Below are 57,671 nucleotides of genomic sequence, written 5' to 3'. Positions count from 1 at the left end.
TGGGCATTGATGCATCGCGACCGGCCGATCGAGCACGGGCGGCCCTAGCGGCGCCGGGCGGCATCGCCAAATCTCCCTTCTGAAACGGAGCTTGTGGGAGCGGCTTCAGCCGCGAGCTTTTGCACTCGACACCAGGAGCTCGCGGCTGAAGCCGCTCCCACAACAAGTCGAGCTGGGGGCGCAGGGCTTGCGGCTCAGTCGCGCGGGATCACGTTGATCGCCTGGATCCTCCGCGCGTGGCGGGCGAGCAGGTAGTCGATGTAATCGCCGACGATCAGGTTGGGCCGGCCCTTGCCGCGCGTCACCACGCGGCTGATCAGCACGCTGGTGTTGGCGTCCCACTCCAGGTTGATCGCGCCGTGGCGGTCCGGGAGGGTGCTCTTCAACTTGGCCCAGCCGCGTGGGCGGCCGGGGCGCTTCTGCTGTACCACCTCGAGGTCGTGGCGGCCGATGCGGGCGTCGCTGGCGATCGCCTCGCGCAGGCTGCGGCCCTTGGTGCAGATTGCCTGGATCAGGATTTGCATGGCGTGCTCCGTGGTGCGCGCTTACTCCGGATCGTAATCGAGGTTGGAGGCCAGCAGTCGTTCGGCCTGTTGCAGCGCGATCCCCTTGCGCCTGGCGTAGTCGGCGACTTGATCCCTGGATACCCGGCCGACGACGAAGTACTGGCTGCCCGGGTGGCTGAAGTAGTAGCCGGACACCGACGCCGCCGGGTACATCGCGAAATGGTCGGTCAGGGTGATGCCGGTGCTGGCGGTGGCGTCGAGCAGCCGGAACAGGGTCTGTTTTTCGCTGTGTTCGGGGCAGGCCGGATAGCCCGGGGCCGGGCGGATGCCACGGTATTGCTCGGCGATCAGCGCGTCGGTCCCCAACGCCTCGTCGGCGGCAAACCCCCACAGTTCCTTGCGCACGCGCTGGTGGATGCGTTCGGCCAGGGTTTCGGCGAGGCGGTCGGCGAGCGTCTTGAGCAGGATCGCGTTGTAGTCGTCGTGGTCGGCCTGGAAACGGGCGATGTGCGGCTCGATCCCCAGGCCCGCGGTGACCGCGAAGCCGCCGATCCAGTCCTGCCGCCCGCTGTCGCGCGGCGCGATGAAGTCGGCGAGGCAGAAGTCGGGGCGCTCCGCCGGCTTGTCCGCCTGCTGCCGCAGGAAGTGCAGGGCGGTGCCGTCTTCCAGCAGCACGTCGTCGCCGACGCTGTTTGCCGGCCACAGGCCGACCACCGCGCGCGCGCGCAGCCACTTCCCGTCGACGATCCGCTGCAGCATGGCCCTGGCGTCGGCGAACAGTTCCCGGGCCTGCGCGCCGACCACCGCATCGTCGAGGATCGCGGGGTACCTGCCGGCCAGTTCCCAGGCATTGAAGAACGGGCCCCAGTCGATCAGCTCGACCAGGTCGGCCAGCGGGTAGTCGTCGAACACGGTGAGACCTGGCTGGCGCGGCGCGGGCGGTGCGTAGTTCGCCCAGTCGCCGTCGAAACGCTGGCCGCGGGCATGTTCCAGCGAGACCAGCCGCTTGCCGCCATCGCGCTTGCGATGGCGCTCGCGGATCTCGGCATAGTCGGATTCGTTGGCGGCGACGAAGGCATCGCGTTGCTCCGCCGAGATCAGCGACTGCGCCACGTTGACCGCGCGCGACGCATCCTTCACCCAGACCGTCGCCGACTTGTAGTGCGGGTCGATCTTCAGCGCGGTGTGCGCGCGCGAGGTGGTGGCGCCGCCGATCAGCAGCGGGATGGTGAAGCCCTGGCGCTGCATCTCCTTCGCGACGTGGCCCATCTCCTCCAGCGAGGGCGTGATCAGCCCGGAGACCCCGATCATGTCGGCGTTCTCGGCACGCGCGGTGTCGAGGATCACCTGCGCCGGTACCATCACCCCGAGGTCGATGACCTCGAAGTTGTTGCAGGCCAGCACCACGCCGACGATGTTCTTGCCGATGTCGTGGACGTCCCCCTTGACCGTGGCCATCACGATCTTGCCGTTGGACTTGCCGGCATCGCCCGTGCGCAGCTTCTCGGCCTCGATGTACGGCAACAGGTGGGCCACCGCCTTCTTCATCACCCGCGCCGACTTCACCACCTGCGGCAGGAACATCTTGCCGGCGCCGAACAGGTCGCCGACCACGTTCATGCCGTCCATCAGCGGCCCCTCGATCACGTCGAGCGGACGCTTGGCCATGCTGCGCGCTTCCTCGGTGTCCTCGACCACGTACTGGTCGATGCCGTGCACCAGCGAGTGGCTCAGGCGCTGGGCGACCGGCGCATCGCGCCAGGCCAGGTCCTCGACCTTCTTCTCGCCCTTTTTCCCCTTGTAGCGGTCGGCGATCTCCAGCAGGCGCTCGGTGCCGTCGGCGCGACGGTTGAGGACCACGTCCTCGACCCGCTCGCGCAGTTCGGGGTCGAGGTCGTCGTACAGCGGCAGGGCGCCGGCGTTGACGATGCCCATGTCCATGCCCGCCATGATCGCGTGGTACAGGAACACGACGTGGATCGCCTGCCGCACCGGCTCGTTGCCGCGGAAGGAGAACGACACGTTCGAAACGCCGCCGGAGATGTGGCAGAAGGGAAAACGCTTCCTCAGCTCCGCCGCGGCCTGGATGAAGTCGACCGCGTAGTTGTCGTGCTCCTCGATGCCGGTTGCGATCGCGAACACGTTCGGGTCGAAGATGATGTCCTCGGGCGGGAACCCGACATCGGTCAGCAGCCCGTAGGCGCGGGCGCAGATCCCGACCTTTCTCTGCGCGGTGTCGGCCTGGCCCTGTTCGTCGAAGGCCATGACCACCACCGCGGCGCCGTAGCGGCGCACCAGCCGCGCCTGGCGCAGGAATTCCTCCTCGCCTTCCTTCATCGAAATCGAGTTGACGATGCCCTTGCCCTGCAGGCACTTGAGTCCCGCCTCGATCACGCTGAACCTGGAGGAATCGACCATCACCGGAACGCGGGCGATGTCCGGTTCGGCGGCGATCAGGTGCAGGAACTCCACCATCGCCTTTTCCGAATCGAGCATGCCCTCGTCCATGTTGACGTCGAGCACCTGGGCACCGCTTTCGACCTGCTGCCGGGCCACCGCCACCGCCTCGTCGTAGCGGTTCTCCAGGATCAGCTTCTTGAACTGCCTGGAGCCGGTGACGTTGGTGCGTTCGCCGACGTTGACGAAGTTGGATTCGCGGGTGATCTGGAGCGGCTCCAGGCCGCTGAGCCGGGTCTGGCGCGCGAGCACCGGCGCTGCGGCATCGTTCATGCCGCGGCCTCCAGCCGTGGCAGCACGCGCGGCGGCAGGCCGCGCACGGCTTCGGTGATCGCGGCGATGTGTTCCGGCGTGGTCCCGCAGCAACCGCCGACGAGGTTCAGCAGGCCGGCTTCGGCGAATTCCCGGAGGTCGCGCGCCATGTCTTCCGGCGTCTCGTCGTAGCCGCCGAAGGCGTTGGGCAAGCCGGCGTTGGGATGGGCACTGACGTGGACGTCGGCGACCTGGGCGAGGACGTCGATGTGCGCGCGCAGGTCCTTAGCGCCCAGCGCGCAGTTGAGGCCGATCGACAATGGCCGCGCGTGCCGCAACGAATACCAGAACGCTTCGGCGGTCTGTCCCGAGAGCGTGCGCCCGGACGCATCGGTGATGGTGCCGGAGATCAGCACCGGCAGGTGCCCGCCGGCGGCCGCGAAGGCATCGTCGATAGCGAACAGCGCCGCCTTGGCGTTGAGGGTGTCGAAGATGGTTTCGACCATGATCACGTCGGCGCCGCCCTCGATCAGGCCGGCGGTCGCTTCGCGATAGGCCGCCGCGAGTTCGTCGAACGAGGTCGCGCGGAAACCCGGGCGGTTGACGTCCGGGCTCAGCGAGGCGGTGCGGCTGGTGGGGCCAAGCACGCCGACCACGAAACGCGGCCGGTCGGGCGTCCCTGTTTCGGCGGCGTCGCAGGCGGCGCGGGCGATCCTCGCGCCCTCGCGGTTCAGTTCGCGCACCAGGTGCTGCAGGTGGTAGTCGGCCAGCGAGATGCTGGTGGAATTGAAGGTGTTGGTCTCGACCAGGTCGGCCCCGGCGGCCAGGTAGGCGTCGTGGATGCCGCGGATGATGTCGGGCCGGGTCAGCGTCAGCAAATCGTTGTTGCCGCGCTGGTCGTGCGCCTGGCAGCCGCAGCCGGCACCGTGGGCATGGCCGTCGGCGGCCTGCGATGCGTCCAGGAACAGCGCGTCGTAACCCCCGGCGAAGCGCTCGCCGCGGTAATCGGCTTCCTGCAGCGCGTGGCGCTGGATCATGGTGCCCATGGCGCCATCGATCACCAGGATGCGCCGCGCCAGCGCGGCTTCGAGCGCGGCGACGCGCGCGGGCTGCAGCCAGGGCAGGTTGCCGGGCGGATTCACGGTTTCACTCCAATCAGCGAGATGACTTCGAAATGCGGCGGGCGCTTTTCGCGGGTGACGGTTTCGCAGCTCGTCACCTGCAGCCCGGCCCGGGTAACGAACCGCCGCAGCTCCTTGGCGCTGAAGCCGAGGTTGCTGTGGCCATAGGCTTCCACCGCCGCGCGGTGCTGGTGGCTGGCCAGGCTCGACAGCAGCAGCCGCCCGCCGGGCCGCAGCGTGCGCGCGGCTTCGGCGACCGCCTGCGCGGGCCGGGCCGCATAGGTCAGCGCGTGCATCAGCACCACCAGGTCGAAGCTGCCTTCGGCGTAGGGCAGGGCGTGCATGTCGCCTTCGCGCACTTCCACGTTGGTGAACCGGCGCAGGCGTTCCGCCGCCGCGGCCACCACCCGCGGGCTGGTGTCGATGCAGACATAGCGCTGCGCGTGCGGCGCCAGAAGTTCCGCCAGCACGCCATCGCCCGAGGCGATGTCGAGCACGTCGCCGGTTTCCAGCAACGGCAAGGCCGAGCGCGCCAGCGCTTCCCAGGTCCGGCCCGGCGAGTAGTGGCGCTCCATGTCGCCGGCGACCGAATCGGCCCAGTTCTGGTCGGCGGCGCGGGTGGTGAGCACGGCGGGCACGCGCTCGGCGTCCTGGCGCAGCAGCGGATCGTCGCTGCCGGTGCTGATCGACTGCCACAGGGCGCGCTGCGCGGGATCCAGCGCGGCGTCGTCGAAACGATAGTAGGCCGACACGCCGGCACGGCGGTCGCGCACCAGCCCGGCTTCCTTGAGCCGGGCCAGGTGCGTGGAGACCCGCGGCTGCGCCAGCAGGGTGATCGCGGACAGCTCGGCGACGGTGAGCTCCTCGCCCTGCAGCAGCGCCAGCAGGCGCACGCGGGTGGCATCGGCGAAGACCTTGAGCCGGTTCGACCAGCCTTCCAGATCCATCAATATCTTTCCATCGCGATCCAAGGATATATAAGTCTCTGCCCGATGCGCCGCGGGGTCAAGCACGCGGCGCGCCGCCGCGCCGCGGAACCCGGTTGCCGCAGCCGTTCCCCGCCGCCGCAGCGCCACCTGCCGGGCGCGCGCGGCCAGCGCGCATGGGTTCGGTTATTGCGCGCGCGCCGGTACAATTGCCGTTCCTGTCTCGCCCGAGGTGCGCCGCGTGGATTTCCGTTTCACCGAAGAGCAGTTGATGATCCAGGACGTGGCGCGCCGCATCGCGCAGGAAAAGGTCGGGCCCAGCGCCGAGCATTTCGACAGGTCCGGCGAGTTCCCGCTCGACAACATCCGCCTGCTCGGCGAGAACGGGCTCATGGGGATCGAGGTGCCGGCCGAATACGGCGGCGCCGGCATGGACCCGGTGGCCTACGTGCTGGCGATGGTCGAGATCGCCGCGGCCGACGCCGCGCATTCCACCATCATGTCGGTCAACAATTCGCTGTTCTGCAACGGCATCCTGACCCACGGCACCGAGGCGCAGAAGCAGAAGTACGTGCGCGAGATTGCCGAAGGCAAGGAAATCGGCGCCTTCGCGCTGACCGAGCCGCAGTCGGGATCCGATGCAACCGCCATGCGCTGCCGCGCCGTCAGGCAGGCCGACGGCGGCTTCGTGGTCAACGGCAAGAAGAGCTGGATCACCTCCGGCCCGGTCGCGAAGTACATCGTGTTGTTCGCGATGACCGATCCGGAAAAGGCCGCCCGCGGCATCACCGCGTTCCTGATCGACACCACCCGCGAAGGCTTCCATCGCGGCAAGACCGAGCCCAAGCTCGGTATCCGCGCGTCGGCCACGTGCGAAATCGAATTCGCCGACTACGTGGTGCAGCCCGACGAGGTGCTCGGCGAGGAAGGCCAGGGCTTCAAGATCGCCATGGGCGTGCTCGACGCCGGCCGCATCGGCATCGCCAGCCAGGCCATCGGCATCGCCCGTGCTGCCTACGAGGCGAGCCTGGAATACGTGCGCGAGCGCAAGGCCTTCGGCCAGCCGATCGGCGCGTTCCAGATGATCCAGGCCAAGATCGCCGACATGAAGTGCAAGCTCGACGCGTCGCTGCTGCTGACGCTGCGGGCGGCATGGCTCAAGGGCCAGGGCGAGAAGTTCACCACCGAGGCCGCGGTCGCCAAGCTGACGGCCTCCGAAGCGGCGATGTGGATCGCGCACCAGGCGGTGCAGATCCACGCCGGCATGGGTTACTCCAAGGAAATGCCGATCGAGCGGTATTTCCGCGACGCCAAGATCACCGAGATCTACGAGGGCACCAGCGAGATCCAGCGCCTGGTCATCGCCCGCCACGAGACCGGGCTGCGCTGAACCATGCACGCCCGGCTGCGTTCCCCGTTCCTGCGGAGGGTCGTCGCCTGCCATGCGCAGGGCGGCCGCGATCGCCGCGACGACATTCCCATTGCAAGCAAGATCGCCGCCCGCGCCGGCCGCAGCAGCACTGCGGATACCGTGCACGCGCGTCCACAAGAACCGATGCGCTGACTCCTGTATGGCCCGTGCGCTAGCGCGGGCCTCTCTCTATCTGGACATCACGTTTCCATGAGCACCCCAGCCAAACCCTCCGGCAAGTCCCCCATCGCCAAGACCTCCCGCGCCGCAGCGCACGGCAGCGGCGACGCCGCCGTCTCCCTGGATCCGATCCTCGCCGCGCTGCGCAAGCGCGCGCCCAAGGCGCGGCAGGCGCAGGCCGAGGCGTTCGCCCGTGCCTTCTACCGGCGCATGTCGGCCGATGAAATGTCCCAGCATGGCGCCGAAGGCTGGGCCCAACTGGCCGACGATTTCCTGGAACTGGCGCGCAAGCGCAAGCCGGGCAGCGCCGAGGTGCGGGTGTTCAACGCGAGCCTGGAGCAGCACGGCTGGGAATCGCCGCACACGGTGGTGCAGGTGGCCAACGACGACATGCCGTTCCTGGTCGATTCGGTGACCATGGCGCTGGCCGACCGCGGCATCGGCGTGCACGTGCTGGGGCATCCGGTGGTCGCGATCCAGCGCGACAAGGCCGGCAAGCTGGTGGCCGTCGGCGATGACGCGCTCGACAAGGGGCAGGGCGAGTCGCTGATGCACCTCGAGATCGACCGCCAGACCGCCAGGGAAATGCCCGGCATCGAAGCCACGATCCACGCCGTGCTCGACGACGTGCGCGCGATCGTCGCCGACTGGCGTGCGATGCGCGACAAGATGCTGCAGGTCGCCGACGACCTGGCGACCCGCCGCATGCCGGTGTCCGACGCCGGCCGCACCGAGGCGCAGGAGTTCCTGCGCTGGGCCGCAAGCGACCATTTCACCTTCCTCGGCTATCGCGAATACGACGTGGTCAAGAAGGGCGGCAGCGAACTGCTGTGCCCGCTCGAAGCCTCGGGGCTGGGCCTGCTGCGCGGCAAGGAAAAGGGCAAGGCCCGCGACCTCAAGACGCTGGCCGCGCACTACATGCCGCAGTCCGGTTCGGTGGACGCGCTGATCCTGACCAAGACCAATGCCCGCGCGACCGTGCACCGCCCGGGCTACATGGACTACATCGGCGTGCTCAAGTTCGACGCCAAGGGCATGCCGGTCGCGGAACAGCGCTTCCTGGGCCTGTACACCTCGAGCGCCTACAACCGCCGCCCGTGGGAGATCCCGCTGGTGCGCGAGCGCCACGAATACGTGATGCGCAAGTCCGGCCTGGCGCCCAGCGGCCACAGCGGCAAGGCCCTGCGCCACATCCTCGAGACGCTGCCGCGCGACGAGCTGTTCCAGTCCAACGAGGAGGAACTGCTGCGCACGGCCACCGGCATCCTCGGCCTGCAGGAGCGCGTGCGCAGCAAGCTTTTCCTGCGCCGCGACCGCTACGGCCGCTTCTGGTCGGCGCTGGTGTACATCCCGCGAGACCGCTTCAACACCGAGGTCCGGCACCGCATCGAGCGGATGCTCAAGCGCGCGTTGCACGGCGAGAACGTCGACACCACGGTGCAGGTCGGCGAATCGCCGCTGGCGCAATTGCACCTCATCATCCGCCCCAGGGCGGGGGAAGCGCCGCAGGTCGACATTCCGGCGCTGGAGGCCAGGCTGGCCGAGATCGTGCGCAACTGGCAGGACGACCTTCGCGACCAGCTGGTCAAGGCGCACGGCGAGGAGCGCGGGCTCAAGCTCGCCAACCGCTACGGCCGGGCGCTGCCGGCCGGCTACATCGAACAGGTCACGCCGGCGATCGCCGCCGCGGACGTCGAATGCCTGGCTTCGCTGTCGGGCCCGGACGACCTGCGCATCAGCCTGTACCGCACCCGTCACGGAGACGGCGGCCTGCGATTGAAGTTCTACCGCCTCGGCGACGACATCCCGCTGTCGGACGCCTTGCCGATGATGGAGAACATGGGCCTGCGGGTGATCACCGAACACCCGTACCGGATCGAACTGCCGGGCACGGATGGCGACGGCACGGCCTGGATCCAGGACTTCGAGGTCGAGGCCACGCGCGCGGACCTGGACGTCGACAGCATCGACGAATCCTTCGAGGAAGCATTCGCGCAGCTGTGGCGCGGCCAGGCCGAGAACGACGGCTTCAACCGCCTGATCCTCGGCGCCGGCCTCACCTGGCGCCAGGTGGCCATGCTGCGCGCCTACGGCAAGTACCTGCAGCAGGTCGGGGTGCCGTTCTCGCAGGCCTATGTCGAGGAGACGTTCAGCCGCTATCCGTTGCTGGCGCGCTTGCTGGTGGAACTGTTCGAGGCGCGCTTCGACCCGGCCACCGGCAATGAGGCCAAGGCCGCGATCAAGCAGGGCAAGCAGGCGCTGGAGCGCCAGTTCCAGGCGCTGGTCGGCGACGAGCCGGCGACACTGGCGGCCTTGCAGGTGGTGCTCGATGCCCGCGAGGGCAGCCGCGAGCGCCAGGTCGAGGCCACCCGCGCGACCCTGCTCGGGCTGATGGACCGGGTGTCGAGCCTCGACCAGGACCGCATCCTGCGCGGCTTCATCGGCTGCATCGACGCGACCCTGCGCACCAGCTACTACATCGACTACAAGGACGGCCTGCGCGCCGATGGCGGCCCGGCCGACTACATCAGCTTCAAGCTCGATTCCGCGCACGTGCCGGACCTGCCCAAGCCGCGGCCGTACCGCGAGATCTGGGTCTGCGGCCCGCGCGTGGAAGGCGTGCACCTGCGCTTCGGCCCGGTCGCGCGCGGCGGCCTGCGCTGGTCGGACCGGCGCGAGGACTTCCGCACCGAGGTCCTGGGCCTGGTCAAGGCACAGATGGTGAAGAACACCGTGATCGTGCCGGTCGGTTCCAAGGGCGGGTTCTTCTGCAAGCAGCTGCCCGATCCGGCGCAGAACCGCGACGCGTGGTTCGCCGAAGGCGTCGCCTGCTATAAGCGCTTCATCAACGCATTGCTGGACATCACCGACAACCTCGCCGACGGCAAGGTCGTGCACCCGGAAAACGTGGTGCGCCACGACGGCGACGATCCCTACCTGGTGGTCGCGGCCGACAAGGGCACCGCGACCTTCTCCGACATCGCCAACGGCATCGCCCAGGCGCACGGCTACTGGCTCGACGACGCGTTCGCCTCCGGCGGCTCCGTGGGTTACGACCACAAGGGCATGGGCATCACCGCGCGCGGCGCGTGGGAGTCGGTCAAGCGCCACTTCCGCGCGCTCGGGCGCAATTCGCAGAAGGAAGACTTCACCGCGGTCGGCGTCGGCGACATGTCCGGCGACGTGTTCGGCAACGGCATGCTGCTGTCGAAGCACATCCGCCTGGTGGCCGCGTTCGACCACCGCCACATCTTCCTGGATCCCGAACCGGACGCGGCGGCGAGCTTCAAGGAACGCCAGCGCCTGTTCAAGCTGCCGCGCTCCTCGTGGGCGGACTACGACGCCAAGCTGCTCAGCAAGGGCGGAGGGATCCACCCGCGCAGCGCCAAGTCGATCGCGCTGACGGCGCAGGTGAAGGCCGCGCTGGGCATCGACCCCGAGGTCGCCTCGATGACCCCGGCCGAACTGATGGCCGCGATCCTGAAGTCGCCGGTCGACCTGCTCTGGAACGGCGGCATCGGCACCTACGTCAAGGCCGCCAGCGAAAGCAACGCCGACGTCGGCGACCGCGCCAACAACGCGCTGCGCGTGAATGGCGGCGACCTGCGCTGCAAGGTGGTGGGCGAGGGCGGCAACCTGGGCATGACCCAGCTCGGCCGGATCGAGGCCGCGCTCAACGGCGTCCTGCTGAACACGGATTTCATCGACAACTCCGCCGGCGTGGACACTTCCGACCACGAAGTCAACATCAAGATCCTGCTCAACGGCCAGGTGCAGGCGAAGAAGCTCAAGCTCGACGACCGCAACAAGCTGCTGGCGTCAATGACCGACGAGGTCGGCGAACTCGTGCTGACCGACAACTACCGCCAGAACCAGGCGATCAGCCTGATGGAACGGATGAGCCTGACCCGGCTGGGCTCCAAGCAGCATTTCATCCGCACGCTGGAGTCGCAGGGCCTGCTCGACCGGCAGATCGAATTCCTGCCGTCGGATGCCGAGATCGCCGAGCGCAAGGCGCGCGGCCTGGGCCTGACCCGGCCGGAACTGGCGGTGCTGCTGTCGTACTCCAAGCTGGTCGCGTTCCAGCAGATGCTCGATTCCGACGTGCCCGAAGATCCGTACCTGTCGAAGGAACTGGTGCGCTACTTCCCGGAGCCGCTGCAGAAGAAGTATGCCAAGGCGATGGAGCAGCACCGGCTGAAGCGCGAGATCATCGCCACGGCGGTCACCAACTCGACCATCAATCGCATGGGCGCGACCTTCCTGCTGCGGATGCAGGAAGACAGCGGCCGCAGTCCGGGCGAGGTCGCCAAGGCCTTCACCATCACCCGCGAGACGCTGGAAGCACGCACGCTGTGGGCGCAGATCGACGCGCTCGACGGCAAGGTGCATGAATCGGCGCAGGTCGATGCGTTGCAGGTGATCTGGACGCTGCAGCGTTCCTTCACCCGCTGGCTGCTGTCGCGCCCCGGCGCGATCCCGGACATCACCACGGCGGTCGAGCGCTACCACGACGGCTTCAAGGACATCCGCGCCGGCGAGCACATCCTGCCGGACTCGCAGCGCCCGGCGTACGAAGCCAGCATCCGCGACTGGAAGGCCAAGGGCATGCCGGCCGACCTCGGTGGCCAGCTGGCGGCGCTGCCTTACCTGGAGCCGTGCTGCGACATCATCGAGCTGGCGCGCGAGCGCAGGCTGCGCCCGATCGAGGTCGCCAAGGTGCATTTCCGCCTCGGCGACGCGCTCAACCTGCCGTGGCTGCAACAGCAGATCGACGCGCTGGTCGTCGACGGCCGCTGGCATGCGGTGGCGCGTGGCGTACTGCGCGACGAACTGGCGGCGCAGCAGCGGGCGCTGGTCGCGCAGGTGCTGGCGATGCCCGGCGCCACCGCCGACGCCAAGGTCGCGCAGTGGCTGCAGCGCGACGATGCCTCGCTGCGTTTCACGCTGGCGATGCTCAACGAACTGGCGGCGCAGAAGTCGATGGATTACCCGACCGCTTCGGTCGCGGTGCAGCGGCTGTCGCAGCTGGCCTCGCGCGGCTGACCCGGCGGCGCATCGGCCCCTCGTCCGCCCCGGCACCTTCTCCCCGCAAGCGGGGAGAAGGAACGGGCATGGCCGCGCTCGCGCCGACAAGGGAACGAAATGAAACCCTCGCCCCGCTTGCGGGGAGAGGGACCGGTTCGCGCAGCGAACCAGGGCGGGGATGCGCCCTCGCGAAAGCGCGTCGCGCGGGCAAAAGGGCGCGTGACCGGGTCGCGCGGAATCCCGGGTTATCCTCGGCGAACCCGTGCCACCGAGCGCCCGCCTCCATGAGCCAGCCAGCGCAGAGCCTTCCCGCCCAGCCACGCATCGCCTTCCTCGCCAGCAATGCCGAGGGTGCCAAAGCCGCGCTGGAATCGCTGGAACGCGCGCACGGCCAGGCCACGCCCGAGGACGCCGACGTGCTCGTCGCGCTCGGCGGCGACGGTTTCATGCTGCAGACCCTGCATCGCCATGGCGCGCTCGGCAAGCCGGTGTACGGGATGAAGCTCGGCGCGGTCGGCTTCCTGATGAACCACTACCGCGAGGATGCTCTGCTCGAGCGCCTGCATGCCGCCGAGCCGGCCGTGCTGCGGCCGCTGGAAATGCTGGCGTTGACCGAATCGGGCACCAGCACCGGCTCGCTTGCCTACAACGAGGTGTCCTTGCTCCGGCAGACGCGCCAGGCCGCGCACCTGGCCATCGACCTCAACGACAAGCCGCGGCTCGACGAACTGGTCTGCGACGGGGTCATGGTCGCCACCCCGGCCGGCAGCACCGCCTACAACTACTCCGCGCACGGGCCGATCCTGCCGCTGGGTTCCAGCGTGATCGCGTTGACGCCGATCGCGGCGTTCCGGCCGCGGCGTTGGCGCGGCGCGCTGCTGAAGTCCGGCACCGAGGTGCGCTTCCGCGTGCTGGATCCGTACAAGCGCCCGGTCAGCGCCACTGCCGATTCGCACGAGGTCCGCGACGTGGTCGAGGTCACCATCCGCGAATCCCGTGACCGGACCGTGACCCTGCTGTTCGATCCGGAGCACAACCTCGAGGAACGGATCCTCAGCGAACAGTTCGTGGCCTGATCGCGAGGCCGCGGTGGCCTGTCCCGGTGCGGCGCCGCTTTGCGTGTTAACGTCGGCAAGGCTGGAGCTCGGGGAGGGCTCTGTGGTTCGCATGGATACCAGTTCCCACGAGATGAGGATCAGCGTCCAGGGGCTTGCCCTGGGCATGTACGTCAGTCGCCTTGATCGGCCCTGGCTGGAAACGCCGTTCCCGTTGCACGGCGTTGCGATCGATTCCGATGATGCGATCGCCAGGCTGCGCCGCATCTGCAGCCACGTCTGGGTCGACACGCTTCGCGGCGTCGCCCCGGACCCGCGCTACCTCGTCTTCGAGGCCGACGGCCCGCGCGCGCCGGTCCAGGGCGAATTCGAGCAGTTGCGCAAGACCGACTGGACGATCCGCAGCGAGTTCAAGGCCGAACTGCAGGAAGCCGAGCACGTGCACGCGGTGCTTGAAGGCAGCATCTCCGAGGTCATGGAGGACATGCAGGCAGGCAGGCACCTGAACCTGGACAGGCTCAAGGACGGCGTCGATGCGATGATCGATTCGATCCTGCGCAATCCGACGGCCTTCGTCTGGCTCAAGGAGATGAAACGCCGCGACAACTACGCCTACCAGCACGCCCTGGGTTGCGCGATCTGGGCGGCCAGTTTCGGCCGCCACCTCGGGCTGGAGCGCGACGAACTGCAGGTTCTCAGCCTGGGTGGCCTGCTGTGCGACGTCGGCAGGGTACGGCTGGCCGGGGAACTGCTGTCCAGGCCGGGACCCCTGGCCGAAGGCGAAATGCAGCAGGTGCGCGCGCACGTCCGCCACGGCCTGGAGATCCTGGAAATGACCCCGGGGCTGCCGCCACGGATTGCCGAAATCGTCGCCACGCACCACGAGCGCCACGACGGCAGCGGCTACCCGGAGGGGTTGGTGGGCAACCAGATCCCGATCTTCGGCCGCATCGTCGGCGTGGTCGACAGCTACGACGCCATGACCAGCGTGCGCCCGTACGCGCAGAACCGCTCGCCGCACGAGGCCGTCAACGAGCTGTACCAGCAGCGCGGCAAGCTGTTCCAGGCGGAACTGGTGGAGCAGTTCATCCAGAACTGCGGGATCTATCCCACCGGCACCCTGGTGGAACTGTCCAATGGCCAGGTGGCGGTGATCACCGACGTCCACAGCCTCAAGCGCCTGCGGCCGCGGGTGATGATGTTGCTGGACGTGGACAAGTCACCGCTCAAGCAGTTCCACGAAGTGGACCTGGGCGAGGTAGAGTTCGACGAACACGGCTCGCCGCTGGTGGTGAAACGCGGGTTGCCGATCGGCGCGTACGGCCTGGACCCGGTCGAACTGTTCCTGGCCTAGGCGACGCCGCGTGCGCGCATGACGATCGAAGACGAACTGACCGGGCTGCATAATCGCCGCAGCTTCCTGTCGCTGCTGCGCCGGCACGTGGGATTCGCCAACGTCCGCCAGACGCAGGTCGCGCTGGTGGTGGTCGACATCGACGGTTTCGCCCGGCTCAATGGTGCCCACGGCTACGCCTTCGGCGACCAGGCGCTCAGGCACGTGGCCGCGCAGCTGCGTTTGGTGGCGCGGGAGCAGGACTACGTCGGCCGCATCGGCGACAACCGCTTCGCGCTGCTGCTCACCCGGATCATGAACCAGGGCCATGCCGAACTCGCGGTGCAGAAGCTGTTCCGGCAGCTGGAAGTGCCGTTCGAGGCCGGGCAGGGCAAGATGCGGCTGGCCTTGACCGCGGGCGCGGCGTTGAGCCCGCAGCACGCCAGCCAGGCCGAATTCCTGCTGCGCCAGGCCGAAAAGAGCCTGGAGCTGGCACGCGCGGCGGGGCTGCGCTGGCTGTTTCCGCCGGTGGTCGACGACAGCCAGCGTTTTTCGGAATTCTGGGACCTGGAGATCGAGCTCGATGGCGCCATCCAGCGCGGCGACCTGTTACTGGCCTACCAGCCCAAGCTGCGCATGGACGACCTGCGGCCGATCGGCGCGGAAGCGCTGATGCGCTGGCCGCACCCGGCTCGAGGCCTGGTGCCGACCGAGCAGTTCATCCGCATCGCCGAACAGACCGGGCAGATCCGCGCGATGACGATGTGGGCGCTGAACACCGCGATGCGCCATGCCAGCAACTGGAAGCACGGCGGTCCGCTGTCGGTGGCGGTCAACGTGCCGGCCGAGCTGGTCGCCCGCGACGACCTGCCCGACATGGTCGAGAACGCGCTGCAGTTGTGGGGCACGCCCGAAGTCGCGCTGGTGCTGGAGATCACCGAGCGCTCGCTGGTCACCGATCCCCGGCACAGCTTCGAGATCCTGTCGCGGATCCGCGACCTCGGGGTCAAGGTTTCGATCGACGACTTCGGCACCGGCTATTCCTGCCTGGCGTACTTCAAGGACATCCCGGCCGACGAGCTGAAGATCGACCAGTCCTTCGTCCGCGGCATGCTCACCGACACCGCCAGCGCCGACATCACCGCGTTGATCATCGACCTGGCGCACCGCTTCGGCCTGACCGTGGTGGCCGAAGGCGTGGAGGACGCGCAGACCTTCGCCCTGCTGCGCGCGCGCAACTGCGACGTGGTGCAGGGCCACCTGTTCGCGAAGGCCATGCCCCTGGATGCCTTCGTGCAGTGGCTGCGCCAGCCGGTGGCCGACCCGACGGGGGCGGCCGCCGCGAGCGTCGGCTAGCCGCGCCGGCGGGGGCGGTCTCATCCCCGGAGATGCCGATGGCCGATACTGCGCGCATGGAAGCCGTGCCCGAAGCGCCGCCCGCGCCCCTGATCGTCGCCATCTCCTCGCGGGCGCTGTTCGACCTGGAGGACAGCCACGGGCTGTTCGAGCGCGAGGGCATCGCCGCGTACAGCGCCTTCCAGCGTGCGCACGAGGACGACCTGCTGGCGCCCGGGATTGCCTTTCCGCTGGTGCGCAAGCTGCTGGCGCTCAACGAAGGCGCGCCCACGGGAGCGGACGGCCAGCTGGCGCCACGGGTCGAGGTGATCCTGCTGTCGCGCAACTCGTCGGACACCGGGCTGCGCATCTTCAATTCGATCCAGCACCACGGCCTGGACATCCGCCGCGCGACCTTCACCTCCGGCGCGCCGACCTGGCCCTACATCCGCCCGTTCGGGGCCGACCTGTTCCTGTCGGCCAACCCGGATTCGGTGCGGCGCGCACTGGAGAACGGCGTCGCCGCGGCGACCATCCTGCCGGCCAAGGCGCCCCGGCAGCGCAGCGACCAGCTGCGCATCGCCTTCGACGGCGACGCGGTGATCTTCGGCGACGAGAGCGAGCGCGTGTCGCGCGAACAGGGCGTGGAAGCCTTCGGCCGCCACGAGCGCGAACGCGCGCGCGAGCCGCTGTCCGGCGGGCCGTTCCGCGGCTTCCTCGATGCGTTGCACCGGCTGCAGGCCGCGTTCCCGCCAGGCGAGGCCTCGCCGATCCGCACAGCGCTGGTCACGGCGCGTTCGGCGCCGGCGCACGAGCGCGTGATCCGCACCCTGCGCGACTGGGACGTGCGCCTGGACGAGGCGTTGTTCCTCGGTGGCCGTCCCAAGGGACCGTTCCTGGATGCGTTCGGCGCCGACATCTTCTTCGACGATTCGCAGCACAACATCGACTCGGCGCGCGACCACGTCGCCGCCGGGCACGTACCGCACGGCGTCGCCAACCCCTGACCCCAGGCCTGGCCCGCCGCTACAGGGCGTGGACCGGCACCCTGCCGGCGTCGCGGCCTTCGGTGAAGGCCAGGACGTGCCCGCCGCTGCGCTGGAACACGAGGTCGACTTCGCGTTCTCCCACTTCCAGCCTGCGTATCGAAACCTGGTCCACGCCCAGGGGCAGGCTGGGACGCTGCACGCGGATCACCCCGTCATGGCCGTCGACCTCGACGCCCAGGCACGCCTGCAACAGCATGAATGCCGCGCCCGCCGCCCAGGCCTGCGGCAGGCACGCGACCGGGTAGGACACCGGTACGTTGCCATGCTTTCGCGCGAACCCGCAGAACAGTTCCGGCAGGCGCATGTCGAAGTGCGAGGCGGTCTCGAACATGGCGCGCAGCAGCCGCAGCGCGCCCTCGCGATCGCCGCAGCGGGCGATGCCGGCGGCGCACAGCGCGGTGTCGTGGGGCCAGACCGAACCGTTGTGGTAGGACATCGGGTTGTAGCGCGCCTCACCCTCGGCCAGCGTGCGCAGCCCCCAGCCGCTGGCGAAATCCGGTGCCAGGAGCTGCGCCGCCGCCTGCGCCGCGCGCGCCGGTTCCGGCAGGCCGACATAGAGCAGGTGCCCCGCGTTGCTGGCGCGCACGCGGCACAGCGCGCCTTCGCCGTCGAGGGCGATGCCGTAGTAGCCGCGTTCGGGCATCCAGAAATGCCGTTCCACCGCCGCCTGCAGCCTGCGCGCGCGCGCCTGCCAGTGCGCGGCGCGCTCTTCGTCGCCGCGGCGCCGCGCCAGTCCCGACATCGCCAGCAGCGCGGCGTAGGCGTAACCCTGCACCTCCACCAGCGCGATCGGCCCGGCCGGGATGCGGCCGTCGGCGTGGAACACCGAATCGCTGCTGTCCTTCCAGCCCTGGTTCGACAGCCCGCTGTCCGCTCCGCGCTCGTAGTCGAGCAGGCCGAACGGGCTGGCGTCGCAGGTGCGCTCGATCCAGTCGGTGGCGGCGCGCAGCGCGGGCCACAGCCGGTCGATGAAATCCAGGTCGCCGGTCCGCCTGGCGTGGGCCCCGGCCAGCATCACGAACAACGGCGTGGTGTCGACGCCGCCGTAATACAGGCCGAACGGCAGCTCCCGCAGCGTCGCCATCTCGCCCTTTCGGGTCTCGTGCATGATCTTGCCCGGCGCCGAATCGAGGAACGCGGAGGATTCGTGGGCCTGGTGTTGGGCGAGGAAGGAGAGCACGCCGCGCGCCATGCCCGGGTTGAGCCACAGCACCTGCAGCGAGGTGATCACCGCGTCGCGCCCGAACGGCGTCGAGAACCAGGGAATGCCCGCGTACGGGTACGGTCCGGTGGCGAGGTCGCTGGTCAGCAGCGCGAGGTCGGCGCGCGAGCGTTGCATCCAGTCGGCGAACAGCGGTCCGGTGCTGCGCACGCGCGCGCCACGGCGCAGGCGCGCGCGCATCCGGTGCCGCGCATGCGCCGCCGCGTTGCGGTAGCGCTGCAGCGATGGCGGGTCCTGCGCCACCAGCCCGACTTCGATGAACAGCTCGTCGTGGGCCCCGGACGGAAGTTCGAGGTCGAAGACCGCGCCACCAGCGTCGATCGACGCAGGGCACCGCGAGAACGCCACCACCGAGTGCCGCAGGCGACCGTCCAGCCCGCGGTAGGAAAATGCCAGCGAATCCTCCGCGACCGCGACCGGCAGCAGTTGCCCGCGCTCGGCGCGCACGCAGCCACGCACCTCGAACATGTCGCGGAAGTCGGCGGCGTAATCGAACCGCAGCGGCGCGCGCACGGGCTGCAGTCCGTAATTGTGGAAACGCAGGCGCTCGTACATCCGGTTGCCGCTGAGGAAGCGCGTGCGCGACACGTGCAGCAGCCCCGAAGCGACCGGGTCCACGCCCAACGGCGGCAATGGCCGGTTGGTGAGGTGGGCGACGAAGAACACGTTGTCGCGGGTGACGGCAGCGCTGAGCATCTCCGGGCGCGAGCCGGCGATGCGCAGGCGACTGACCGAGAGCAGGCGGGTGTCGTCGTGGAACAGGCCGTCGCTGTCGCCTTCGATGTCGCCGTAGGCATTGGCGACCAGGAAGCTGTCGCCGTCCTTGAGCACGTGCGTGGTGAACGAGGCAGCGGTCGCCGCCGGTTGCACGCTGGCCGCCTGCGCAGGGGGCGGGCCCTCAGGCACTGTGGCGGACGCGGACGTGGTTGCCGGGACTGTGCTGCCCATAGAGCGCCTCGTAGCCGCGTGCCATGGCGGTCGCCGAGAAGCGGCGTTCGTACGTGGCACGGATGCGCTGCCGGTCGTAGCCGGCGACTTCGTCGACCGCCGCGATGGCGGCCGCGAGCGAGTCGACCACGCGCCCGCTGATGCCGTCTTCCACCACCTCGGGTACCGAACCGCAGTTCCAGGCCACCACCGGGGTGCCGCAGGCCATCGCCTCGATCATCACCAGGCCGAACGGCTCCGGCCAGTCGATCGGGAACAGCAGCGCGATCGCGTCGCCGAGGAAGCGCGGCTTGTCCGCGTCGCCGATCTCGCCGATGAACTCCACCAGCGGGTCGTCCAGCAGCGGCTCGATCCTTTCGTGGAAGTAGGCGCGGTCCGCGGCGTCGACCTTCGCGGCGATCTTCAACTTCAGGCCGGTGGCACGCGCGATGGCGATGGCGCGGTCGGGGCGCTTTTCCGGCGAAATCCGGCCGAGGAACGCAAGGTAGCCGCCAGCCGCGCACGGCGAAAACGGATACAGGCGCTTCGGCATGCCGTGGTAGACCGTGCCGCGCCAGTTGACGAAGCGCAGCGGCCGGCGCTGGTGGTCGGAGATCGACACCAGCGGGAAGTGTGGCCAGCAGCGGTAGGCCTCGGCGAGATCCTTGAGGTCCAGCCGCCCGTGCAGGGTGGTCAGGGTGCGTTCGGGCTGGCCCTGGAAGAGGGGGAAATGCAGCAGGTCGACGTGGAAATGCAGTACGTCGAACTCGTCCGCGCGCCGGCGCACTTCATGCAGCATCGACAGATGCGCGGCCAGGTCGGACTTCAGCGGCGCGGGGTCGAGCCGGATCGCCTGGTCGCGGACCGGGACCAGGGTGGCGTGGGTGCGGGCGTCGGCCGACGAGAACAGGGTGACTTCGTGGCCGAGGTCGACCAGGGCGTCGCTGAGGTGGGCGACGATGCGCTCGGTCCCGCCATAGAGCCTGGGCGGAACGGCTTCATACAACGGCGCGATCTGCGCGATCTTCATCCGCGCGAGCCTAGGCCAGGCCGCGTGCATGCGATGTCGTGGGCGCGGGGGGCGCGCTAGGGCGGCAGGCGGATGTCGGTCAGGCGCCAGCGCAGCCCGTCGCGGGTCAGCACGAACACCAGCGGCCGCGCGTCCTCGTCCAGGATCGTGGCGGTGAAGCGCGACGGCGACTCGTAGCGGTATTTCGCGTCGTGCAATGGTTCGGGCGCCGGCGCGGCTGGATCGGGGGGGGCGAAGTCGTCGCCGACCTGCTTCCAGACCTTGCGGCCTTCCATCACCGCGGCCAACCCAAGCGGCGTGACCATGCCGTCGACGGCGGTGCTGATCACGCCGGTGGCGATCGTCAGGCCGAACGCCGCGATCGGGTTGGCCTGCGCTTCGGCGCCGACGCCACGGACCAGGCGATTGCCGAGCTGGTGCTTGAGGCTGGCGCGCAGCGCAGGGAAGTCGACTTGCCGCGACAGTGCCGTGGCGTCCTGCGTCTTGATCGCGCTGCGGATCCCGCGCACTGTCAGCCAGGGACCGGCGGCGACGTAGGCCGCCAGCACCAGCAACACGACCAGCAACAACGCGATCCACTTCTTCATGGCGATCCGGGCGACGTTCGACAAGCCTGCATTGTAGGTATGGCTTCCGCCGCGAGGCCTTCACGCAGTGGTCGCGGCACGCCAGCCAAACCGGTCCGGCGCGGGCGGCGCCGGCCCCCCGCGCTCAGAATTCCAGGTCCAGCGACGCGCACAGGTAATCGACGAACGGCGCCAGCGCCTGCAGGTCCTTTTCGAGGAGCTGGCGCAGCCGCGGGCCGGTCATGGTGGCATCGTCGACCGCGCGGAAGGCGGTGAAGTTGCGGCGCCGCAGGTCGTCGATGAAGGCGAAGTCGGATGGATAGCCGTGCGGCGTGCGCACCAGCATGTCGTCGCTGCCCAGGTCGTAGCGGCGGCGGAATGCGGGCGCATGCGCGGCGGCTTCCCAGCTGCCGGGGTTGTCGAAGATGAACTGGCGCACGCGGCGCTGGGTGTGGGTTTCCGGGTGCCAGAGCCCGGCGCCGACGAAGCAGCCGCCGGGTTCCAGGTGCAGGTAGAACGACGGCGCCGCGAGTTCACGGCGGCGCTCGTGGAACAGGCGCGCGCCCTGCCAGCCCTTGTACGGCGCCTTGTCGCCGGAAAAGCGGGTGTCGCGCTGGATCCGGAACAGCGAGCCGCCGACCGCTTTCGGGTCGGCGCGGTAATGCGGGCTGATCGCCGCAAGCGCCGGTTGCAGGTCGCCGAGCAGGCGCTGGAACGGCGCCTGCACGTGCGCCTCGTAGTCGGCCTTGCGCGCGTGGAACCATGCGCGCTCGTTATGGCGCGCGATCCCGCGCAGGAAGCGGAAGGACTTGTCGGAAAAGTAGCTGGCCATGGAGGCTATTGTAGGAGGGCGCGGCGACCGGGCCCGGCAACCCCCGCGTGCGACGCGCCGCCGCGCGCTGTGTCATCCGGTCGGCTGGCGTTGGCGCCCATGAGCTCGCGGCTGCAAGCCGCTCCTACGACTGCGGCTTCCTACGACTGCCGTTCCTGCGAAGGCCGCTCGCGCGGGAGCAGGTCGGCACGCCAGTCGTCCAGCGCCTGCAACAGTGCCAGCTTGCCGGGGTCGCCGGCGTGGAGTGCGCGCATCGCCGCCAGTTCGGCGTCGAATCCGCCCAGGTCGGGGTCGGCGAGTCCGGAGCCTGGCTGCAGCCGGGCCCGGCGCCAGTCGTCCCAGCGCTGCCGCTCGGAGGCGGACAGCAGTTGCGGCCAGTTGCGGGCGCGGTAACGGAACAGCAGCTCCGGCAGGCGCGTGTCGGCGAAGCCGAAGTCGCGGCTGGCGAGCGCCTGCGGTGGTGTCGCCCGCACGTCGGCGCAGCGGCGCTTGTCGCCGTCGTTGACGAAGCCGTCGTACAGCGAGGCATCCACGTCCGCGGGTCCGCCCGGTTCGCGCTCCACGGCGTACACGCGGCGGATCTTTTCGGCCAGTGCCGGGCCGGCGGCGCGCAGGCGCGCGGCGCGCGATTCGGCCAGTGCCGGGTCGATCGCCAGTCGTTCGAAATCCGCCCCGCGCAGGTGGCTCCACGCGACCAGCGCCGGGCAGCGGTTGAGGTGGACCTCCTTGAGCGGGATCCGGGGCTGGCCTTCAGGCAACTGGTCGGCGCGCAGGTACAGGCGCGCGGCGATCGTGTCGGCGTCGAGGTCGAGCACCGCCTCCGGCTCGCTGTCGAGGTCGAACACCACCACCCGGCTGTCGATCCGCGGATGCCGCGCCAGCGGTGCCACCGCGGCCGCGCACAGGCGCGAGGCCGGGTAGCGCTGCGATACGTGCAGCACGGGAGCCATCGCCACGCAGTCGAGCAGTTGCGCCGCCTGGCGCTTGTCGCGCAGGCACAGGGCGTACTCCCAGAGCCTGGGCTGGGATTCGCGCAGCCTGCGCGCCAGCCCGATCAGCGCGCGCACGTCCGACAGCGCCTCGTGCGCATCGCCGGTGCGCACGCCATTGGCGGTGGCGAGGTGCTCGAGCCTGAACGAGGTGGCGCCGTCCTCGCGCCGTGGCCATTCGATGCCATCGGGGCGCAGGGCATGCGCCAGCCGCATCACGTCGAGCAGGTCCCAGCGGCGGTTGCCCCCTTTCCATTCGCGCTCGTAGGCGTCGTGGAAGTTGCGGAACAGGCCGTTGCGCACGAATTCGTCGTCGAAGCGCAGGGAGTTGTAGCCCAGCGTGCAGGTCTGCGGCCGCGCCATTTCCTCGAAGATGCGGGCGAAGGCCGCGGCCTCGTTGACCCCGTCGCGCAGCGCCTGCTGCGGGGTGATGCCGGTGACCAGGGTGGCGCCGGGCGAGGGCAGCAGGTCCTCCGCCGGCTGCACGAAGAAGCTGATCGGGTCGTCGATCTCGCGCAGGGCCTCGTCGGTGCGGATCGCGGCGAACTGCGCGATGCGCGAACGCCGGGGGTCGCTGCCGAAGGTCTCCAGGTCGTAGAACAGGAAGCTGGGATTCATGCCGCAGCCACCCTGGCACCGGCGCGGCTCACCGGCTGCGACTCATGCGGCGTCGACCAGCGGGGCGAGCAGGCGCTCGACCTCGGCATCGACCGCCGCCCAGTCCACGCCATCGAGCGAGTCCAGGCCGCGGGTGGCGGCGACCAGGATGCCGCGCTGGACCTCGCTGCGTTCCAGTGCCAGCGAATACGGGATGCGCATGAAGGTCACCATCGCGTAGTGCGGCACGAAGCGGCCGGGGTGGCGTTCCTGCAAAGCCCGTTCCAGCGCGCGCTGGAGCAGGAAGGCGGGGTCGTCGACCAGGTCGCGCATCTCGATGTAGTTCTCCAGCGCCATCTGCTGGATGGCGGCGGCATCGGGCATGCGTTGCGCCGCGAACGCGGCGAAGGCGGCGGCCAGGTCGGGCGCCGCATCGACGTGCCGGGCCAGCGCCACGCAGTCCTCGAACGCGCAGTTCATGCCCTGGCCGTGGAACGGCACCATCGCATGCGCGGCGTCGCCCAGCAGCACGGCATCGCCACCCAGGTGCCAGCGTTCGAGCCGGAGGGTGGCCAGGCTGCCGGTCGGATTGGCTTCGTAGTCGTGCTCCAGCTCCGGGATCAGCGGCAGGGTGTCGGCGAACTCGCGTTCGAACAGTGCACGCGCCTGCGCACCGCTGGCGACCGAATCGAAATCCGGGTCGCCGCTGCCATCGGCGTGCAGCGCCATGAACAGGGTGACGGTGAACGTCTTCTCGTCGTTGGGCAGGGCGATGCACATGTAGCGGCCGCGTGGCCAGATGTGCAGTGCGTTCGGCTCGATCCGGAAGCCGCCGTCCCGCGCCGGGGGGATTTCCAGCTCCTTGTAGCCGTGCTCCAGCCAGTCCGTGCGCTCGCCGAGGTCGGCATGGCGCGCCATCTGCGCGCGCAGGGTGGACCCGGCGCCGTCGCAGCCGAGCAGGGCGGTGAACGGATGCGGTCGTGCGTCGCCGCGGAAACGGGCACTGTGGGCGGCGAAATCGACCGACTCCAGGCCGCGGTCGAAATGCAGCCGCGCACCGGCGGCTTCGGCGGCATCGATGAGGCTGACGTTGAGCTCGCCGCGGCTGACCGACCAGATCACTTCGCTGTCGTCGCGGCCGTAACGCTGCAGCTGCGGCTGCCCATGCAGCGGGTGCACCATGCGCCCGCGCATCATCACCGCGCGTTCCAGCACCGCGCCATCGGCGTCGGCCTGGCGCAGCGCATGCAGGCCGCGCTCTGCCAGCGCAAGGTTGATCGAGCGCCCGCCGGCGTAGCCGAACAGGCGCGGGTCGCCGCGGCGTTCGAACACGTCCACCTGCCAGCCACGGCGCGCCAGCAGGGTCGCCAGCAGCGCGCCCGCAAGCCCGGCGCCGACGATGGTGAGCGAGCCCTCCGGCTTCACCGGCTTTCCCCGCGCCAGGCCTCGACGCCGCGCACGAAGCGCAGGATGTCGGCGTGGCTGTTGTAGAGCGGGGCGGGCGAGATGCGGATCACGTCGGGTTCGCGCCAGTCGCCGACGATGCCGTTGGCTTCCAGGTGTTCGAACAGCGCGCGGCCGCGTTCGCGGCCGCCGGCCACGCGCAGCGAGAGCTGGGCGCCGCGTTGCGCGGGATCGCGCGGGGTGACGATGCGCAGGGTGTCGGCCAGGCGCTGGTCGATCAGCGCTTCCAGGTAGCCGGTGAGCCGCAGCGAGCGCTCGCGCAGCGCCTGCATGCCGCCCGCGCGCGCGAACAGGTCCAGCGACGCGCGCAGCGGCGCCAGCCCGAGGATCGGCGGGTTGCTGAGCTGCCAGCCGTCGGCGCCGGGCGTGGGCACGAAGTCCGGACCCATGCGGAAGCGCGAGGACTGGTCATGGCCCCACCAACCGGCGAAACGCGGACGGCCGGTGTTGGCATGGCGCGCATGCACGAAGCAGCCGCCGACCGCGCCGGGTCCGGAGTTCATGTACTTGTAGTGGCACCAGACCGCGAAGTCGGCATCGGCGTCGTGCAGGCGCAGCGGCAGGTTGCCGACGCCGTGGGCGAGGTCGAAGCCGACCACCGCGTCCGCGGCATGGCCCAGCCGCGCGATTTCGGCGAGGTCGAAGGCCTGCCCGGTGCGGTACTGCACGCCTGGCCACAGCACCAGCGCCAGCCGTGGACCGTGCACGGCGATCGCGCGCTCGATCGCCGTCATCGAAAAGGTGCCCTCGGCTGCATCCGGCTCGACCTCGATCAGGTCGGTCGCCGGGTCGAAGCCGTGGAAGCGCACCTGCGATTCCAGCGCGTAGCGGTCGGACGGGAACGCGCCGGCTTCCATCAGGATCGCCGGTCGCTCGCGCGTGGGCCGGTAGAAACCCACCATCATCAGATGCAGGTTGGCGGTCAGCGAGTTCATCGCCACCACCTCGGTTGGCTGCGCGCCGACCACCTGCGCGAGCCCGTCGCGGACGAGTTCGTGGTACGGCATCCACGGTGCCGGCTGCAGGAAATGCCCCTCGACCGCCTCGCGCGCCCACTTGTCCATCACCTCGTCGACCACCGCGCGCGCGCCCATGGGCTGCAGGCCGAGCGAATTGCCGCAGAAATAGGCTTGTTCGCCATCGCGATGGCGTGGAAGGTGGAACTGGCCGCGCAGCGCCGACAACGGATCGGCGGCGTCCTGGGCCAGTGCATATGCGTCGGTGGCAAGCTCGGTCATGGGTCTTGTTCTTGTAGGAGCGGCTTCAGCCGCGAGCTGTGTGTTGCCATTGCGGCGATGCGGAAGGCATTCGCGCCCGCACGCCTGTCGCGAACCTGTCGAAGGCGGCTACGACGCAAACCGCGACGCCGGCAGGCCCAGCCATTCCAGCGCGGTGCCGTGGTACAGCTGCTGCTGCCCGGCGGGATCGAGCCCGAGTGCGTCGATGCCGGCGCCGGGCACCTGTTCGCCGAGCGGGAACGGGTAGTCGGTGCCCAGCATCACCCGCTCGGCGCCGGCGACGTCGAGCAGGTAGCGCAGGGCGCGGTCGTCGGCCACCCAGGAATCGAAGTACATGCGCTTGAGGTAGTCGCGCGGGTTGCGGAAGTTGTCGGTGGCCACCAGGTCCGGGCGCATGTTGAAGCCGTGCTCGATGCGGCCGATGGTGTAGGGGAACGAACCGCCGCCATGCGCGAGGCAGACCTTGAGTTTCGGCAACCGCTCCAGCACGCCGCCGAACACCAGGCAACAGGCCGCGCGCGACTGTTCGGCCGGCATCCCGACCAGCCATGGCAGCCAGTACTTGGGCATGGTGTCGGTACCCATCATGTCCCAGGGGTGCACCAGGATCGCCGCCCCAAGTTCGGCGGCGGCCTCGAAGAACGGGAACAGCTCCGGCGCGTCCAGGTTCCAGTTGCCGCCGTCGGGCGTTTCCACGTGCGAACCGATCTGCACGCCCTGCAGCCCGAGCTGGTCGACGCAGCGCTCCAGCTCCTGCACCGCCAGCCGCGGCGACTGCAGCGGCACCGTACCGATGCCGGCATAGTGGCGCGGATAGGCGCGGCAGGTTTCGGCCATGTGGTCGTTGAGCGCGGTGTGCAACGCCAGCGCCTGGTTGGCCTTGGCCCAGTAGCTGAACATCACCGGCACCGTGCTGATCACCTGCACCTGCACGCCGAAGCGCGCGTAGTCGGCGATGCGCTCGTCCGGGTCCCAGGTCTTGGGCCAGATCTCGCGGAAGAACTTGCCATCCTTGTAGATCCGGTGGCGGCCGTCGTCGCCGTGGTGGATCACCGGGAAGCGGTTGTCGCCGTACTTGGCGGCGAGGTCGGGCCAGTCGCGCGGCAGGTAGTGGGCGTGGACGTCGATCTTGAGCATGGCCCCAGTTTAACCAGCAGGCGCCGGCGCGTCCGCGCGCAGCAGGTGCGCCAGGGTGTCGGTGCTGTCGGCGATGCGGTCCGCGGCGTCGGCGACGGCCAGCGCAACCGGATCACGGCCGGTGACGGCTTCGGCCAAGGCGAGCGCGAGACGGCGTTCCTGCGGACGCAGCGAGGGCACATCGGTGTGCCGGGGCTCGCGCAGCGCCGTGGCGATGGCGGCGAGGACCCGGTCGGCGCGGGCCGCGAACCCGGCGACAGCGTCGCGCTGGGGCAGGGTGGCGCCGTCGCGCAGCAGCGCTTCCAGCGCCACGCCGGCGCGCACCAGCCGGCTGGCGTTGGCGAGCAGGGCTTCGGCCTGGCGCAGTTGCTGCAGCGAGCGCCGGCGCGTGGGCTCGCCGCGCAGGCGGTCGAGCGAGGCCTGCGCATTGCTGCGCGCGCGACGCGCAGCGGCACGGGTATCGGCGAGGTCGCCCATGCGCCCGGCGAGCACCGCGTCCAGGTGGAGGCGGTAGGCGTCCACCAGGGCGGCCAGCATGGCCGGCAGGCGCCGGCCTTCCCAGGTAGGCCAAAGCGCATAGGCCGTGAGCGCAAGCGCGCTGCCGGCCAGGGTGGCGACCACGCGCGCGTGGATCGCATCGGCCGGAGCCATGCCTTCGAACGACAGCAGCACCACCACCAGGCCGGTGAGCAGGGCCACGCCGATGCCGTAGTGCACGGTCACCGTCAGCCGGAAGCCGATGCACAGCGCCGCCAGCAGGCCCAGCCGCAGCCACGCGTCGCCCATCGCCCAGTGGGCCAGCAGCGTGGCCAGCAGCAGGCCGGCGAGCGTGCCGGCCACGCGCAGCACCCCGAAGCGCAGGGTGCCGCCGAAATCGGGCTTGAGCACGATCGCGGCGGTCATCGGGATCCAGACCCCGTGCGGCAACCGCAGCAGGCGTTCGGCCGCGGCCGCGAGCGCGACGCAGGCGGCGCAGCGCAGCGCATGCCGGAACGCGACCGAGCCCAGCCCGAGATTGGCGCGCAGCGTCGGCAGCGCGGCGGCGCTGCGCAGCGCTGCTGGCAGCCTTGCCTCGGCGCGCTGGCTGCGGATCTCGCCGCGGCTGCTGGCGCTGGCGGCGTTGCGGCACAGCGCACGCAACTGGCCGCCCAGGCTGTCGGCGCGGGCCTGCGCGATGCGCAACAGGCGCGCGTCGTCGCCGCGGCTGCCCGCCGCAAGCGCCGGCAACGCCGCCGTCGTGGCGTCGAACGCGGCCAGCGCCGGCTCCGCGGCCGCGGGCGGTTGCGCGTGGTGCATGGCCTCGGCGCAGGCGTCCAGTACGCCCGCGGCCTCCCCCAGCAGGTCGGCGACCGTCGTGCGCAGGCCTGGCGCCTGCAGCCGCGCATGCAGGTCGCTGAGCGCCAGCAGGTCGATGCGGGCGCGCTCGCACACCTCGGCGATGACCCGGAACGCGCGCATCGCCTCGCCGCGCGAGCGATGGTCGCCGTGCAGCAGCACCAGCGCGTCCATCGCGGCCTGCGACACCGCCGGCAGCTGCGCGGCATCGGGGCGGGCGCGGGCAGTGGCGGCCAGTTGCCGCAGCACCTCGGCGATCGCGAAGCGCTCGGGCCGGTAGCGCTGGAGCGGCCAGGCCGCGATCGCCAGCAGCATCTGCAGCGCGCCACCGGCGAAGATCAGCGCGGCCACGCCGGGCGCGGCGCGCGGCGCGATCCCCATGCTCGCGCTCACCAGCATGACGATCACGCTGGTCAGGCCGACCCGTGCCGCCAGCGGCCCCAGCGCCACCAGCAGGCCGGCACCGAATGCGAGCAGCAATGCGCACAGCACGAACCATCCGAAGTGGCCGCCGATCAGGATGCCGAGCAGCGCGGCGGCACCGGCGGCCAGCGCCGCCAGCAGCATGCGCTGCAGCCGGAGCCGGTACGGCCCCGGCTGGTCGGTGAACATGGTGTTGAGCGCGCCGGTCGCGACCGCGAGCGCGGCGCCGACGTGCCCGCTGGCGATGCCGATCGCCAGGGGCGCGACGATCGCCAGGGTGTTGCGCAGGGCGACCCGCAGCGGGACGTCGCGCGGCTTCAGCGCCAGCAGCGAACGCCACATGCCCGGGGGCCTCAGGTATCCGGCATCGTGTACCGCGCCGGCGCCGGGTTGAGATGGCCGCAGGCCTTGCAGGTGCGGTGCTCGGGCGAGGAATAGAAGCGGTCGAACACCGGCGGGAAGTCGGTCTCGATGTCGTGCAGGTGGAAGTACTCCTCGTACACCCTGGCGTTGCAGCGCTCGCAGAACCACAGCAGGCCGTCGTCCTCGTGCGCAAGCCGCTTGCGCTCGATCACCAGTCCGACCGATTCCGGCATCCGCTGCGGCGAATGCGGCACCCGCGGCGGCAACAGGAAGGCTTCGCCGGCGCGGATCGGGATGTCGCGCACCGCGCCGTCCTCCTGGATGCGAAGCACCATCTCGCCCTCGAGCTGGTAGAACCACTCCGCGCCTTCGTCCCAGTGGTAGTCGGTGCGCTGGTTGGGACCGCCGACCACCATGATGATGAAATCACCGTCGTGCACGACCTTGTTGCCGACCGGCGGCTTGAGCAGGTGGCGGTGTTCCTCGATCCAGGCCTGGAGGTTGATCGGGGCTGGCAGCATGGTCAGTGGTCCAGGTTTGCGGCCGCGGCTTCTTCCCGCAGCGTCTCGAGGGTGGGCGCGGGATTCCGCACTGGCAAACCCATCTCGCTGGCCGCCGTGGCCAGGTGGGCAAGGGATTCGGCCAGCGTATGCCCGACCATCGCCGTGCGTTCGGCGTCGCTCACGGCATCGCTGGCGACGGGAAACAGGTACATGCCCCTGGCGTCCCCCTTGTACTGGGTGCCGTACCACTGCGGTTGCATTTGCCGCATCAGCAGGCGGTCCCAGCTTGCGCCGGCCAGCCAGCGGTAGTGCTCGTTGCCGGAATCCAGTTGCATGGCCAGCGTCGCGAGGGCATTGGCCAGGCGAAAGTCCGCCAGGGTGTCGCCGTGCTGGAACACCATCGCGGCGTGGTAGTAGTCGTTCGCGCTGCGCACGGTCCCGGCGGCAAGCATGGCCTGCACTTGTTCGCGGCGCGCGGCGTCAGCCTTCGACATCGCGGCCCAGTCGATGTCGGAGCCCGAGCGCGCCGCCTGGTCCTGTGCGAACAGTGTCGCAAGCTTCGCGTTTTCCACGAGCGGTGCGGCCACGGGCGCGTCGGTCGCCGCGAGCGCGCCAGCGAACAGCAGTAGTACGGCCGCAACCAGGATCCTCACCGGGCCTCCTTCAGCTGCGCGATGCACTTCAGCTCGATCGCGATCGGCGTCGGCAGCGCGGTGATGCCGACGGTGGTGCGGCAGGGCGCAGTCGCCGGGTCGGGGAACTGCTCGGCCCAGACTTCGTTGTACGGGCGGAAGTCGCGCAGCATGTCGGTGAGGTAGACGGTCACGTCCACCAGGTCCTCCCAGCGCGCGCCGCTGGCCTCCAGCACCGCGCGCACGTTGGCGAACACCGCGCGCGCCTGCGCCTGGATGTCGTAGCGTTGCACCCGGCCGTCGGCGAACTGCACGTTGCCGGGAATCTCGTTGCTGACCGGGTCGCGGGGGCCGATCCCGGACAGGAACAGCAGGTTGCCGACCCGGCGCGCGTGCGGATAGCTGCCGACTGCCTTCGGCGCCGCGGCTGCGTGGATCCCCTGGCTCATGCCGCGACCCCGTGCCGGGCGCGCACCTGCGACAGCGCCTGCGCGTACACCGCGTCCAGCGCCTCGGGCGAGTCCACGTCCATGGCCAGTTCGCGCACCACGCCGTCGGCCAGGCTGTAGACCCAGCCATGCACCACCAGTTGCTGGCCGCGCGCCCAGGCATCTCGGATCACCGTGGTCAGGCACACGTTCTCGGCCTGCTCGATGGCATTGAGCTCGCAGAGAGCATCGTGGCGCTGCCCGGGCGGGATCGAATCGAGCAGCGCCGCATGCTTCTGCGCGACGTCGCCGACATGGCGGATCCAGTTGTCGGCCAGGCCGACGCGGGTGCCGTGCAGCGCGGCGCCGACGCCGCCGCAGCCGTAGTGGCCGACCACCAGGATGTGCCGCACCTTGAGCACGTCCACGGCGAACTGGATCACCGACATGCAGTTGAGGTCGGTATGCACCATCACGTTGGCGATGTTGCGGTGGACGAACACCTCCCCCGGCGCCAGGCCCATGATCTGGTTGGCCGGCACGCGCGAGTCGGAGCAGCCGATCCACAGGTAGGCCGGCGCTTGCTGCTGGGAGAGCCGCTGGAAGAAGTCCGGGTCTTCGTGGCGGACCGCATCGGCCCATTCGCGGTTGTTGCGCAGCAGCGTTGCGAGTTCTTTCTTCATGCGAGGCTCATGGCGATGGGGGCAGGGCGATGCAGATGTTGCGCGGCTCGGTGAAGAAGCGCATGGCCTCGCTGCCGCCTTCGCGGCCGAGGCCGGACTGGCCCATGCCGCCGAATGGCGTGCGCAGGTCGCGCATCAGCCAGGCATTGATCCAGACGATGCCGGTGCGCAGGCGCGCGGCGAAGCGGTGGGCGCGGTCGAGGTCGCGGGTCCACAGCGAGGCGGCCAGGCCGTAGTCCCCGTCGTTGGCCAGCGCCAGCGCCTGGTCGTCGTTGTCGAAGGCCTGCAGCGTGGCCACCGGCCCGAAGATCTCTTCACGGTTGCTCGCGCAATCCGGGCCGAGGCCCTCGATCACGGTGGGGGCCACGAACCAGCCGGGGCGCTGCAGGGCGCTGCCGCCGCACAGGATCGTGCCGCCCTCATCGCGGGCGCGCGCGATCGCGGCCATGACCTTGTCGAAGTGCGCCTGCGACACCAGCGGCCCGAGGTCGTTGTCGCCGTCGATCGGGTCACCCACCCGCAGCGCGAGCGCGCGCTCGACGAAGGCGTCGCGGAATTCCGCGTAAATGGAACGTTCGACCAGGATGCGCGAGCCGCACAGGCAGATCTGCCCGGAATTCTGGAATGCCGAGCGCACGATCGTCGGCAACTGCGCGCGCCAGTCGCTGTCGGCGAACACCAGCGTGGGGTTCTTGCCGCCCAGTTCCAGCGACAGCTTCTTCAGTTGCGGCGCCGCAACGGCGGCGATGCGGCGGCCCACCGCGGTGCTGCCGGTGAACGAGATCGCCTTGACGTCCGGGTGCGACAGCAGCGGCTCGCCGGTTTCGGGCCCAAGCCCGTGGACGATGTTGAGCACGCCTTTCGGGAAGCCGATGCGCGCGGCCAGTGCGGCGAGCATGGTCGCGGTCTGCGGCGTGACCTCCGAGGGCTTGGCGACCACCGTGTTGCCCGCCGCCAGCGCCGGCGCGATCTTCCAGGTGAACAGGTACAGCGGCAGGTTCCACGGCGAGATCGTGGCCACCACCCCCAGCGGTTGCCGCAGGGTGTAGTTCAGTCCCGCCTGGCCATGGTGCGACTCGCTGGCGAACTGGGTTGCGGCGTGGGCGAAGAAGCGCAGGTTGCTGACCGCGCGCGGGATCTCGATCTCGCGCGCCAGGCGCAGCGGCTTGCCGCCGTCGCGAGACTCGGCGTGGGCAAAATCCTCCAGCCGCGACTCGAGCGCATCGGCGAGTTTTTCCAGCCAGCGCGCGCGTTCGAAGTTGGGCAGCGCCGACCATTCCGGGAAGGCGCGTTGCGCGGCCGCCACGGCGGCCTCGACATCGGCGTCGTCGCCACGCGCGACCTCGGCGAACGGCTTGCCGGTGGCCGGATCGAAGACTTCCAGCCAGCGGCCGCCGGCCGCTTCGCGTGCTTCGCCGTCGATCCAGTGCGTGAGGCGCATCGCACTAGCTTAACGCGGCGGCCCGGTTGAAGGCAGGGTGCAATCGTGCCGCGCCTGGCCGGCCGCGGGGACTCCAGCCCTCAGCAGCCCGGATTGCACGGTGGGATGGCCTGCGCCTCGTGGTACTCGATGCCGACGTGGCCCTCGGTGACCCGCGCCACGCGGCCGGGCACGATCACCGCGACGGGGTCGCCATCCTGGTGGAAGAACAGCCGCACCACTTCTTCTTCGCGCAGGTCGCAGCCCGGCGGCCGGAAGATGCCGCAGCCGCCGACCGACAGGTCGTGCAAACTTGCGAACCAGGCCTGTTCGCCGCGCACCACCAGCAGCCGCGCGGCGAACGGCACGCGTTCGGCATCGCGGGCCGGCGTGGTGGTGGCAGTTGCCAACGGCCCGCTCATATCGAATGCATCCGGCCGCCGTCCACCGCCAGCGAAACCCCGTTGACGTAGCCTGCCGCCGGCGAGCACAGGAAGGCGATCACGCCGCCGATCTCCTCCGGCTGCGCGAAGCGCCCGGCGGGCACGTGGGCGCGCATGCCGGCGAGTACCGCGTCCGCGGATTGCCCGGAGGCCTGGGTCCGGTCGCGGACGATCTGCGCGATGCGGCCGGTTTCGGTGTAGCCGGGCAGCACGTTGTTGACGGAGATCCCGTACGGCGCCAGTTCGCGCGACAGGGTCTTGGCCCAGCTGGCGACCGCGCCGCGGACGGTGTTGGAGACGCCGAGGTTGGCGATCGGTTCCTTCACCGAGGTGGAGATCACGTTGACGATGCGGCCCCAGCTGGCCGCGCGCATGCCGGGCAGCAGCGCCTGCACGAGGACCTGGTTGGCGACCAGGTGCTTGTTGAATGCATCGAGGAAGGCCTCGAGCGCGGCCGCATGCGCCAGCCCGCCGGGCGGGCCGCCGGTGTTGTTGACCAGGACATGCACCGGCTTGCCCGCGGCCAGCGCCTCGGCCTGCGCGCGCAGGGCCTGCGTCTGCGACACGTCGGCGGCGATCCAGCCGTGCTGCTGCTGCGCGCCGGCGCGGGGCAGGGCGGCCACGACCTCCTGCAGCGCCTCGGCGCGACGCGCGAGCACGGTGACGTCTGCGCCCAGCAGCGCGAGTTCGTGCGCGGCGGCGCGGCCGATGCCCTCGGACGCACCGCAAACCAGCGCGTGCCTGCCACTGAGGTTCAGGTCCATTCCAGGTCTCCGGCGAAAACGGGCGTCGCGGGCATGGGATTCAGGCGTTCTTCCCGAGGTCCCGGAACATCAATGGCCTGAGCGCTTCGTCGCTGTCTGCCCGCGGCGGTTGCACTTCATCCAGGCTGAAGCCACGGGCCAGCGCGTCGTCGGCATCGAGGCCGTCGAAGGCGACGAATTCCGCGTCCATCAATGCCGCCCGTGCCGTGTCCTCGCTGTCGTAGGCCAGGGTGTTGCCGTCGCTGTCGAAGATTTCCGCGGTACCGGCCTCGCGCACGCGCAGGCGCGCCCAGACCACGGTCCGCCCCAGCGTCGCCAGCCACCATTGCCCATCGGTGCGCTCGCCGCTCATGCGAGCACCAGCGAGAGCAGCCACAGCCCCCCGGCCATGGCCAGCCCGAACAGGATCACCGCCAGCGAGATCCGCGCCGGCGTCGCCAGGCCGCTCAACGAGCGGTCCGGCGTGGCGCGGTAACCGCCGCGCAGCAGCCACCACAGCGCGGAAGGCTTCAGGAATGCGCCGTCGCCCAGTTGCGCCTTGATCCCGGGATGGCGATCACGGATGTGCACCAGCGACAGCGGCCAGAAGATCACGAACGCGGTGGCGCCGGCGATCGCCGTCGCCACGAACAGCAGGGCCAGGAACAGCACGACGTCGGTGCTCATCGGTCCGCGCCCTCCTCAGAATTCCGCCTGCCCGGGCGCGCGCGGATACGGGATCGCGTCGCGGATGTTGGCCAGGCCGCAGACATAGACCACCAGCCGCTCGAAGCCCAGGCCGAAGCCGGCGTGCGGCACGGTGCCGTAGCGGCGGAAATCGCGGTACCACTGGTAGTGGTCGCGGTCCAGGCCGAACTGGTCCATGCGCTTGTCGAGCACGTCCAGCCGTTCCTCGCGCTGCGAACCGCCGATGATCTCGCCGATGCCCGGCGCCAGCACGTCCATCGCCGCGACGGTCCTGCCGTCGTCGTTGAGGCGCATGTAGAAGGCCTTGATGTGCTCGGGGTAGTCGGTGACCACGACCGGCCGGCCGACGTGCACTTCGGTGAGCCAGCGCTCGTGCTCGGTCTGCAGGTCCAGGCCCCATTCGACGGGGAAGTCGAACTTCTGGCCGGACTTCTGCAGCAGCGCCACCGCCTCGGTGTAGCTGATGCGCTCGAACGGCGCGTTGACGAAGGCCTCCAGCCGCGTGATCGCGTCCTTCTGCACGCGTTCGGTGATGAAGGCCATGTCGTCGCCGCGCTCGCGCAGCACCGCGCGGAACAGGTACTTGAGGAACTCCTCGGCCACGCGCGCGTCCTCGGCCAGGTCGGCGAAGGCGATCTCCGGCTCCACCATCCAGAATTCGGCGAGGTGGCGGGTGGTGTTGGAATTCTCGGCGCGGAAGGTCGGGCCGAAGGTGTAGACCTTGCTCAGCGCCAGGCAATAGGCCTCGACGTTGAGCTGGCCGGACACGGTGAGGAACGTTTCCTTGCCGAAGAAGTCGCGCGAGAAATCCACGGCGCCATCGTCGCCCAGCGGCAGGTTGGCGGCGTCCAGGGTCGAGACCCGGAACATCTGCCCGGCGCCCTCGGCGTCGGAGGTGGTGATGATCGGGGTGGTGATCCAGTAGTAGCCCTGCTCGTGGAAATAGCGGTGCACCGCCTTGGCCAGGCAGTCGCGGATGCGGGTCACCGCGCCGAACAGGTTGGTGCGCGGGCGCAGGTGCGCGACCTCGCGCAGGAACTCCAGCGAGTGCGCCTTGGGCTGGATCGGGTAGGTTTCCGGGTCGTCGACCCACCCGACCACCTCGATTCGATCGGCCTGGATTTCGAATGCCTGGCCCTGGCCCTGCGACGGCGCCAGGGTGCCGCTGGCGATCACGGCGCAGCCGGCCGTGAGCCGCTTCACTTCGGACTCGTAGTTGGCCAGCGATGCCGGCGCCACCACCTGGATCGGCGCGAAGCAGGAGCCGTCGCTCACGTTGACGAAGCTCAGCCCGGCCTTGGAGTCGCGCCGGGTGCGCACCCAGCCACGGACGGTGGCCTCTCCGCCCACCGGCAACTTGCCCGCAAGCGCGTGTTCGACGCTGACCGTTGTCATGCCCTGGATCCTGCCGTTGCCGTGCCTGCTACATGAACGCCGCAGTTTACCGGAGCGGCTGCGCCCACGCCTACGCCGCTATACTGGCGGCATGTCGATCCTGCTCGCTCCTGCCGCCCTGCAACGCGTCCGCGGTTACCTGGCCGAAGCGCCGGCCGCGCTCGGACTGCGCTTCGGGGTCAAGCGCACCGGCTGCTCGGGCTGGGGTTACCTCGCCGATCTCGCCCGCGAGCAACGCCCCGACGACACCGTGTTCGAACAGGACGGCGTGCGCATCTTCGTCGACGCCGACAGCCTGGCGCTGGTCGACGGCACCCGGATCGATTTCCTCAAGAACGGGCTCAACGAGCAGTTCGTGTTCGCCAACCCCAACGTCGCCGCCGAATGCGGCTGCGGCGAGAGCTTCACCACCGACGCCGATCGCGCCGCGTAGATATTCGCCCAAGCAAGTGGCCCGCTATCCACGGGACACGCCGCAAGGACGTCCCTGTAGGCTCATCGGCGACATCCATGTCGCCGAAGGTCCCGTGCATAGCGGGCCACCTGCTTCTGCACAGTCGCCCGGCGCTTGAAGAGCAAGAGCAGCCAAAACCCCGAACCTCCGAGCTCGCGAAGTCGCCGCCCGGCGGGCTGGGGTGCGGAGAGTGGACCATGGATGGCCCACGACCCGACTTGAAGACAGGATGTCGTCAGGAGGGCGAAGCACCCCAGCCCGCCGGACGGCGACTCGGCCGAAGCCCTTGGCAACGGGAGCTCATGCCCGGATCCGGTTGGGGCGACTTCTTCGGAGGCACCGTTTTCGCCGGCCTCCACCAGTTGCTTCCAAGTCCTTGATACTGCGATAATTGCCGGCTCCGCGGCGGATCCGTCCCCCGGGGAGACCCTTGCCCCACCGCGTCCGTTGCGGCCGACGGGGGGCTGCCGGGCCCGCATCCACGCGATGCCGGGCCGCATCCACAAGGAAAACACCATGCGTCATTACGAAATCGTGTTCCTGGTCCATCCGGACCAGAGCGAGCAGGTGCCGGCGATGATCGAGCGCTACAAGGGCTTGATCGAGGCCGGCGGCGGCAAGATCCACCGCCTTGAGGACTGGGGCCGCCGGCAGACGGCGTACCCGATCGAGAACCTCGTCAAGGCCCACTACGTGCTGTTCAACATCGAGGTCGACCAGGCCGTGCTCAACGAGCTGGTCGAGGGCTTCCGCTTCAACGATGCGGTCCTGCGCCACCTGGTGATGCGCCGCGACGAGGCGGTCACCGAGCAGTCCCTGATCATGAAGAACAAGGACGAGAAGGGCGACAAGCCCGAGCGTGGCGAGCGTCGCCGCCGTGACGAAGACGAAGGCGCGGCCGGCAACGCCACGACCGACACCGGCGACACCGCCGAAGCCGCCTGATCGCCCCTAGGAGCACACCCATGTCCAAGTTCTTCCGCCGCCGCAAGTTCTGCAAGTTCACCGCCGAAGGCGTGAAAGAGATCGATTACAAGGATCTCAACACCCTGCGCCAGAACCTCACCGAGACCGGCAAGATCGTGCCGAGCCGCATCACCGGCACCAAGTCGCGCTACCAGCGCCAGCTGGCGACCGCGGTCAAGCGCGCCCGCTTCCTGGCCCTGATCCCGTACACCGACAACCACAACGCCTGAGGGCGGTAAACGGTCAAGGGGCAGGTCGCCCGCCGCACGCGCTGCAGGGCAAGACGCTTGCCTGGCAGGGAGTGACGCTGTCGACTTCGCCCCTGGCCCTTCACCCATTCGGACAGCACACGTTGCGGCCAGCGCGCCGCTAACGAATCGGAGCAAAGAAATGGAACTGATCCTGCTGCAGAAAGTCACCAACCTCGGCAACCTGGGCGACAAGGTCAAGGTCAAGCCGGGTTACGGCCGCAACTTCCTGGTGCCGCAAGGCAAGGCCGTGCCGGCGACCGCCGCCAACACCGCCGAGTTCGAGGCGCGCCGCGCCGAGTACGAAGCCAAGGCCCAGGCCCAGCTGGGCGACGCCGAAGCGCGCCGCGCCAAGCTCGAAGGCGCCAGCGTCACCGTCTACGCCAACGCTTCCACCGAGGGCAAGCTGTACGGTTCGGTCGGCCCGCGCGAAGTCGCAGATGCGCTGACCAAGCTGGGCACCCCGGTCGAGAAGTCGGAAGTGGTGATGGGCGCGATCCGCCACGTCGGCGAATCCGAAGCCATCGTGCACCTGCACGCCGACGTCGAAGTGCCGGTGAAGGTCGTGGTCGAGGCCGAAGCCGCGTAAGTATTCTTCGCCACGCACTACCAGGACGGGCGCCTCGGGGCGCCCGTTCCTTTTTGGCGGTGCGCGGGTCTGAGGTCGCGCAGGACGACTCGATGGTTTCGCGATAAGTCGTTCATATCTGGAGTTGCGTAAGGCGGCTCGCGGGCTCCCCGACAAGTCGCTCCTCGTTATTCGCTTGGTTGTCGGGGAACCCACGAGCCGCTCCGCTATGACGCGGTGCGTCGTCCGGGCATGAGGCATCGCGTCTTTCGGGGGAGTAACCGCGCAACCTTCAGCAGCGGCGGGATGGCGCACCAACCAAGCGAATAACGAGGAGCGACTTGGGGCGCCATCCCGTCGCTGCCTTTCGCATGGTCGGGTCATGGCCAGACGAGCGGCGGTCTCAGTTCCTGCGATGCCCACCGGTTATCCACAGTGTTATCTGCAACGCTTCGCCGGCAGGACGACTAGGATGGCCAACGGGGTACAACAACAACAGGATCGCAGCGACGATCCGGACAGGGGAGTCACGCTACTGATGAGCGCGCGCCAGGGTTTCCGTGCCGATCCGTCGTTCCATGGCCAGGCGCGCGCCGACAGCCGGATCGAACAGCTGCGCGTGCCGCCGCAATCGGTCGAGGCCGAACAGGCGGTGCTCGGCGGCCTGATGCTGGCGCCCGACGCCTTCGACCGCATCGCCGATGTCCTGACCGACGAGGACTTCTACCGTCGCGACCACCAGCTGATCTATCGCGCGATCCGCGAGCTGGCGGAGAAGAGCCGCCCGTACGACGCCGTGACCCTGGGCGAGTGGTTCGAGTCGATGGGCCAGGCCGAGCAGGTCGCCGGCGGCGCCTACCTGATCGAACTGGCCAGCACCACGCCTTCGGCCGCCAACATCATGGCCTACGCCGAAATCGTGCGCGACAAGGCGGTGCTGCGGCAATTGATCGAAGTCGGCACCGGCATCGTCAACGACGGCTTCCAGCCCGATGGCCGCGACACCAGCGAGATCCTCGATGCCGCCGAGTCCAGCGTTCTGGCGATCGCCGAGCACAGCGCCAAGGGGCGGATGGATTACGTCTCCGTGCACACCGCGCTGGCCGAAGCCTTCGACGTGCTGCAGAAGCGCTACGAGAGCGGCGGCAGCGTCACCGGGCTGCCGACCGGCTACACCGAATTCGACGAGATGACCGCGGGCCTGCAGCCGACCGACCTGCTGATCCTGGCCGCGCGCCCGTCGATGGGCAAGACCACGCTGGCGCTGAACATGGCCGAGTACGCGGCGATGAAGTCCAAGCAGCCGGTGGTGATCTTCTCGATGGAAATGTCGGCCAGCCAGCTGGCGCTGCGCCTGATCTCCTCGGTGGGCCGCATCAACGCCACCCGCCTGCGCACCGGCCAGCTCGAGGACGAGGACTGGAGCCGCGTCACCAGCGCGATCCGCCTGCTGCGCGAGGCCAAGATCTTCATCGACGACGAGCCGGCGCTGTCGCCGGAGAAGCTGCGCGCCAAGGCCCGCCGGATCAAGAAGGAGCACGGCCTGGGCCTGATCGTCATCGACTACCTGCAGCTGATGGCGGTGCCGGGCAACAGCGAGAACCGGGCGACGGAGATCTCCGAGATCTCGCGCTCCCTGAAGGGCCTGGCCAAGGAACTCAACGTGCCGGTGATCGCGTTGTCGCAGCTCAATCGCTCGCTGGAAACGCGCACCGACAAGCGCCCGATGATGGCCGACCTGCGCGAGTCGGGCGCGATCGAGCAGGACGCCGACGTGATCGTCTTCATCTACCGCGACGAGTACTACAACAAGGAAAACTCGCCCGACAAGGGCCTGGCCGAGATCATCATCGGCAAGCAGCGAAACGGCCCGACCGGGGCAATCAAGCTCAAGTTCTTCGGCGAGTACACGCGCTTCGACAACCTGGCCCACGACTCGGTGGGCAGCTTCGAGTAGGCGGCCCGGGCGATCGCCCGTCCACCGACCCGCAGGCGCGCATGCCGGCCGGACTGCCGATCGCGGCGCGGCCCTACAATGGCGCGATGACCCAACGCCCGACCCGGATCCTGGTCGACCTCGACGCGATCGCGCACAACCTGCGCGCGATCCGCGCCCACGCGGGCGTGCCGGTGATGGCGATCGTCAAGGCCAACGCCTACGGCCACGGGCTGGTGCCGGTGGCGCTGCACCTGCAGGCGCAGGGTGTCGACCAGCTCGGCGTGGCCTTCCTGGAGGAGGGGATCACGCTGCGCGAAGCGGGCATCAAGGTCCCGATCCTGGTGCTGGGCGGCATCTTCGGCCCGCAGGCGGCGCAGTTCATCGCCCACGACCTCGAGATCACCGTGTCCTCGCTGGACAAGCTGCGCCAGGTCGAGGACGCCGCGCGCGGGCTCGGCCGCAAGGCCACGATCCACCTCAAGATCGACACCGGGATGGAACGGATCGGCGTGCACAGCTACTCGTGCGGGCCCTTCATCGAAGCGGCGGTGGCATCGCCGTGGTGCACGATCAAGGGCATCTACTCGCACCTGGCCTGCGCCGACGACCCCGGTTCGGAGATGACCGCGCTGCAGGTCGAGCGCTTCGGCGAGGCCTGCACCCATTTCGAGCGCCTCGGCGCACCGATGCCATTGCGGCACCTGGCCAATTCCGGCGGCGTGCTGCACTTCCCCGACACGTGGCTGGACATCGTGCGTCCCGGCATCCTGTTGTACGGCGTGCTGCCCGATCCGTTGTCGCAGGCCACCGTCGACGTGCGCGCGGCGCTGTCGCTGGTCTCGCAGGTGGTGTACTTCAAGGTGGTCAAGGCAGGGCACCCGGTGAGCTACGGCGCGACCTGGGCACCGGAGCACGACACGCGCGTGGTGACCGTCCCGATCGGCTATGGCGACGGCTGGCCGCGTGCCTTGTCCTCGCGCGGCGAGGTGCTGGTCCGCGGAAGGCGCCATCGCATCGTCGGGCGCATCTGCATGGACCAGTTCATGGTCGACATCGGCCAGGACAGCGCCTGGAACGAAGACGAAGTGGTGCTGGTCGGACGCCAGGGCGACGCCAGCATCACCGCCGAAGCCGTCGCGCAGGCGGCCGGTACCATCCCGTACGAAATCCTGACCGGCCTCAACCAGCGCATCCCGCGCGTCTACCGCGGCGGCTGATCCGGCAGCGTCCTGCGTGGTCGGCGTCGCGTTGACCGTCCGCGGCAGGGCGTGATTCACTCGCGCGACGGCCTGCTCCGGCAAGCCTGCACCGACCAACCGGGAATCGCATGCCCACCGCCGCGCCGCGCAAGCGCCCCGCCAATGCTCCGCGCAAGCCGCGGCGCGAGCCGATGTCGCGGGTCGACACCGCCTGGTTGCGGATGGAGCGGCCGACCAACCCGATGATGATCACTGGCGTGCTGGTGTTCGCCGAGCCGATGTCGCTGGCGCGGCTGAAGAAGGTGATCGAGCTGCGCTTCCTCGCCTACGCCCGCTTCCGGCAAAAGCCGGTGGATACCCCGGCAGGCGCGTCGTGGCAGGACGACGCGCATTTCGACCTCGACTGGCACGTGCGCGAAAGCGCGCTGCCCGGCCGCCCCCGCACCGCGGCCGCGGAGAAGCGCGCGCTGGAGCGTTTCGTCAGCCACCTCGCGTCCAGCCCGCTGGATCCGGGCCGGCCGCTGTGGCAGTTCCACCTGGTCGAGGATTACCAGGGCGGCACGGCGCTGGTCGCGCGCATCCACCACAGCTACGCCGACGGCATCGCGCTGGTGCAGGTGCTGCTGTCGCTGACCGACACCGCGCGCGATACGGGCAAGGGCCGCGACCTCGCGCGCGCCTGGCTCAAGCGCGACGGCGCCGACGTCGCGCGCCGGGTCGGCGCCGTCGACCGCTACATGAAGCTCGGCGGTGCGATGGTCGAGAAGGGCATGGCGATGTACCGCGACCCGACGCTGGCCGCGATGCTGGCGAAGGAGGGCGGCGAGATCGCGCGCGAACTGGTGGCCGCGCTGGTGCTGCCGGACGATCCGCCGTCGCTGTTGCGGGGGCGCCTGGGCGTCAGCAAGCGCGTGGCCTGGGCGCAACCGCTGGACCTGGAAGAGGTCAAGGCAGTCGGCCGCGCCTGCGACTGCACCGTCAACGACGTGCTGATGGCGACCGCGGCCGGCGCGCTGCGCGACTACATGCTCGAGCGCGGCGAGGCGGTGGACGGCGTCACCCTGCGCGCGACGGTGCCGGTCAACCTGCGACCGCTGGAACACGCGCGCAAGCTCGGCAACCACTTCGGCCTGGTGTTCCTCGACCTGCCGGTCGGCGAGCACAACCCGATCGCCCGCGTGCAGCGCGTTTCCAAGTGCATGGACGGCCTGAAGAACTCGCGGCAAGCCATTGTTGCATTTGGCCTTCTTGCCGCATTGGGCATGGCGCCATCGGCCCTCCAGGGCTTGGCGCTGGAGCTCTTCAGCCGCAAGGCGACGGCGGTGGCGACCAACGTGCCGGGGCCGCAGCAGCCGCTGTACATGGCCGGCTGCGCGCTACGGGAAATGATGTTCTGGGTACCGCAGACCGGGTCGATCGGCGTAGGCCTGTCGATCCTGAGCTACAACGGCCGCGTCCATTTCGGCCTGATCGCCGACGCGCGCCTGATCCCCGACCCGGACGCGGTCGCGCGCCGTTTCGGTGCCGAGTTCGACAAGCTGCTGTACCTGGCGCTGATGGGCGACTGGGAGCGCTCGCTGGATGCCGACGCCGCCGATGCGCTGTTGTCAGCGGGCGTCATCCCGACCGCCGGCTAAACGGAAAGCGCCCTCCGTCACCCGATGGTGACGCATCCATGATTACCTTGGCCGCGTATTCAGGTCTGCGGAAGTCCACTCCACAGGCCACCCCCACGACCAGGAGAAGCATGATGAGCAAGCTCACCACGACCGGACTCTGCGCCGCACTTGCCGGTGCGATGCTGCTGACCAGCTGCGCCAGCTACACCGGCCAGACCAACGACCCCAACGATCCCAATCGCACCCGCACCGGTGCCCTGATCGGCGCCGGCATCGGCGCGGTCGCCGGGCTGCTCAGCGGCGGCGACGCAGTCGAGCGCCGCCAGCGCGCGATGGTCGGCGCCGGCGTCGGCGGGCTCGCGGGTGCCGGCATCGGCGCCTACCAGGATCGCCAGGAAGCCGCGCTGCGCCGCGACCTCGCCGGCACCGGCGTGGATGTCGTCCGCCAGGGCAACAACATCACCCTCAACATGCCGGGCAACATCACCTTCGCCTTCGACAGCAGCAACCTGCAGCCGCAGTTCTATCCGGTGCTCGACAACGTCGCCAGCACCCTCAACCAGTACAACCAGACCGTGATCGAGGTTGCCGGCCATACCGACAGCGTCGGTACCGACGCCTACAACATGACCCTGTCGCAGCAGCGCGCCAATTCCGTGGCCGCCTACCTGAGCGGCAAGGGCGTGATGCAGCAGCGCATGATCGTCACCGGCGCCGGCGAGACCCGCCCGATCGCCAGCAACGACACCGAAGCCGGCCGCGCGCAGAACCGCCGCGTCGAGATCACCATCGTGCCGGTGCAGTCGTAACGCCAAACCCTGCCGCGACCCGGCCAGGACGATGCACGACACGGGCCGCGATTGCGGCCCGTGTCATTGCCGGCCCCACGTTTGCAGCCGGCTCGTGGCCGGCGGATGGGCGCGACTCGCATCGGCGTGGCCTTAACCCGCGGTCTGATATGAATGGTGTAGGTCGTATCTGGCCCGCGCATGCGCGGCCGCACGCAAGGAGCGAGCGTTGAGCAATCCGCAGTCCGATGCCCTGGTGTTCTTCGGCGCGACCGGCGACCTCGCCTACAAGAAGATCTTCCCCGCGCTGCAGGCGCTGGTCCGCGACGGCGAGCTCGACATGCCGGTGATCGGGGTCGCCAGGGCCGGCTGGACCGTGGAGCAGCTGCGCGCGCGCGTGCGCGACAGCCTGGTGCACAGCGAGGGCGGCGTCGACGAGGCCGCGTACGCCAGGCTTTGCGCGCAGCTGCGCTACATCGACGGCGACTACAAGGATCCGGACACCTTCGCCAGGCTCAGGCGCGAACTCGACGGCCTGCAGCGGCCGCTGCATTACCTCGCCATCCCGCCGGCGCTGTTCGCCACCGTGGTGCAGGCGCTGGCGCAGTCGGGATGCGCCGACGACGCGCGCGTGGTGGTGGAGAAGCCTTTCGGCCGCGACCTGGCCTCGGCACGGGCGCTCAACCGCACCCTGCACGAAGTCTTCGACGAGGGCGCGATCTTCCGCATCGACCATTACCTGGGCAAGGAGGCGGTGCAGAACCTGCTGTATTTCCGCTTCGCCAATGCCTTCCTGGAACCGGTGTGGAACCGCAACTACGTCGACCACGTGCAGATCACCATGGCCGAACGCTTCGGCGTGCAGGGGCGCGGCAGCTTCTACGACGACGTCGGCGCGCTGCGCGACGTGGTCCAGAACCACCTGCTGCAGGTGGTGGCGCTGCTGGCGATGGACGCGCCCATCGGCGACGACGCCCAGGCCATCCACGCCGAGAAGCTGCGCCTGTTCCGGGCGATGAAGCCGCTGCAGCCCGGGCACGTGGTGCGCGGCCAGTTCCGCGGCTACCGCGACGAAGCCGGCGTCGATGCCGATTCCAACATCGAGACCTTCGCCGCGCTCAAGCTCGAGATCGATACCTGGCGCTGGGCCGGGGTGCCGTTCTACATCCGCGCCGGCAAGCGCATGCCGATCACCGCGACCGAGGTCGTGGTCGACCTCAAGCACCCGCCCATGACGATCTTCGACGACGACCACGGCAGCGCCAGGCCGGCGCATTCCAACTATTTCCGTTTCCGGCTCGGGCCGGAAGTGGTGATCGCCGCCGGCGCACGGGTCAAGCAGGCCGGCGACTTCATGCGCGGCGAGGACGTCGAGCTGGTCGCGCGCCACCAGCGCGCCGCGGCCGCGCCGCCCTACGAACGCCTGCTCGGCGACGCGCTGCGTGGCGACGCCGGCCTGTTCACCCGCGACGAGGCGGTGGAAGCGGCGTGGCGCGTGGTCGACCCGGTGCTCGACCTGCCGGATCCGGTCGAACCGTACGACTCGGGCAGCTGGGGCCCGGCCGCGGCGCGCGCTGTTCTTGGCGACGACCAAGGCTGGCACGATCCGCGGCCCGAGGGCAGCGCGCCATGCTGATGCACGCTTCCCCGGGCAGCGGACCGCAGGAGCTCGCGCGCCCCGGCGAGCTGGTGATCCTGTTCGACGTCGACAACACCCTGCTCGACAACGACCGCTTCTCCGCCGATCTCGACGCGCAGCTGGTGCAGGCGCTGGGCGAGGAAGGCCGCATGCGCTATCGCCAGCTCTACGAGCGCCTGCGCGACGGCCGCGGCTACGCCGACTACCTGGCGCCGCTGCAGCTGCTGCGGCGCGGCTTCGAGGACGATCCCGACCTGCTCGAGCTGTCCAGCTTCCTGCTCGACTATCCGTTCGGCGAGCGCGTGTTCCCGGAAGTGTGGCGGATGCTGGCCCAGGTGCAGCGGTTCGCCACCGTCGCGTTGCTGTCCGATGGCGACATGGTGTTCCAGCCGCGCAAGATCCGTCGTTCGGGCCTGTGGGACGCGGTGCGGGGCAGGGTGCTGGTCACGCTGCACAAGGAACGCGAGCTCGACAGCGTGCGCAGCCGCCTGCCGGCGCGGCACTACGTGCTGGTCGACGACAAGCCGCGGCTGCTGGACGCGGTCAAGGCCGAGCTCGGTGCGGGCGTCACCACGGTGTTCGTGCGCCAGGGCCATTACGCCAGCGACGCCGACGCCGATGCCGCCGCGCATCCACCGGACCTACGCCTGGACCGCGTCGGCGACCTGGCCGTGATCGCGCCGGAACTGCTGTTCCCGGCCGATTGGCCGGCCCGCGATCCGATGCCGGAACCGGTCTGAACCCACCAAGCAAGCATGAGGCGAGGTCACCAATGAACCAGAACCTGCAAGAGCTGCGCGCCACCGGCCAGAGCCTGTGGCTGGACAACATCACCCGCGCCATCCTCGACGACGGCAGCCTTGCGCGCTGGATCGGGGAATGGGGCCTGACCGGGCTGACCTCCAATCCGAGCATCTTCGACGAGGCGATCGGCGACGGCGACGCCTACGACGCCGCCATCGCCGACAAGCACGCCGCCGGCAAATCGGGCGAAGCGCTGTTCATCGAGTTGGCGCTGGAAGACCTGCGCCGTGCAGCGCGCCTGTTCGAGCCCGCGCACGCGGCGACCGACGGCGTGGATGGCTGGGTATCGATGGAGATCTCGCCGCTGCTGGCCGCCGATACCGCCGGCAGCGTCGCCGCGGCGCGCCGCATCCACGACCAGGCGCAGTGCCGCAACCTGTTCGTCAAGATCCCGGGTACGCCCGAGGGCGTGCCGGCGATCGAGCAATCGATCTACGACGGCGTACCGGTCAACGTCACCCTGTTGTTCTCCACCCGGCAATACCTGGCTGCGGCCGAGGCCTACCTGCGCGGGATCGAGCGCCGCATCGCCGACGGCCGCGACCCGGTGGTCGCGTCGGTGGCATCGCTGTTCGTCAGCCGCTGGGACAAGGCGATCGCCTCGAGCGCGCCGACGCAACTGCGCAACGGCCTCGGCATCGCCATCGGCAAGCAGGCCTATCGTGCCTACCGCGAGCTGCTCGAGTCGGAACGCTGGCGGCGGCTCGAGGCCGCCGGCGCACGGCCGCAGCGCCTGCTGTGGGCCAGCACCAGCACCAAGGACCCGGGCGCGCCCGACACCCTGTACGTCGCAGCCCTGGCCGCGCCGGATACGATCGACACGATCCCCGAGAAGACCCTGCGCGCCTTCGCCGACCACGGCCGCGTCGATGGGGTGATGGCCAGCGACGGCGGCGACGCTGAACAGCTGCTGCAGCGCTACGCCGATGCCGGCATCGACACCGAGGAGCTGGCCGAGCGCCTGCAAAAGGACGGCGCCGCGGCGTTCGTCAAATCCTGGAAGCAGCTGTTGCACCGGATCGAGGACAAGGCCGCGGCGTTGCAGCATTGACCCTGGCCGTCATTCCCGCGAAAGCGGGATTCCAGTATCGTGATTGCTTCGACTGCACGATGCCGGATCCGCGTTTTCGCAGCGAGGATGCAACGTCCGCACCTGCCAACGGCTTCCGGCCACCCGCCGCCAAGGACACGCATTGAAGGGCATGACCGACCGCAGCAGCGACCTTCCCGCCCAGCCCGCGCCCTCGCTGGTGGCGCGCCCGCAGTGGCAGGCGCTGCGGCAGCACGCGCAGGCACGGGCCGAGCGCACGCTGCAGGACCTGTTCGCGGCCGATCCGCAACGCGGCGAGCGACTGGTCGCCGAGGCCGCCGGCCTGTACCTGGATTATTCCAAGCAGCGCGTCGGCGACGACACCCTGCAGTTGCTGCTGCAACTGGCCGACGCCTGCGGCCTGCGCGCGCGGATCGACGCGATGTTCGCAGGCGCCCGGATCAACGCCACCGAAGACCGCGCCGTGCTGCATGTGGCCCTGCGCGCGCCCGAGGGCGAATGCATCGCCACCGGCGGCGACGACGTGGTGCCGGAGGTGCACGCGGTGCTCGAGCGCATGGCGGCCTTTGCCGGGCAGGTGCGCGACGGCCGCTGGACCGGCGCCACCGGCCAGCGCATCCGCAACGTCGTCAGCATCGGCATCGGCGGCTCCGACCTCGGCCCGGTGATGGCTTACGAAGCGCTGCGCCACTACAGCCGGCGCGAGCTGGCATTCCGCTTCGTCTCCAACGTCGATCCGACCGATTTCGTCGAAGCCACCCGCGGCCTCGATCCGGCCGAAACGCTGTTCATCGTCTGCTCCAAGACCTTCACCACCCAGGAAACCCTGGTCAACGCCCACGCCGCGCGCGACTGGTGCCTGGCGGCCCTGCACCACGAGGCCGCGGTGGCCAAGCACTTCGTCGCCGTGTCCACCAACGAGGCCGGCGTGCGCGATTTCGGCGTCGACCCGGCCAACATGTTCGGGTTCTGGGACTGGGTCGGCGGCCGCTACTCGATGGATTCGGCGATCGGGCTGTCGACCATGATCGCGATCGGCCCGGACCACTTCCGCGAGATGCTCGCCGGCTTCCACGCCATGGACGTGCATTTCCGCAGCGCGCCGTTCGAACGCAACCTGCCGGTGCTGATGGGCCTGCTGGGCATCTGGAACAACAACTTCCTCGGCGCGGCCACGGTCGCGGTGCTGCCGTACGCGCAGTACCTCAAGCGCTTCCCGGCCTACCTGCAGCAGCTGACGATGGAGAGCAACGGCAAGCACGTCGGCCTCGATGGCAAGCGCGTCGAAGTCCAGACCGGTCCCATCTACTGGGGCGAACCCGGCACCAACGGCCAGCATTCGTTCTACCAGCTGCTGCACCAGGGCACGCGGCTGGTGCCGTGCGACTTCATCGGCTTCTGCCAGCCGCTCAACCCGCCGGACGCGCAGCACGACCTGCTGATGGCCAACCTGTTCGCGCAGGGCGAGGCGCTGGCGTTCGGCAAGCGCGCCGCGCAGGTGCGCGCCGAGGGCACGCCCGAGGCGTTTGTGCCGCACCGCGTGTTCGACGGCAACCGGCCCAGCAGCACGATCCTCGCCGACCGGCTCACGCCCCGCAGCCTCGGCGCGCTGGTCGCGCTGTACGAGCACGCCGTGTTCGTGCAGGGCACGATCTGGAACATCGACAGCTTCGACCAGTGGGGCGTGGAACTCGGCAAGCAGCTGGCGAAGACCACCGAGGCCGAACTCGCTGCCGCCGCGCCCGCGCTGGCGCACGACAGCTCCACCAACGCGCTGATCCGGCGCTACCGCGAACGACGGGGACGCGACGCCAGCTGACGCCGCGCCACCCGGGCCACGAGGAGGCGACCATGCCCGACCAGATCGACCAGCGCTGCATCGACACCCTGCGGTTCCTCGCGGTGGACATGGTGCAGAAGGCGGACAGCGGGCATCCCGGCCTGCCCCTGGGTGCCGCCCCGATGGCCTACACGCTCTGGCAGCGCTTCCTCAAGCACAACCCGCGCAACCCCGGCTGGAGCGACCGCGACCGCTTCGTGCTCTCCGCCGGCCACGGCTCGGCCCTGCTGTACGCGCTGCTGCACATGGCCGGCTACGACCTGTCGCTGGACGACATCAAACAGTTCCGGCAATGGGGCAGCCGCACGCCCGGCCACCCCGAACGCGGCCACACGCCCGGCGTGGAAGTCACCACCGGGCCGCTGGGGCAGGGCATGGCCAACGCCGTCGGCCTGGCGATGGCCGAGGCGCAGCTGGCCGCGCGCTACAACCGCGACGGCTTCGACATCGTCGACCACCGCACCTGGGCGCTGGTCAGCGACGGCGACCTGATGGAAGGCGTCGCCGCCGAGGCCGCATCGCTGGCCGGGCACCTCAAGCTTGGCAAGCTCAACTGCCTGTACGACGACAACTACGTGACCCTGGCCGCCGGCACCGACATCACCTTCAGCGAGGATCGCGGCAAGCGCTTCGAGAGTTACGGCTGGCACGTGCAGCACGTCGCCGACGGCAACGACGTGGAGGCGATCGCCGCCGCGTTGCAGGCCGCGCGCGACGAAACCGGCAGGCCCTCGCTGGTGATCGTGCGCACCCACATTGGCTATGGATCGCCGGAGCAGGACAGCTACAAGGCGCACGGCTCGCCGCTGGGCGAGGAGGGCGTGCGCAAGACCAAGCAGGCGCTGGGCTGGCCGACCGAACCCGACTTCGTGGTGCCAGAAGACGCGCTCGCGCACATGCGCCAGGCGGTCGCCCGCGGCGCCGACATCGAGGACGACTGGAACACCCGCTTCGCCGCCTACGCGCACGCGCACCGCGATCTCGCCGCCGAGCTCGAGCGCAGCCTGCACGCTGCGCTGCCCGACGGCTGGGACGCCGCCCTCCCGGTGTTCCCCGCCGACGCCAAGGGCATGGCCACGCGCGAGGCCTCGGGCAAGGTGATGAACGCCATCGCCGCCAGGCTGCCGCAACTCACCGGCGGCTCCGCGGACCTCGACCCCTCGACCAAGACCGCGCTCAAGGGCCTGGGCGACTTCAACCCGCCGGCCACCGCCGCCACCGACACGCAGGGTTCCGAAGGCGGCGGCTGGAGCCTGGCCGGCCGCAACCTGCACTTCGGCGTGCGCGAGCACGCGATGGGCGCGATCGCCAACGGCATGGCCGCGCACGGCGGCTGCCTGCCGTACACCGCCACCTTCCTTGTCTTTTCCGACTACATGCGCCCGCCGATGCGCCTGGCCGCACTGTCGAAGCTGCACGTGGTGCATGTGTTCAGCCACGACTCCATCGCCCTGGGCGAGGACGGCCCCACGCACCAGCCGGTGGAGCAGCTCGCCGGCCTGCGCGCGATCCCCGGCCTCACCGTGATCCGCCCCTGCGACGCCAACGAAACCGCGGCCGCCTGGCGCGTGGCGATCGAGACCCGCAACGCGCCGGTGACCCTGGTGCTGACGCGGCAGGCGGTACCGACGCTGGACCGCACCCGCTTCAAGGCGGCCGACTGCCTGTGCTGCGGCGCCTACGTGCTCGACGACGACGACACCAGCCCCGCGCTGATCCTGATCGCGTCGGGCTCGGAAGTGCACCTGGTCGTCGAAGCCGCGCAACGCCTGCGCGCGCAGGAGATCGCCGTGCGCTGCGTATCGATGCCCAGCTGGGAACTGTTCGACGCGCAACCGCGCGAGTATCGCGACAAGATCCTGCCGCCGCGGGTGCGGGCGCGGCTGGCGGTGGAGGCGGGCGCCACCCAGGGCTGGTGGCGTTACGTCGGCGACGCCGGCGACGTGATCGGCGTCGACCGCTTCGGCGCCTCCGCCCCCGGCGACACCAACCTGCGCGAATACGGCTTCACCGTGGACAACGTCTGCAACCGCGCCCTGGCGTTGCTGCGCAGCAAACACCCCTCCTGAATCCAAGTCTTCCTGTAGGAGCGGCTTCAGCCGCGAGCTCTCCCTCCAATCAACCGCCATCCAAAAGATCGCGGCTGAAGCCGCTCCCACGGGCCGCTCCCACAGAGCCCTCCCACGGAATCCGCTTCCACAACAACTCCGGCAGCCGCCAAGAACGCCCCATGCCCCATGAATTCAAACCCGGCGACCACGTGCGCTGGAACTCCGAGGCCGGCCACGTCGGCGGCACCATCACCAAGGTCCACACCCGCGACTTCGACTGGCACGGCTACACCCGCCACTGCAGCGAAGAAGACCCGCAATACGAAATCAAGAGCGACAAGACCGACCACGTCGCGGTCCACAAGGGCAGCGCCCTGCACAAGGCCTGACCCAAGCCCCGTGCCCCTGCAGGAGCGGCTTCAGCCGCTACATCGGCACCGCAGGCGATCCGGTCGCGTCAGACCGCCAACTCGCCCCCTGTAGGAGCGGCTTCAGCCGCGACCCATGGTGCAGCGAACGATCCGGTCGCGGCTGAAGCCGCTCCTACATAGGCACGGACAACCGCAAGCGCCGCGCTACGCCTTCCTGATCGCGTGCCCGCCGAACTCGTTGCGCATCGCCGCCAGCAACTTGTCGGCGAACGAATCGTCGTCGCGCGAGCGCAGCCGCGCCATCAGCGACAGCGCGATCACCGGCGCCGGCACGTCCAGGTCGATCGCCTCGGCCACCGTCCAGCGGCCCTCGCCGGAATCGGCCACCCACGGCGCGATCCCGTCCAGCGTCGGGTTCTTGCCCAGCGCATCGGCGGTCAGGTCCAGCAGCCACGAACGCACCACGCTGCCGCTGCGCCAGATCTGCGCCACCTGGTGCAGGTCCAGCGCGAACTCCTGCTTGTGCCGCAGGATCGAGAAGCCTTCGGCATAGGCCTGCATCAGCCCGTACTCGATGCCGTTGTGGACCATCTTGGTGAAGTGGCCGCTGCCGACCGGGCCCACGTGGCCCCAGCCGGCGTCCTTCGCCGGCGCCAGCGTTTCGAACACCGGCCGCAGCCGCTCCACCACCGCCTGGTCGCCGCCGACCATCAGGCTGTAGCCCTCGGCCAGCCCCCACACGCCGCCGCTGGTGCCGCAATCGACGTAGCCGATGCGCTTGGCGGCCAGCGCCTGCGCGCGCCGCAGCGTGTCCTTGTAATTGGAATTGCCGCCGTCGATGACCACGTCGCCCGGCGCCAGCAGCCCGGCCAGCGCCTCGACGGTGCCGTCGGTGATCTTGCCGGCCGGCACCATCATCCACACCGCGCGCGGCGCGGGCAGGGCGGCGACCAGCGCCTGCAGCGAGTCCGCGGTGCCGCCGCCTTCGTCGGCCAGCGCCTTGCGCGCCGCGGCATCCGGGTCGAAGCCCACCACCGTGTGCCCGTCGCGCAACAGGCGCTGTGCCATGTTGCCGCCCATGCGGCCCAGCCCGACCATGCCCAGTTCCATGCCGACTCCTGCGGTTGCCAGGCGGCCATCATGCCTGCGGGCGCATGATCCGAACGTGGATGCGCACCACGCGGGCCGCGGCGCGCCGGCGCAACCGGCGTCAACCGACGTGCGCCGGCGTTCGCTGGCGTTTACAGGCGTCGGACGATGGCCCACGCCGATCGCGCGGCCGATCCCCGGCCCCGGCTGGATCGCTCCGGCAATCGGAGCCAAGATAGGCCGCCATGTGCTACTCCGCCCAGATCCGCCACGATTTCGCCCGCTTCACCCGCGAATACGGCGCGGTGATCGACCTCCAGGCCTTCGTGCGCCTGTACTGGGACCGCCACGAGGGCGCGAAGGCGAAGATCCCCAAGGCGATGGACGCCCTGTTCGCCCACCCGCAAAGCGACGACGAGCGCGCGATCAAGGCGATGATCGACGAACACGACCGCGCGCAGGCCGCGGCGCTGGAGCAGGAGCTGTTCAAGCAGCGCAAGCGCCTGGCCGATGCCGAGCGCACCCTGCGGACCAGGACCACCAAGGCGGCGACCGAGAGCCGCCGCATCGCCACCGCCAAGGTGGCGTGGGCGCTGGGCAAGCTCGCCGACCTGCGGCGGACCACGCTGGTGGATGCCGACGCGCGCATCTTCCCCGGCTGGTATGCGCCGGTGATCGCCAGCGACGGCGGCCGGCGCGTGCTGCGGCCGATGCGCTACCAGTGCCGCCCGGCCGGCAAGCCGGCGGGCAACGACACCCGCTACCCCGGCACCTACAACGCGCGCCGCGACAACCTCGAGGGCTTCTGGAAGGGCCTGTTCGGCGCCAGCCACGGCCTGCTGGTGATCAACGCCTTCTACGAGAACGTGGCGCGGCATGCGATGGAGCATCGCGCGCTCGCGCCCGGCGAGCAGGAGCAGAACGTGGTGCTCGAATTCCGCCCGCGCCCGACCCAGGACATGCTGGTGGCGTGCCTGTGGTCACACTGGCAGGGCGCGGATGCGCCCGACCTGCTGTCGTTCGCCGCCATCACCGATACCCCGCCGCCCGAAGTCGCCGCCGCCGGCCACGACCGCTGCGTGATCCCGATCAAGCCCGGCAACATCGATGCGTGGCTGAACCCGGATGCCGCCGACCTGGCGGCGCAGTACGCGATCCTGGATGACCGCGAGCGGCCGTATTTCGAGCATCGGTTGGCGGCGTAGGGGACTCCGGGGCTACGCACGGGCGCAAATCCGGCTGAAAAGCGCCGGAATCTCGCATCATGCGACCCGCACGGGCATCATGGAGGATGTCGTCGCTGGCAGGGGAGGCCGATGACCGTACTGACCGACCGCTTCACTCGTGGCGTGGACTACGCGGGCATAGCTCTTGCCGCCCAGGTGCGCAAAGACACCAATGCAGGACTCGCAGGGAGTGCCGCCGGTTAGGATGTCATCGCTGGGCGAAGGCGCCGGCAGGGGGGTGGGATGGACAAGAAGACGTTCAGTGAGCGCGATATCTGTACAAAGTTTATCGCCCCTGCCATCCAGCGGGCGGGTTGGGATATCCAGACCCAGGTCCGCGAAGAAGTCAGCTTCACCAAGGGCCGCATCATTGTTCGGGGCAAGCTGCACAGCCGTGGCAGGGCGCGGCGCGCGGATTTCATCCTCTACCACCAGCCCAATCTGCCTTTGGCCGTGATCGAGGCCAAGGACAACACGCATTCGGTCGGTGCCGGCATGCAACAGGCGCTGAATTACGCAGAAGCATTGGACGTCCCGTTCGTGTTCTCCAGCAATGGCGATGGCTTCCTGTTTCACGACCGCACCGGCACGGGTGAGAAAGTCGAAAGTGCCCTGAGCCTCGAAGAGTTCCCGGCGCCCGACGCATTGTGGCGCCGCTACTGCCAGTGGAAAGGCTTCGACGCCGTGGCGGAACAGAAGGTTGAAACGCCGTATTACGACGACGGCACTAGCCGTGCGCCGCGCTACTACCAGGTCACTGCCATCAATCGGACGCTGGAAGCGGTAGCGCGAGGACAGGATCGGATCCTGCTGGTCATGGCCACCGGAACCGGCAAGACCTACACCGCGTTCCAGATCATCTGGCGGCTTTGGAAGTCGCGGCAAAAGAAGCGGATCCTGTTCCTCGCGGATCGCAACATTCTGGTGGACCAGACCAAGAACAACGACTTCAAGCCGTTTGGCGCGGCGATGACAAAAATCAGCAAGCGCCAGATCGACACCTCATACGAGATCTACCTCTCCCTTTACCAGGCGGTGACGGGCAACGATGAGGAACGCAACATCTACAAGCAGTTCTCGCCCGACTTTTTCGATCTGGTGGTGATCGACGAGTGCCATCGTGGCAGCGCAGCGGAGAACTCGGCGTGGCGGGAGATCCTCGACTATTTCGCGGGCGCAACGCACATCGGCCTCACTGCGACGCCCAAGGAAACCAAGGACGTCTCCAGTACCCATTATTTCGGTGAACCGGTCTACACCTACAGTCTCAAGCAGGGCATCGAGGACGGATTCCTGGCGCCCTACAAGGTAGTCCGCATCGACTTCGACAAAGACCTGGAGGGCTGGCGGCCGCCCAAGGGGATGGTGGACAAGAGCGGTCAGTTGATCGAAGACCGCATCTACAACCAGCGCGACATGGATCGCGGCCTGGTGCTGGAGGCGCGTACTCAACTGGTGGCGCAGAAGATCACGGAATTTCTGGTGGCGTCGGATCCGTTCCAGAAAACGATTGTCTTTTGTGATGACATCGACCATGCCGAGCGAATGCGCCAGGCGCTGGTCAATCTCAACCCGGAGCGCGTGCGTGAGAACCGCAAATATGTCATGCGGATTACCGGCGACGAAGCCGAGGGCAAGGCCGAGCTGGACAACTTCATCAACCCGGAAGAGCGCTATCCGGTGATCGCTTGTACCAGCAAGCTGATGACGACGGGCGTGGATGCGCAGACCTGCAAGCTGATCGTGCTCGACCAGCACATCAAGTCGATGACCGAGTTCAAGCAGATCATCGGCCGCGGCACCCGCATCAACGAGGACTACGGCAAGTACTGGTTCACCATCCTCGATTTCAAGAAGGCGACCGAGCTGTTCGCCGATCCCGCGTTCGATGGGGAGCCGGTGCAGATCTACAAGCCCGGCCCCGGTCAATCGCCGGTTCCCCCTGAGATGCCCCCATCTACAGGTGATACTCAAGGCGGCAGCGGCGGCACGGTCGCGCCTGGCTGGACCACGGCCGGCCCCGGAGAAGGCGGGGCCGGCGTCAGTGAACCTCGCCCGCGCTACGTCGTAGACAACGTCGAGGTGCGCGTGGTGGCGGAACGCGTGCAGTACTACGGGCCGGACGGCAGGCTGATCACCGAGTCACTGAGGGACTTCACCCGCGATCGTGTCCGGCGCCAATTCACGTCGATGGATGATTTCCTGCGGCGCTGGGCCGACGCCGACCAGAAGAAGGCCATCATCGAGGAGCTCGCCAGTCACGGCGTGTTGTGGGATGAACTGACCGCGGAAGTCGAAAAAAAACTGGGCAAGGCGCTGGATCCTTTTGACCTGATCTGCCATGTCGCGTTCGACCAGCCGCCAATGTCCCGCCGCGAGCGCGCGGACAACGTGCGCAAGCGCAACTATTTTGCCAAATACCAGGGCACCGCCAGACTGGTGCTGGAAGGGTTGCTCGACAAGTACGCCGATACCGGCATCGCGCACATCGAAGACATCAGGATCCTGCAGCTCGACCCGTTCCGTCGATTGGGCGCGCCGATCGAACTGGTCAGGGCCTTTGGAAGCAAGGCGGGGTATGACTCGGCCTTGCATGAACTTGAAGATCAACTTTACGGGTAAGCGATGCTCAACAGTATTGAAGTGGAAGCCATTCTCAAGGAGCATGGTTTTTCGTTGGCGTCTGCGGATAGTAGGCGTTACGCACATGGATTCAGGCATGGAGGTCTGGGCGATCCGCTTTACGTGAAAGCGAAGACGGCCAAGACAGGTACGCCAGTTGCGGTGGGCCGTTATCCGCTCGTCGTTCACCCGTTGAACGCGCCACTGACCAGGCTTTCAGCCTTGCCTGGCGTGCACATGGCGCCCAGCCCGTACCACAACACCAATCTTGCGGATTTCCCGAAGCGGGACAATGGTGGCAAGAAGGAAATTGCCCATGGACGAGCGTTCCAGTTTGCCGACCGGGTCGCATTGGACGCCTTCGTTGATGCAGTGTTGAGCTGACGTCATGTCGATCACCAGCACCATCAAATCCATCCAGGACATCATGCGCAAGGACGTGGGTGTCGATGGCGACGCCCAACGCATCGGTCAGCTTGTCTGGATGCTGTTCCTCAAGATCCTCGATGACCGCGAACAGGAGTGGGAGCTGCTGGATGACAGCTACCGCTCGCCATTGCCGGAACGCTACCGTTGGCGCATGTGGGCGGCAGACCCGGAGGGCATGACCGGCGATGAACTGAAGGAATTCCTCGACAACGACCTGTTCCCGGGGTTGCAGGGCCTCAACCCGCGTCACAGCAAGCCGTTGGGCTACGTGGTGCGGGCGGTGTTCGAGGACGCCTACAACTACATGAAGTCCGGCCAGCTGATCAGGCAGGTGATCAACAGGATCCAGTCCGGTGTGGACTTCAACAAGGCGCAGGAACGGCACTCGTTCGGCGACGTGTACGAACAACTGCTGCGCGACCTGCAAAGCGCTGGCAACGCGGGCGAGTTCTATACGCCGCGTCCGGTCACCGAATTCATGGTGCGGATGGTCGATCCCAGGCTGGAGGAAACCGTGATGGATCCCGCCTGCGGCACCGGCGGCTTCCTGACCTGCACCATCGAGCACAAACGCAGGCACTACGTCAGAACCGCCGAGGACGAGCGCATCCTGCAGGCCAGCATTTCGGGGGTGGAGAAGAAGCCGCTGCCGCACCTGTTGGCCACCACCAACATGATCCTGCACGGGATCGAAGTGCCCAGCCAGATCCGCCACGACAACACCCTGGCCAAGCCGTTGATCAGCTGGGGGCCCAAGGACCGGGTGGATTGCATCGTCGCCAATCCCCCGTTCGGCGGGATGGAAGAGGACGGCATCGAGACCAACTTCCCGGCGGCCTTCCGCACCCGCGAAACCGCGGACCTGTTCCTGGTGCTGATCATGCACCTGCTGAAGCTGGGCGGTCGCGCGGCGGTCGTGTTGCCGGATGGCTTCCTGTTCGGCGAGGGCATCAAGAGCCGGATCAAGGAGAAGCTGCTGACCGAATGCAACCTGCACACCATCGTGCGGTTGCCGAACGGGGTCTTCAATCCGTACA

Annotated in this window: 49 protein-coding genes (2 of these 49 running past the window's edge); 25 read left to right on the top strand and 24 right to left on the bottom strand. The window is 69.1% G+C overall.

Annotated features, from left to right (window positions below):
- Positions 1 to 48, top strand: partial view of a hypothetical protein gene (locus MQC88_RS02900; RefSeq protein WP_243319075.1) — the 3' portion only. Its footprint begins 1,662 nt before the window's first position; only the last 48 of its 1,710 coding nucleotides appear in the window; its start codon lies off the left edge, out of view; its stop codon occupies positions 46 to 48.
- 146 nt (positions 49 to 194) lie between these two features.
- Here MQC88_RS02900 and MQC88_RS02895 read toward each other — a convergent pair whose 3' ends face one another.
- From MQC88_RS02895 to MQC88_RS02880, 4 genes are read right to left on the bottom strand one after another with little or no spacing between them, the layout of a single operon-like run.
- Complete coding sequence (locus MQC88_RS02895) at positions 195 to 524, bottom strand: hypothetical protein (protein WP_243319073.1); 330 nt, start codon at positions 522 to 524, stop codon at positions 195 to 197.
- A gap of 21 nt (positions 525 to 545) precedes the next feature.
- The gene (metH, locus tag MQC88_RS02890) at positions 546 to 3,236 is read right to left on the bottom strand and encodes a methionine synthase (RefSeq protein ID WP_243319072.1); all 2,691 of its coding nucleotides are present in this window, start codon (positions 3,234 to 3,236) and stop codon (positions 546 to 548) included.
- Entirely contained in the window at positions 3,233 to 4,357 is a 1,125-nt protein-coding gene (locus MQC88_RS02885; RefSeq protein ID WP_243319070.1) for a homocysteine S-methyltransferase family protein, read from the bottom strand. The genes metH and MQC88_RS02885 overlap by 4 nt, the downstream gene beginning before the upstream one ends.
- Positions 4,354 to 5,283, bottom strand: coding sequence for an ArsR/SmtB family transcription factor (locus tag MQC88_RS02880; RefSeq protein WP_243319068.1), 930 nt, complete (start codon positions 5,281 to 5,283; stop codon positions 4,354 to 4,356). The genes MQC88_RS02885 and MQC88_RS02880 overlap by 4 nt, the downstream gene beginning before the upstream one ends.
- Before the next feature lie 220 nt (positions 5,284 to 5,503).
- Between MQC88_RS02880 and MQC88_RS02875 the strand changes: the two genes are divergently transcribed.
- The 6 genes from MQC88_RS02875 to MQC88_RS02850 all read left to right on the top strand — a co-directional run bounded on the left by MQC88_RS02875 (position 5,504) and on the right by MQC88_RS02850 (position 16,611).
- Complete coding sequence (locus tag MQC88_RS02875) at positions 5,504 to 6,652, top strand: acyl-CoA dehydrogenase family protein (RefSeq protein WP_243319066.1); 1,149 nt, start codon at positions 5,504 to 5,506, stop codon at positions 6,650 to 6,652.
- 231 nt (positions 6,653 to 6,883) lie between these two features.
- Positions 6,884 to 11,899, top strand: coding sequence for an NAD-glutamate dehydrogenase (locus MQC88_RS02870; protein WP_243319063.1), 5,016 nt, complete (start codon positions 6,884 to 6,886; stop codon positions 11,897 to 11,899).
- 266 nt (positions 11,900 to 12,165) lie between these two features.
- A complete protein-coding gene (locus MQC88_RS02865; RefSeq protein ID WP_243319061.1) occupies positions 12,166 to 12,957 on the top strand; it encodes an NAD kinase in 792 nt (263 codons plus the stop codon).
- 91 nt (positions 12,958 to 13,048) lie between these two features.
- Positions 13,049 to 14,290, top strand: a complete 1,242-nt coding sequence (locus MQC88_RS02860; RefSeq protein WP_243319059.1) for a cyclic di-GMP phosphodiesterase — start codon at positions 13,049 to 13,051, stop codon at positions 14,288 to 14,290.
- An 18-nt stretch (positions 14,291 to 14,308) separates the two neighbouring features.
- Complete coding sequence (locus MQC88_RS02855; RefSeq protein ID WP_243319057.1) at positions 14,309 to 15,625, top strand: putative bifunctional diguanylate cyclase/phosphodiesterase; 1,317 nt, start codon at positions 14,309 to 14,311, stop codon at positions 15,623 to 15,625.
- 56 nt (positions 15,626 to 15,681) lie between these two features.
- Positions 15,682 to 16,611, top strand: a complete 930-nt coding sequence (locus MQC88_RS02850; protein WP_254713230.1) for a 5'-nucleotidase — start codon at positions 15,682 to 15,684, stop codon at positions 16,609 to 16,611.
- 19 nt (positions 16,612 to 16,630) lie between these two features.
- Here the strand turns inward: MQC88_RS02850 and MQC88_RS02845 are convergent, their stop codons facing one another.
- The 19 genes from MQC88_RS02845 to asnS form a co-directional block, all read right to left on the bottom strand.
- Entirely contained in the window at positions 16,631 to 18,745 is a 2,115-nt protein-coding gene (locus tag MQC88_RS02845; protein ID WP_243319055.1) for an amylo-alpha-1,6-glucosidase, read from the bottom strand.
- A 28-nt stretch (positions 18,746 to 18,773) separates the two neighbouring features.
- A complete protein-coding gene (locus MQC88_RS02840) occupies positions 18,774 to 19,832 on the bottom strand; it encodes a glycosyltransferase family 4 protein (protein ID WP_243319053.1) in 1,059 nt (352 codons plus the stop codon).
- A 56-nt stretch (positions 19,833 to 19,888) separates the two neighbouring features.
- Entirely contained in the window at positions 19,889 to 20,443 is a 555-nt protein-coding gene (locus MQC88_RS02835) for a DUF2939 domain-containing protein (RefSeq protein ID WP_243319051.1), read from the bottom strand.
- A 100-nt stretch (positions 20,444 to 20,543) separates the two neighbouring features.
- Positions 20,544 to 21,230, bottom strand: a complete 687-nt coding sequence (locus tag MQC88_RS02830; protein WP_243319049.1) for a DUF2461 domain-containing protein — start codon at positions 21,228 to 21,230, stop codon at positions 20,544 to 20,546.
- Positions 21,231 to 21,370: 140 nt separating this feature from the next.
- Positions 21,371 to 22,837, bottom strand: a complete 1,467-nt coding sequence (gene sbcB / locus MQC88_RS02825; RefSeq protein ID WP_243319047.1) for an exodeoxyribonuclease I — start codon at positions 22,835 to 22,837, stop codon at positions 21,371 to 21,373.
- 42 nt (positions 22,838 to 22,879) lie between these two features.
- Positions 22,880 to 24,259 carry an FAD-dependent oxidoreductase gene (locus tag MQC88_RS02820; RefSeq protein WP_243320232.1) on the bottom strand — a complete coding sequence of 460 codons (1,380 nt, stop codon included), beginning with the start codon at positions 24,257 to 24,259 and terminating at the stop codon, positions 22,880 to 22,882.
- A complete protein-coding gene (gene kynU, locus MQC88_RS02815) occupies positions 24,238 to 25,518 on the bottom strand; it encodes a kynureninase (protein ID WP_243319044.1) in 1,281 nt (426 codons plus the stop codon). The genes MQC88_RS02820 and kynU overlap by 22 nt, the downstream gene beginning before the upstream one ends.
- A 108-nt stretch (positions 25,519 to 25,626) precedes the next feature.
- A complete protein-coding gene (locus tag MQC88_RS02810; protein ID WP_243319041.1) occupies positions 25,627 to 26,655 on the bottom strand; it encodes an amidohydrolase family protein in 1,029 nt (342 codons plus the stop codon).
- A 9-nt stretch (positions 26,656 to 26,664) separates the two neighbouring features.
- Complete coding sequence (locus tag MQC88_RS02805; protein ID WP_243319039.1) at positions 26,665 to 28,755, bottom strand: FUSC family protein; 2,091 nt, start codon at positions 28,753 to 28,755, stop codon at positions 26,665 to 26,667.
- Between the two features lie 11 nt (positions 28,756 to 28,766).
- Complete coding sequence (locus MQC88_RS02800; RefSeq protein ID WP_243319037.1) at positions 28,767 to 29,297, bottom strand: 3-hydroxyanthranilate 3,4-dioxygenase; 531 nt, start codon at positions 29,295 to 29,297, stop codon at positions 28,767 to 28,769.
- 2 nt (positions 29,298 to 29,299) lie between these two features.
- Positions 29,300 to 29,932: a hypothetical protein gene (locus tag MQC88_RS02795; protein ID WP_243319035.1), complete on the bottom strand. Its 633-nt coding sequence runs from the start codon at positions 29,930 to 29,932 to the stop codon at positions 29,300 to 29,302.
- Complete coding sequence (locus MQC88_RS02790) at positions 29,929 to 30,360, bottom strand: RidA family protein (RefSeq protein ID WP_243319033.1); 432 nt, start codon at positions 30,358 to 30,360, stop codon at positions 29,929 to 29,931. Before MQC88_RS02790 ends, MQC88_RS02795 begins: the two co-directional genes overlap by 4 nt.
- Entirely contained in the window at positions 30,357 to 31,022 is a 666-nt protein-coding gene (can, locus tag MQC88_RS02785; protein WP_243319032.1) for a carbonate dehydratase, read from the bottom strand. The genes MQC88_RS02790 and can overlap by 4 nt, the downstream gene beginning before the upstream one ends.
- A 7-nt stretch (positions 31,023 to 31,029) precedes the next feature.
- A complete protein-coding gene (locus MQC88_RS02780) occupies positions 31,030 to 32,463 on the bottom strand; it encodes an aldehyde dehydrogenase (RefSeq protein WP_243319030.1) in 1,434 nt (477 codons plus the stop codon).
- An 80-nt stretch (positions 32,464 to 32,543) separates the two neighbouring features.
- Complete coding sequence (locus MQC88_RS02775; RefSeq protein WP_243319028.1) at positions 32,544 to 32,852, bottom strand: PilZ domain-containing protein; 309 nt, start codon at positions 32,850 to 32,852, stop codon at positions 32,544 to 32,546.
- An 8-nt stretch (positions 32,853 to 32,860) separates the two neighbouring features.
- Positions 32,861 to 33,649, bottom strand: a complete 789-nt coding sequence (locus tag MQC88_RS02770; RefSeq protein ID WP_243319026.1) for an SDR family oxidoreductase — start codon at positions 33,647 to 33,649, stop codon at positions 32,861 to 32,863.
- A gap of 40 nt (positions 33,650 to 33,689) precedes the next feature.
- Positions 33,690 to 34,001: a hypothetical protein gene (locus tag MQC88_RS02765; protein WP_243319023.1), complete on the bottom strand. Its 312-nt coding sequence runs from the start codon at positions 33,999 to 34,001 to the stop codon at positions 33,690 to 33,692.
- On the bottom strand, positions 33,998 to 34,315 hold the full coding sequence (locus tag MQC88_RS02760) for a hypothetical protein (protein WP_243319021.1): 318 nt from the start codon (positions 34,313 to 34,315) through the stop codon (positions 33,998 to 34,000). Before MQC88_RS02760 ends, MQC88_RS02765 begins: the two co-directional genes overlap by 4 nt.
- Positions 34,316 to 34,330: 15 nt before the next feature.
- Complete coding sequence (gene asnS, locus MQC88_RS02755; protein WP_243319019.1) at positions 34,331 to 35,731, bottom strand: asparagine--tRNA ligase; 1,401 nt, start codon at positions 35,729 to 35,731, stop codon at positions 34,331 to 34,333.
- 91 nt (positions 35,732 to 35,822) lie between these two features.
- Here asnS and MQC88_RS02750 point away from each other — a divergent pair, with 91 nt between their 5' ends.
- The 14 genes from MQC88_RS02750 (at position 35,823) to MQC88_RS02685 (ending at position 51,286) form a co-directional block, all read left to right on the top strand.
- Positions 35,823 to 36,164 (top strand): HesB/IscA family protein, encoded by a 342-nt coding sequence (locus tag MQC88_RS02750; RefSeq protein WP_243319017.1) that lies wholly within the window; start codon positions 35,823 to 35,825, stop codon positions 36,162 to 36,164.
- Between the two features lie 537 nt (positions 36,165 to 36,701).
- Positions 36,702 to 37,130, top strand: coding sequence for a 30S ribosomal protein S6 (rpsF, locus tag MQC88_RS02745; RefSeq protein ID WP_243319016.1), 429 nt, complete (start codon positions 36,702 to 36,704; stop codon positions 37,128 to 37,130).
- Between the two features lie 20 nt (positions 37,131 to 37,150).
- The gene (gene rpsR / locus MQC88_RS02740) at positions 37,151 to 37,381 is read left to right on the top strand and encodes a 30S ribosomal protein S18 (protein WP_137265408.1); all 231 of its coding nucleotides are present in this window, start codon (positions 37,151 to 37,153) and stop codon (positions 37,379 to 37,381) included.
- A 160-nt stretch (positions 37,382 to 37,541) separates the two neighbouring features.
- Positions 37,542 to 37,988 carry a 50S ribosomal protein L9 gene (gene rplI, locus MQC88_RS02735; protein WP_243319013.1) on the top strand — a complete coding sequence of 149 codons (447 nt, stop codon included), beginning with the start codon at positions 37,542 to 37,544 and terminating at the stop codon, positions 37,986 to 37,988.
- 517 nt (positions 37,989 to 38,505) lie between these two features.
- The gene (locus MQC88_RS02730; protein WP_243319011.1) at positions 38,506 to 39,924 is read left to right on the top strand and encodes a replicative DNA helicase; all 1,419 of its coding nucleotides are present in this window, start codon (positions 38,506 to 38,508) and stop codon (positions 39,922 to 39,924) included.
- A gap of 86 nt (positions 39,925 to 40,010) precedes the next feature.
- Positions 40,011 to 41,123: an alanine racemase gene (gene alr / locus MQC88_RS02725; protein ID WP_243319008.1), complete on the top strand. Its 1,113-nt coding sequence runs from the start codon at positions 40,011 to 40,013 to the stop codon at positions 41,121 to 41,123.
- Between the two features lie 110 nt (positions 41,124 to 41,233).
- Positions 41,234 to 42,742 carry a WS/DGAT/MGAT family O-acyltransferase gene (locus MQC88_RS02720; RefSeq protein ID WP_243319006.1) on the top strand — a complete coding sequence of 503 codons (1,509 nt, stop codon included), beginning with the start codon at positions 41,234 to 41,236 and terminating at the stop codon, positions 42,740 to 42,742.
- A 113-nt stretch (positions 42,743 to 42,855) separates the two neighbouring features.
- Complete coding sequence (locus MQC88_RS02715) at positions 42,856 to 43,533, top strand: YiaD family glycine zipper/OmpA-like lipoprotein (protein ID WP_425491531.1); 678 nt, start codon at positions 42,856 to 42,858, stop codon at positions 43,531 to 43,533.
- 208 nt (positions 43,534 to 43,741) lie between these two features.
- Positions 43,742 to 45,148 carry a glucose-6-phosphate dehydrogenase gene (gene zwf / locus MQC88_RS02710; protein WP_243319004.1) on the top strand — a complete coding sequence of 469 codons (1,407 nt, stop codon included), beginning with the start codon at positions 43,742 to 43,744 and terminating at the stop codon, positions 45,146 to 45,148.
- A complete protein-coding gene (locus MQC88_RS02705; RefSeq protein WP_243319003.1) occupies positions 45,148 to 45,891 on the top strand; it encodes an HAD family hydrolase in 744 nt (247 codons plus the stop codon). The genes zwf and MQC88_RS02705 overlap by 1 nt, the downstream gene beginning before the upstream one ends.
- 32 nt (positions 45,892 to 45,923) lie before the next feature.
- Positions 45,924 to 47,006, top strand: a complete 1,083-nt coding sequence (gene tal, locus MQC88_RS02700) for a transaldolase (protein WP_243319001.1) — start codon at positions 45,924 to 45,926, stop codon at positions 47,004 to 47,006.
- Between the two features lie 151 nt (positions 47,007 to 47,157).
- A complete protein-coding gene (gene pgi / locus MQC88_RS02695; RefSeq protein WP_243318999.1) occupies positions 47,158 to 48,825 on the top strand; it encodes a glucose-6-phosphate isomerase in 1,668 nt (555 codons plus the stop codon).
- 32 nt (positions 48,826 to 48,857) lie between these two features.
- Positions 48,858 to 50,915, top strand: coding sequence for a transketolase (gene tkt, locus MQC88_RS02690; protein WP_243318997.1), 2,058 nt, complete (start codon positions 48,858 to 48,860; stop codon positions 50,913 to 50,915).
- 161 nt (positions 50,916 to 51,076) lie between these two features.
- Positions 51,077 to 51,286, top strand: coding sequence for a hypervirulence associated TUDOR domain-containing protein (locus tag MQC88_RS02685; RefSeq protein ID WP_243318994.1), 210 nt, complete (start codon positions 51,077 to 51,079; stop codon positions 51,284 to 51,286).
- A gap of 186 nt (positions 51,287 to 51,472) precedes the next feature.
- Here the strand turns inward: MQC88_RS02685 and gnd are convergent, their stop codons facing one another.
- Positions 51,473 to 52,378: a phosphogluconate dehydrogenase (NAD(+)-dependent, decarboxylating) gene (gene gnd / locus MQC88_RS02680; protein ID WP_243318993.1), complete on the bottom strand. Its 906-nt coding sequence runs from the start codon at positions 52,376 to 52,378 to the stop codon at positions 51,473 to 51,475.
- A 224-nt stretch (positions 52,379 to 52,602) separates the two neighbouring features.
- Here gnd and MQC88_RS02675 point away from each other — a divergent pair, with 224 nt between their 5' ends.
- From MQC88_RS02675 to MQC88_RS02660, 4 genes are all read left to right on the top strand, one after another.
- The gene (locus MQC88_RS02675; protein WP_243318991.1) at positions 52,603 to 53,562 is read left to right on the top strand and encodes an SOS response-associated peptidase family protein; all 960 of its coding nucleotides are present in this window, start codon (positions 52,603 to 52,605) and stop codon (positions 53,560 to 53,562) included.
- 264 nt (positions 53,563 to 53,826) lie between these two features.
- Positions 53,827 to 56,205: an EcoAI/FtnUII family type I restriction enzme subunit R gene (hsdR, locus tag MQC88_RS02670; RefSeq protein WP_243318989.1), complete on the top strand. Its 2,379-nt coding sequence runs from the start codon at positions 53,827 to 53,829 to the stop codon at positions 56,203 to 56,205.
- 3 nt (positions 56,206 to 56,208) lie between these two features.
- Positions 56,209 to 56,589 (top strand): hypothetical protein, encoded by a 381-nt coding sequence (locus tag MQC88_RS02665; protein ID WP_243318986.1) that lies wholly within the window; start codon positions 56,209 to 56,211, stop codon positions 56,587 to 56,589.
- A gap of 4 nt (positions 56,590 to 56,593) precedes the next feature.
- Positions 56,594 to 57,671 carry the 5' portion of a type I restriction-modification system subunit M gene (locus tag MQC88_RS02660; RefSeq protein WP_243318984.1) on the top strand. It continues 392 nt past the right edge of the window, so only the first 1,078 of its 1,470 coding nucleotides appear in the window; it begins with the start codon at positions 56,594 to 56,596; its stop codon lies off the right edge, out of view.

The sequence above is a fragment of the Cognatiluteimonas sedimenti genome (assembly GCF_022808325.1).
Taxonomy (GTDB): domain Bacteria; phylum Pseudomonadota; class Gammaproteobacteria; order Xanthomonadales; family Xanthomonadaceae; genus Cognatiluteimonas; species Cognatiluteimonas sedimenti.
This window is presented reverse-complemented; position numbering and strand designations above follow the sequence as displayed.

Excerpts from the sequence above, each read along its gene's own strand:
- MQC88_RS02895 (WP_243319073.1), bottom strand. The coding sequence starts at position 524 with ATGCAAATCCTGATCCAGGCAATCTGCACCAAGGGCCGCAGCCTGCGC.
- metH (WP_243319072.1), bottom strand. The coding sequence starts at position 3,236 with ATGAACGATGCCGCAGCGCCGGTGCTCGCGCGCCAGACCCGGCTCAGC.
- MQC88_RS02880 (WP_243319068.1), bottom strand. The coding sequence starts at position 5,283 with ATGGATCTGGAAGGCTGGTCGAACCGGCTCAAGGTCTTCGCCGATGCC.
- MQC88_RS02870 (WP_243319063.1), top strand. The coding sequence starts at position 6,884 with ATGAGCACCCCAGCCAAACCCTCCGGCAAGTCCCCCATCGCCAAGACC.
- MQC88_RS02865 (WP_243319061.1), top strand. The coding sequence starts at position 12,166 with ATGAGCCAGCCAGCGCAGAGCCTTCCCGCCCAGCCACGCATCGCCTTC.
- MQC88_RS02860 (WP_243319059.1), top strand. The coding sequence starts at position 13,049 with ATGGATACCAGTTCCCACGAGATGAGGATCAGCGTCCAGGGGCTTGCC.
- MQC88_RS02855 (WP_243319057.1), top strand. The coding sequence starts at position 14,309 with ATGACGATCGAAGACGAACTGACCGGGCTGCATAATCGCCGCAGCTTC.
- MQC88_RS02850 (WP_254713230.1), top strand. The coding sequence starts at position 15,682 with ATGGAAGCCGTGCCCGAAGCGCCGCCCGCGCCCCTGATCGTCGCCATC.
- MQC88_RS02840 (WP_243319053.1), bottom strand. The coding sequence starts at position 19,832 with ATGAAGATCGCGCAGATCGCGCCGTTGTATGAAGCCGTTCCGCCCAGG.
- MQC88_RS02830 (WP_243319049.1), bottom strand. The coding sequence starts at position 21,230 with ATGGCCAGCTACTTTTCCGACAAGTCCTTCCGCTTCCTGCGCGGGATC.
- sbcB (WP_243319047.1), bottom strand. The coding sequence starts at position 22,837 with ATGAATCCCAGCTTCCTGTTCTACGACCTGGAGACCTTCGGCAGCGAC.
- kynU (WP_243319044.1), bottom strand. The coding sequence starts at position 25,518 with ATGACCGAGCTTGCCACCGACGCATATGCACTGGCCCAGGACGCCGCC.
- MQC88_RS02810 (WP_243319041.1), bottom strand. The coding sequence starts at position 26,655 with ATGCTCAAGATCGACGTCCACGCCCACTACCTGCCGCGCGACTGGCCC.
- MQC88_RS02805 (WP_243319039.1), bottom strand. The coding sequence starts at position 28,755 with ATGTGGCGTTCGCTGCTGGCGCTGAAGCCGCGCGACGTCCCGCTGCGG.
- MQC88_RS02800 (WP_243319037.1), bottom strand. The coding sequence starts at position 29,297 with ATGCTGCCAGCCCCGATCAACCTCCAGGCCTGGATCGAGGAACACCGC.
- MQC88_RS02790 (WP_243319033.1), bottom strand. The coding sequence starts at position 30,360 with ATGAGCCAGGGGATCCACGCAGCCGCGGCGCCGAAGGCAGTCGGCAGC.
- can (WP_243319032.1), bottom strand. The coding sequence starts at position 31,022 with ATGAAGAAAGAACTCGCAACGCTGCTGCGCAACAACCGCGAATGGGCC.
- MQC88_RS02780 (WP_243319030.1), bottom strand. The coding sequence starts at position 32,463 with ATGCGCCTCACGCACTGGATCGACGGCGAAGCACGCGAAGCGGCCGGC.
- MQC88_RS02770 (WP_243319026.1), bottom strand. The coding sequence starts at position 33,649 with ATGGACCTGAACCTCAGTGGCAGGCACGCGCTGGTTTGCGGTGCGTCC.
- MQC88_RS02765 (WP_243319023.1), bottom strand. The coding sequence starts at position 34,001 with ATGAGCGGCGAGCGCACCGATGGGCAATGGTGGCTGGCGACGCTGGGG.
- MQC88_RS02760 (WP_243319021.1), bottom strand. The coding sequence starts at position 34,315 with ATGAGCACCGACGTCGTGCTGTTCCTGGCCCTGCTGTTCGTGGCGACG.
- asnS (WP_243319019.1), bottom strand. The coding sequence starts at position 35,731 with ATGACAACGGTCAGCGTCGAACACGCGCTTGCGGGCAAGTTGCCGGTG.
- MQC88_RS02750 (WP_243319017.1), top strand. The coding sequence starts at position 35,823 with ATGTCGATCCTGCTCGCTCCTGCCGCCCTGCAACGCGTCCGCGGTTAC.
- rpsF (WP_243319016.1), top strand. The coding sequence starts at position 36,702 with ATGCGTCATTACGAAATCGTGTTCCTGGTCCATCCGGACCAGAGCGAG.
- rpsR (WP_137265408.1), top strand. The coding sequence starts at position 37,151 with ATGTCCAAGTTCTTCCGCCGCCGCAAGTTCTGCAAGTTCACCGCCGAA.
- rplI (WP_243319013.1), top strand. The coding sequence starts at position 37,542 with ATGGAACTGATCCTGCTGCAGAAAGTCACCAACCTCGGCAACCTGGGC.
- MQC88_RS02730 (WP_243319011.1), top strand. The coding sequence starts at position 38,506 with ATGAGCGCGCGCCAGGGTTTCCGTGCCGATCCGTCGTTCCATGGCCAG.
- alr (WP_243319008.1), top strand. The coding sequence starts at position 40,011 with ATGACCCAACGCCCGACCCGGATCCTGGTCGACCTCGACGCGATCGCG.
- MQC88_RS02720 (WP_243319006.1), top strand. The coding sequence starts at position 41,234 with ATGCCCACCGCCGCGCCGCGCAAGCGCCCCGCCAATGCTCCGCGCAAG.
- MQC88_RS02715 (WP_425491531.1), top strand. The coding sequence starts at position 42,856 with ATGAGCAAGCTCACCACGACCGGACTCTGCGCCGCACTTGCCGGTGCG.
- MQC88_RS02705 (WP_243319003.1), top strand. The coding sequence starts at position 45,148 with ATGCACGCTTCCCCGGGCAGCGGACCGCAGGAGCTCGCGCGCCCCGGC.
- tal (WP_243319001.1), top strand. The coding sequence starts at position 45,924 with ATGAACCAGAACCTGCAAGAGCTGCGCGCCACCGGCCAGAGCCTGTGG.
- pgi (WP_243318999.1), top strand. The coding sequence starts at position 47,158 with ATGACCGACCGCAGCAGCGACCTTCCCGCCCAGCCCGCGCCCTCGCTG.
- tkt (WP_243318997.1), top strand. The coding sequence starts at position 48,858 with ATGCCCGACCAGATCGACCAGCGCTGCATCGACACCCTGCGGTTCCTC.
- MQC88_RS02685 (WP_243318994.1), top strand. The coding sequence starts at position 51,077 with ATGCCCCATGAATTCAAACCCGGCGACCACGTGCGCTGGAACTCCGAG.
- gnd (WP_243318993.1), bottom strand. The coding sequence starts at position 52,378 with ATGGAACTGGGCATGGTCGGGCTGGGCCGCATGGGCGGCAACATGGCA.
- MQC88_RS02675 (WP_243318991.1), top strand. The coding sequence starts at position 52,603 with ATGTGCTACTCCGCCCAGATCCGCCACGATTTCGCCCGCTTCACCCGC.
- hsdR (WP_243318989.1), top strand. The coding sequence starts at position 53,827 with ATGGACAAGAAGACGTTCAGTGAGCGCGATATCTGTACAAAGTTTATC.
- MQC88_RS02665 (WP_243318986.1), top strand. The coding sequence starts at position 56,209 with ATGCTCAACAGTATTGAAGTGGAAGCCATTCTCAAGGAGCATGGTTTT.